This window comes from Cyclobacterium xiamenense (assembly GCF_042140265.1).
Taxonomy (GTDB): domain Bacteria; phylum Bacteroidota; class Bacteroidia; order Cytophagales; family Cyclobacteriaceae; genus Cyclobacterium; species Cyclobacterium xiamenense_A.
In genome coordinates this window covers 2,459,214-2,516,884 of the sequence record NZ_CP159481.1, presented here as the reverse complement: position 1 = coordinate 2,516,884, position 57,671 = coordinate 2,459,214, and the positions used below count along the sequence as shown (strand labels likewise).

The window sequence follows — 57,671 nt, the reverse complement described above, 5'->3', positions numbered from 1 at the left end:
TAAGCTCGCCTTCTATCTGCCCGGAAGCCTGTGCGAATAGAAAATGTTGACTCGTCAGTAGCAAAAGCACGACGTTGGTTACACATGTTACTTTTTTCATGGTTATTGGATTTTATTGTTGCAATTCTGTCCTGTTTTCGCCTGAATCCGAAAATACCTTTCTGATTTTGGCAACAAATTGATGGGAAATGGGATGGGTTATTACCCGAACGCTTCGGTCAAGCCTTAATCGAACAAGTACCCTGTTCCATTCGAGAATGGTGAATAAGTAGTTATTTTTTTGTACCCAAGCGGCAAAGGTATCGGTAGGCGCATCCTGCCATTTTCTCTCTCCATTTGCTTGAATTCCATTCACGCCAATGGCACCACCTCCGGAAGAACGACTCCCACTATGGCTCAGAGGAAGCGCACCGGGCACTTGTACCGATGAAACACCGCGTACCTTGTCGACCGCTTCCCCTTCCCAAACCGGGTACCCGTGCTGATCGATCGTTAGCTCCTTCAATCCATCGAAACCTGAGTTTTCTGTTAAAAACCGAATTGCGTCCATTAAAATACCTCCGTGAAGCCCCTGAGATTGCAGCGACCCGATCGCCCGGTACTCTCCCAGAAAAACAATCGCTGTTTGTTCTTCTAACTCGGATTGAATCCGGCCGTTCAGGTCCGGAAACCAATTCATGCCATCGCCAAATATTTGACCCAGAAACTGGGCAGAAATCATCAATAAATGGCACAAATTCAGGCAATAACAGACAAGACTCATTGAAGCTATAGTTTAGTTAAAATTCCTTTCACAATTCCAGTTTTCCCATTTCGGGAGGTGGTTGCCGACACGAGCAGCAAGCCGGCCCAGGACTTATTAATCTGTTATTCCATCGGTCTAAAGGGTGCTTCAAGGCGTGCATGAATAAAATCACGGATTTCTGTATGCCCCATAAACTTATCTAAAAACCCAAAGACCGCTACTGCATCGGTATTGGTCAATGCGTGTTTATCGTCATCTCTTCCAAAACTAAATATGGCCATGTTATAGGGTTGCGCCCATCCCTCGTCTCCTCCCCCAGCAACACCGCTGGCGCCCACATACAGGATCTGATCGGCATCTTCGTCGAGAAAGTAAAAGAAGGATGAGGGAAAGTTGTTGCCAAATTCCGGATTGAGGTACCCAATTCCCTTCCCGTGCTCAAACGGGCGTTTCAGACCATCTTCAAGCAGGTAATACTGTTTCTCAATGGCCATTTTTCCACCAACGGGCCCTTCCCATAAAAAAGCGAATAAATCCCTCGCTTCGAGTACTTCGATAGCCGCATGGCTGCTAAAAAAGTGATAGCGGACCCGGTATTTCTCGTTGCTTGATTCCAGCATCAAGTGGTTTCCTCGAAGGGTATCGCCAATAGCTACCGGATCGCCCGTGGCATCTATCCATCTGGAGGTCCCTCCGCCTCCCCGGCAGGGATGCCCAAATCCGTCCGAAGCAAAATTGGGCCATCCCCGCCATTCCCGATTGGCTACACAATCGTTGGCGATCCAATCAAGGCCTTGCTTGTCGATCGCCGAATTGAATCCGGTAGCGGTCTCACCCGTTTCGGCCTGAGCTCGTTGAAAGTGCCAGGTGCCGTTTGCTGCTTCAATCTTCCAGGTCAGGTAATCAAAACGTTGCTCCTCGGTGACGGTGACGTCCAAATGCCGCTGCTCACCTTCCTCGCAAGAGAAAAGTAATGCAACAAAAAGAAGATATTGTGTGCGAAATCTCATACCTGCTGGTTTCTGTGGGTTAAGGTTCCTTCAGTCGTCATTCACGGTTATTCCGAAAATCCTTCCGTAGGAACCCGGTGGATGGTTTTGTGGATCATATGGGTTAATTCGGTTCCCTCTTCCGTTGCAATTTGATAGCTTATTGACATCACCCAGCCCAGTGAGGTTTCGATCATGTCCGGCAGTTCCTCCAGTGTACCAAGGGAAGCGTTGACCGCACCGGGTTTCAGGGAAGGGATCTCCAGGAATACCACCTTTCCGTCCGACGATAAGCGGATGGATGCCACCTGCACCGCATCGGGTCTGGTTTCTCCCGGATTGTCCACCGAATAGACTTTTCCACGGCTGCCGTACTGACTGGTCCAGGGATAGGTCCATTTCTGCAGGCGGAAATTGTCCATCGAGGTGGCGATCCCGGGATCCAGTTTTTTGTTAAAATGAAGTTCAATACCACCGGCCTTGGTATAAACAGCCACCGGTACGGTCAATGGCTGCCCGGTATACCTAACGCGATGAAACGAGCCCCAGTCTTCCCCGATGGATTGCCAACTGGTCATCCCGGCAAGGTACAGCTGTCCGTCTTTGTGAAACCGGCCACGTTCCAGGCCCGATTTAAATACGAGTGGCAGGTTCACGTGGGCTCCTTGCCAGACCCCATCCACCTCTTCTTTTAGTATCAGTGCAAGGGATGCACGCCCGTAAGAAGCCAGCAACAAATCGTCTCGAAGTTCCTCCGGCCAGCGCGTACTGGTAATGAACATCGGTTTGGCCGGAGAGTTGTCCAGGTAATGCGGGGTCCAGACGATCGGCGGCTCGAACGATTCTGGCACTTCGGATTGATGTGAAGAGGGAATAAATCCATGGAACTCACCCTCCTTAATGCGGTGGACCTTACTGGTGGGTACCCAGTTTCCTTCATTATCTGCATAGATGATTTCCCCTTCCGGCCCGATATCCAACCCATTGGGATTGCGCAGGCCCGTTGCAATGGTTTCCAATTTTTCTCCGTCCGGCGATAACCGAAGGAGTACACCGTGATGCGGCGTTATCTCTGCTTTGGCTGGAGGACCGCTTCTTCGGAGGTAGGGTGGCCAGGGAGTGGATTTGGCAAAATAAAAGTTACCCTGCGCATCGGTTTCCAGATTCATCGTGAAGGCATGAAAATTTGTGGATGCCATGATTTCGTTATTAAAATTTTCGTAAAAATCGGCAAATCCATCCCCATTAAAATCGTGTAAACGCGTGATTTGATCGCGTCCGGTCACGTAAATCTGGTCATCGACTACCTTCACACCTCCCGGCTGAAACAAACCCGTGGCAAATCGATGCCAGTGGAGTCTGCCCAGCGTTTCCCCGATTCCCTCTACCAGCCATACGTCACCGCTCAGGGATACCACCACTGCCCTGCCGTCGGATAAAAAATCAACATCCATCAGGCGAATAAATGAATTCCAGGGATTGTCAGCAGGTATGGTCAATTCATCCACGGCAAAAGGCCCCTCGTTTTTACTCATCACTGCTTCCGTTTGCAAGTTTTCCCACAGATCGGGGCCAGGTTGGGTGTATTCGGACAGGTCTGGGAGGTCTTTTGCCTGTTCCAGATAGGTCTGCATGTAGCTGGAGGTTTCTCCAGATTGTACCGGACCGATGGACAGGCGAAAAGCAAGTGGATCCTCGATTTGGGGCAGATCCAGTATAAGGTGACCGTTTTTTATGCGCCATTCCGCCGTTGAATCGAAAATCCCCTCTACGCCTACCATGCGTGTGCTGGAACCCACTCGGATGCGCAGGTATCCCCGGGAATCTGCGAGCGGTATGCGTTCAACTTCCGAATTTTCCGGAACCTGTAGCACCCGCAAAGACAGGGTTTCTTCCGTGGGACTCAAGTTAAAGGTGCGTGTAAATACGGGCTGATCATCCACCTGTGAAAACCCAGGTAATTCGAATACCTGACTATAGCCAACAGTATAGGAAAAAAGAACCCTATCCCCGTGAATGTACAGCCCCTTGTAATGCGCTTGTTCCCTCGGGATGGGTCCATAGGGCCAATTTCTCGGGTCCTCAAATTCACCGTCAAGTGACCAGCCAGGCGTTTTAGAGGTTTCGAAGTGCGTAATTCCATCCTGACTGGGCCAATTCTCCAATCCATCGCGCTCCAGGTACCAATGAAGAAACCCACCGGTCCAGGCACTCGCTATACGCAATAAATCAGTATCAAAGGTAATCACTGCCTGAGGATGCGTTCCGACTTTTACGGCTATCCCTTTGTTTACAAACAGGCTACTCGCCACCAGCGGATCGTACGTGATCGTGGAAGTTACGAATGGACCGTGATTCATTGGGTTCATGTTATCGGAAGGTTGGAATTGGGCTTGCAACGGCAAATGAACACAAAGGATCGCCATCAGGGCGCACAGGAAACGAGATACAGGCTGTCTTGGTAACTTTTTCATCGGTCTTACGGTAATCTTAATTGTATTAACTGCTAAAAACGAATTTCTTTACAATTTGTGGGTTTTAGTCTTTATTCATTTGGTACGCTGGGTAGCAGCTGTAAACGCGGACAGAAAGCAGCACCGTGGTTTCCGTTGGCGGGAGATTAGGGAACATGGCATCTTAATCAAGGATCGATTTATTTTCAAGAAACAAAACAAAGGCTTTGCCCCCAAGCGCATTGTTATCGGAAGGACTCCAGGGCTTTCCAACGATATCAAGCATTCCATCCCCCGTAACATCCCCAAATACGATCTCATGACCTCCAAGATTTATATCGGCGATAACGTGCTCCCTCCACTCAACTTTCGGATTATTGGACCAGGAAGGACCTACACCGAGATTTTCCCAGAGGTAGTATCGTGGATTTTCTTCACCCTTTTTGCCCGGGCGCGCACGTTGCCAGTCTTGTTCGGCCGTAATGACATCAAGTTTGCCATTACCGGTGAAATCCGCGACACCAAGGGAATGCAACCCCCCCATGATGCGGTCCCATCCGGCAATTTCATGCCGACACCACTGAATGGTTCCTCCGGAATCGGGACCGAGATTCTCCATCCACCAAACTCTGCCACCGCGCATCTCTTCTACGGTTTGTACTACATCCAACCTTCCATCCTGGTTGATATCGGCAACCCAGGATCGGGCAGCTTTATCCGCCCAAGTTGGTTCTCCTTCTGGCAGCGGCATAAATGGACCCAAATCGTGCTGCTTCCACTTGGTTCCCTCACCATCCAAATTTTCAAACCACACGTCCGTCCGAACGATATCCACATCCCCGTCACTGTCAAGGTCGCCATGCCCCTTTGGCGCTACTCCGCCGTGTACCGCGGCCCCTATATCCTGTCTTTGCCAGGAATTTCTTGGATTGTCGGGAATGGCGTACCAGCGAAGGTTATTTCGATCCGACATGGTAATCACATCCATACGACCATCTCCATTAATGTCGGCAACAACCTGATCGTGGATGGAGCCATCCATGATGCCATCATCGAATACGATCCGTTCATAAGGAGTCTGCAGTTCACCAGAATTTCGGTACCAGGCACCACCAACGAGATAGTCTGGCATTCCGTCACCATCCACGTCCAGTACTGCGCCTCCCGCATCGGTGGGTGGATTATCCCCAACAATGTACCTGGACCAATGTCCGGGCTCGTGGTATTTATACACGTAGATTTTGCCCGTACCCCGCGAACTCATGATATACTCCAACTTGCCGTCGCCGTCCATGTCCGCTAGTCCTGTATTCGAAAAGGCGCCGCCGATCAGAGAATCATCAATAATATGTGTTCTAAATTGAATGGTTTTCGTACTTCCCTGTGCCCAACTGGCATCCATAGAAATCGGAAAGATCACAAGCAGCAGGCAGGCCAGGCCAAACGAACTGCATAACGATTTATTCTTATTTTTTAACTTCATCTTTTGTCTGTTTACGTAGTTTTTAAAGAAATACACCATGCTCATCCGCCAACCGACGGGCATGCATGGGACTTACTCGATTGAAATTAACCTCCCCTGCATCTGTGTCCAGTGCGCAGAATAGGTGCATATGTAGGGGTAGGTGCCTGGCGGGGGAACTTTGAAGGATAGCACCACAGTATCTCCTGAATAGGCCAGATCGCTGTAAGCGAGAATCCGGTGCATTTCCTTTTCCGGGATCCAGTCCGTCGCCATGGCCTGGAGCGCGGCAATGCCTACCGGTCGGATATCAGCTTCTTCCCGTACCAAGACGATATTGTGACTCATGTCGCTCTCGTTGATATACCGAATACGCAGTACCTCTCCTGCTTTGGCACGTATCTCTGAGATCGAATAGCTCAATTCTACTCCTTTGGAAACAATCTCTATTTCTGTGGTATCGGTAAACTCGGTGTACATTCGTCCCACCGACTCTGGCCATTCAGGTAACGGGGCTATTCCCGCCCCACCGGAATCTGGCGTAAAAAGGAAGAACGCGATAATGAGAATACTAGCCAAACATGCGAGAGCAATACCTTTCATAAAGCAAAAATTACGTTTCTGTGAAAATTTAAGATTAAGCAATCCGGTCCTACACCAGATTTTGTTTTAATGATTGTTTGTTTCAACCCCATTCCTAGATAATTTTCCTTTATATTCGGTAGATCTTTCCTCTTTTCCAAGAATAATTCTCGCACAACGAATCGAAGTTCTTCCGCTTCGCCTCAATCCGATTCCGGGTTGTTGCGCAGAATCTCGCCCAGGGGCCTACCCGTTCCGCCATTGCATCGCGTTGCGGGTAGCCCGGACGATTTATCCGCTTCGCGAAATTAAGGAGCTGTAATTACAATGGGCAGGCTATGATTCCAATCCGTGGTTTGATCAGATCGTGCGGCGATACGGATGTGTAAATTACCCCCTCCACGTTCGCGGGACATGGCCAGGAGGTTGGCATCCAGTGGTACAGACGCCATGCCCGAATTGTCCGAAAGGTCTAGCTCCCGTGTTTGCCACCTCGGGCCATTTCCTGTGTTAACACCCACTTTTGCTACTGTGCTTACCAGTACTACGCGCTCCCGTACGCCATGTCCTTGGCTGGGGGAAATGGAATAATTCACCTGAAGTTCCCCGCCAGAGACCGAAACGGTAGGGGGAGGAATCACCAAAAATGGAGTGACCATAATGTTCTGTTCAACGGGCCGACCTGTAAGGTCTACGGTCAATTCCCCCTGACCGGGACCATCCACCGGACCCTCCACCCAGACCGTGTATCGCTGTGGATACAGGTGTAGATTGGCGTAGGATCCATCTCCATTCACGCGCAATTCCAGCGGAACCCGGTCCTGCTCTCCTAAAGCAAATACTGTAAATGCCGGATTTGCAGCATCTCCGGAGACTGGGTTTCCGTTTTGATCCAAAATCAAACCGCTGATCTGCCCGTCGAAACCAAAATCGGTGACAATCTCCTCGCACCCCGAAATGACCACTAGGAAAACTGTCATTGCTGCCAGAATCAAATGTTTTTTATGTGGTAAACTTTTCATTGTTATCGTGTTTAAATACCAAATAATTTCATGTTAGAATAAAAACGGCCCTTTCTCTCAGTAACCGGGGTTTTCTATGAGGTCGCCATTGGTTTCGAGTCGGGCGTTCGTGATGGGATTGTAATAATGTTCCGGTCGAAATTCGCGCTGAACAGTTTCACCGTCAATAATCAGAAAATAATACTGTCCGGAGTCATCATGATAAATTACCCGAACACCCTTTACAATTTGCCCGTTCAGGGCATCCAATGCCGTTCTCCAGCGGCGAAGGTCGTCCCACCGGTGCCCTTCGTAAATTAACTCGCTGGCTCGCTCGATGCGCACCCGATCACGGGTGATGGTAACCTCGGTTAAGGGAATCAGCCCTACCCGCTCGCGGGTAAAGTTGAGGTACATGGCCGCATCTGCGGGATTACCCAGCTCAAACTCACTTTCGGCAACGATCAAATACATCTCAGCCAGCCGCAATTCCTTCCAGTTGTTGGATTCCGTCCCGGCGGGAATTAGCGGAGTTTCCGCAATGTATTTCTCAAGTAAAAATCCGGTAGACGGAAAAAATTGGTTGGCTTGTCTTCGGCTGGCACTTCCGACGGTATTTTTACCGTTATAGGTAACTCCGACCTCCGAGATGATTGCATCTGGATTGGTACCTCCTACGGTGGGATCAATACCTTCGTACAATTCTACCAAAATTCCGGCATAAAAATCTCCCTCAAAGAGTACCGTCGCATACAGCCTGGGATCTTTGTTTGCCCAGGGACCTAATCCGCTCGGATACAGGTGATCTGGACCCAATTCGGGCTCACTAAAGGTACCGTCCAGGTTCTCATAGTGATTGACCAGTTCCAGCGTGGGGTTCATCTGCGATCCCTGGCCCTCTGAAAAAGGAGTAGGTTGATTCTGGTGCGCAAACTGATGCCGAATTTCAACGCCATTATATATGCGTTCAAAGATGACTTCGTCGTTAGCGTCTTCAACGAAAACACTCCAGTACGTTCGCTCCGGGTCACTGCTTTGAAGCAAGGAATACCGCCCGGAATCAATCACCTGCCTGGCAGCTGCACTCGCTTTGCTGTAGAATTCATTGGCTCTGCCTGCAGGAATACCCGTTAGCCTGTTGTCTGCCAAGGTTCCAAAATGAGCAATGGAAGCCGACCAGAGGTTTGCCCGTGCTTTGTAGGCATAGGCCGCCCATCGATTAATCCGTCCGGTTTCGCCTGTACTTTCGCTAAGCATTTCAGCGGCAATTCCCAATTCAGTATCAATAAAATCGGCAAGAGATTCCTCGCTGCTTCGTACCCGGTATTGCTCGGGAACTTCCTCAAAAGGATCCAGCACCACGTCTACCAGTGGTACTCCACCGTAGCGTTTTTGCATTTTGAAGAATACAGCCGCTCGCAACACCCGAACCTCGCCTTCGCGCTGCCGTTTGAAGCTTTCGGACAAAGGGGATTCCCGGATATTTTCAATGAAGAAGTTCAGTTCCCGGATGTATTCATAATCCCACAGGCCTTCACAATCGCTATTGATGTCCATTCCCCCGTGGGTTCGGCAGCTCGTGAAGCCGCCCCCCCGCTGGGTACCCAGATCGTGGTGACCAAGCATGCCGTCAAAATTATCAAAGCTGGTAAAGGGAAATCCGGCATACAAGTCAGCAACCAATGCATCGGCAAACGCCTCATTCTGAAATACCTGATCCGCATTTACCAGGTCGCGTGGAACCTCATTGAGGTTTAAAAGGTCGTCGCAGGAAACCAATGACACCAGCAAAAACAGGAGAAAAGGTGTCAAGGCACGGTATAGATAATTGCGTTGTTTCATAACTGAGAAAATAAGTGTCGTTATCAAATAAATTTTTTCTTAGAAATCGATCTCAAGGCCCAGGTTGATCACCCGTGTCTGTGGATGGTAGTTGCCAAAAAACTGCCTGGGATTTTCGTCGATCTCCGGATCAAGAAAGTCTATGTCCGAAAAGGTCAACAGATTGGTCCCTCCGGCGTAAAACTTCACCCTTCGCAAACCAAGCCCGTCAATTAGTTGCTGCGGGAGGGTATACCCCAGTTGCAACTGCTTGAGACGCAGGTAGGTGCCATCGATCAAAAACATATCGTAATTGTTGTTGAACCTTCCCGATGCCCTTGGCCATCGGGCATCTGCCGCGCTTACGGCTGGAAGCCCAAATTCATTTTCCGGGACGTAGGAATCACTGATATGTCCCTGCAAGGCAACACCGTTAGAGGGGAAAGGCGACTCAAACTCACTCCAGGCCAGGTTCCAACCAAACCGGGAAGCTCCTTGCCAGAACGAAACAAGCTCAAGCCCTTTCCAGGCAATACGGGTCTGGAATCCAAAGGTTAACCTGGGTTGGGTTCCTGAGGTGGCAATGTACTGGTCCTCGTTGGTAATGCGTCCATCCCCGTTTCGGTCGATTACTCGCGCATCTCCTATTTGTATGGAGCGGTTTCCATTGCCGTCGATGTCTGCCCAACTGTCAATTTCCTCTTGCGATGCAAACAGTCCGTCGGTTTCCAGGTAGAAAATATTGACATTATTTCGTCCACCGGTAATCACGCGCCGCCCGATTTGTTTCTCTCGGCGCTCCACTTCCTTGTTTATAAAATCGGGTTCATCGGTATTGACAACGATTTCCTCAAAAATCCCAAAATTACCCCCGATGGAATAATTCCAATTGCTATTCGCGATGGTATTCGTGTGTTGCAAACTGAGCTCCAACCCGCGGTTTTGAAATTCCTGGAAGTTTTGCCGTGGCAATACCGCTCCGACCACCGGGGATACATCAAGAATACGTTGGCCCAGTACGTCAAACCGGTTTCGTTGAAAAATATCAAAGGTGCCTTCCAACTTGCCATCCCAAAAAGAGGCATCCAATCCAAAATTGACGATATCCATTTTCTCCCAGGTGATATTGGGATTCGGCAGCCCGTCCGTGCTGATCGTTCGCTGCAGGGTTGACCCTTCAAAGATGTAAAAATCATCAAACGAGAACGTCGGCAGAAACTGAAAGTCACCAGCCGCGTCAAAACCAAGCCTGCCCCAGGAACCCCTCAGTTTCATAAAGGTTAGGACATTCGACAGGCCAAGGTTTTGCATGAAGGATTCCTCTGTAATATTCCAGGCCCCCGAAAAAGAAGGGAAAAAGCCCCACCGGGAATTCTCTGGAAAACGCATCGATCCGTCGTAGCGCGCACTGACCTCCAGGGAGTATTTATCGGCATAGTTGTAACTGGCCCGGCCAATATGCCCTATTCGTTTGTTTCGGTTGATGACATCATTGTTGAATTGCTGGCTGGGTGGGCCGGCACTTAATTGCGCAATCGGGAAATCGTAGAGAATTCGGCTGGCATCAATTCGCTCAAAATGGCGCTCGATGAATTCGAACACATACATGGTGGTGAGGGAATGATTCTTTCCAAATGTATGATCGCCATTCAGGAAATATTGGAAATTTATATTTTCGGTTTGGCTGTTTCTTCGCTCTACCCGGGTGTCTGCATTCAAAGCCCGTACAAACTCGTGTGCTTCGGTCGTCGGATTGTAGCGGTATTCGGGCCCTCTCTTTTGAAACATCTTCTCCTGCAAATTGGTCCCCTGGTAATTGATCGTGGCCCGGGTACTCAATCCCGGAAGGAGCTGGTACTCCCCTCCCAGCTTAAAATCGATAAATCCCCGTTGAAACTCCTGCGTACCCCCGATAGCAGCACTGGCCAAATTTAGCGGGTTCACCGTCTGTCCTTCCGGAGCTCCCCTGGGGAAATTCAGGTGTCCACCGGGCAATTCTTCAATGGAATGAAAGGGACGCCAGCGCCCACTTCGGGCGAAAATTCCCTGCCCCTGCGACCAACTAGTCCCCTCAAAAGCGTTTCTGGGACCGGTGAAATCCTGCAGGTTATAACTCATGTCAAAGTTAAAAGTGAACTTTTCGGAAACATCCACATCCACATTACCGCGGATATTGTAGCGCTTGAATCGCGTATCGGTTCCACCAAAAACATTGCGCTCCAGACCGGTCTGATCGAACACGTTTCCGGAAACAAAATAGCGAACCTTTTCACTGCCTCCCCTTAGGGACAAATCGTGTGTAAACATTGGAGCTGCATCCCGGGCGATCAAATCATACATTTGCACGCTGGGGTAATTTTCCGGGTCTGATCCATCCGTATGTACCTTAAACTGTTCGACCGTCTCAGGCGTCCAGCGTAGTCCAAGCCCCCGATCGAGGTTTCGCATGTTAAACAGAGTCATGTATTCCCAGGATTCAATGACATCTGGCACCATGGTAAGCCCCTGAAAGCCGACGTCACCCCTATATGAAAATTGAACATCGCCCGCACTCCCCCGTTTTGTCGTCACCAGTACAACACCGTTACCGGCTCTTGCCCCGTATACCGCTGCAGCAGCAGCATCTTTGAGGACTGTAAGTTCTTCGATATCATTCGGATTTAAGTTTGAGAAAACCGCCTCATCTACTGGCAATCCATCGATAATATACAGTGGCTCACCAAATCCACGGATATTAATGGCCGTCTTATTCTGTCCGGGTTGGCCATTTTGGTTCTTGATAAAAACCCCCGCAACCCGCCCCTGTAACGCCTGTCCTACGGTAGGTGTCGATACCCTCGCCATGTCCTCCGGATCGGCTCTCGCCATGCTTCCCGTTAGGCGGGATTCGATTTGTGTTCCGTAACCAACTACGATGACCTCATCTAATGAGGTTTGGTCTTCACCCAATACAACGGTATACTGCGTTTGATTTCCTACAGTAATTCGCTCGGATTTGTAACCGATAAACGAGATGACAATCACGGATCCCAGCTCTGCGTCAAGTGTAAACTTCCCGTCAATATCTGATACGGTTCCCTGGCTGGATCCCTCGATAACCACCGTGGCACCGGGTATTGGTTCACCGTTGGGATCGGTGACCGTACCACGTATGGTTTCCAAAAAAACAGCCGGAATTGGTGAAGATGAACGCAAAGTCGCGGGTTGATTTGTGCGGTGCTCTGTGAGATAATTTGTCGAGATTTCCGTCGGAAGTCTGCTGCCAGTAGTGGAAAAGACCAAACCAAAGCAAAAAAGAAAGCACCAAGGCAGCCAAAAGATTGCCTTAAGTAATAAATTTTTCATAATTTTAAGGGTTTATTGAATGAAAGACTTCAATGAATAGCGGTCTTATGATAAGTACATTCCCCAATGAGCATTATCATGAGACCATGCCGGTTGGTTTTACCAATCGGCTTTTTTTAACTGAACTGGATTTTTATCATAGGTGATACGGTTTAATATAACTGATTCCTTTTAGCTAATTACCGGCTCCTGGCCCGGTTCCCATTTCATTGACAGCAGGCCACGAAATTCCATTCTTTTTAAGACCAAATTTAGATTTCTGCTGGCTTGATTGAATTTTTCTACGAGTCCAAAAACGATTTCTTAAAAAGTTTATAATCAATTTGTTAAAAAAATAAATCGTATTTAATCGCTTGTTTTTTTTGAATACCGTATACATTTTTACAATCGAATAAATCTATAGATTTTTTTTTACTTATCCTTCTTTTTTGCTGACAAAAAGTAAAATTTTTTACGCCTTTAATATATCCTTTGGATTTTATTCAAATGAAAATGTTTTTTAATCTGATTCGGTATACAAAACCAATTTTATCGCTAATAAATTTTGTAACCCGCTTAAAATCGGCTTATTGGGAGAAACTACAGGCCTTTGGAATACGGATTAACTCCTTACATTGCCGCAAAAGGGTCCATTTTTTCAAACAGAAAAAATCATCCATCCCCATTTTGGGCTACCACAATCCTAATAAATGCGGGACTGAAAAAAATAACATTTCGTCGACCAAGCTGGGCCCGGATACAAAAAAATAACGCGAACCTGTTACCTAACCGATCCACACAGGTGCTTGATTTGCTCGGAAAATTAGTTGTATAACAAGACAGAGGCCCTACCTGTCGCCTATTTTTTGCCGATCAATTACTTAAAACCGAACGAAACCCTGCGAGATACCCTGCAATGTAGGCAGCTTGCGCGGCACGGGTTTCCTCGCCAAAGTGTACATGATCGATAAAACGGTCGTTACCCAAATTCCCGGTAAATCCATGCAAGTCTATGATTGGAACATTCCTGGAGGTAAATACCACATCGGCCACTGCATTGTATACCGCTACATCGGCCGCATACCGATGAAAGGATTGCTGCCTGGAATTGTGGGTCTCATCGTCTACCGGGGTTGTACGTATCCAGGCCATACGGATCCCCCTTTCTTCCAATAGGGCATAAATTTGCTCCAGGTTCCTCCGATAGTCGTCCAGGGAAACCTGCTTCTCACCGGTTTGTACATTGGTTTTGATATCGTGCAGCCCGCAATTAATCAGCATCAAATCCGGGCGGAATGCGGGGTCTTTCACCTTCTCACGAAGGTAGTCCAGTACCATACCCGAGTCTCCTCCATTCGCTCCGGCGGGCTGATCCAGATTGGAGGAATCCGCCCCCTCGTTCCGTTTCCTGTCATAGTCCCATGTTCCCTGCAGGTACTGTTCCAGAAAGGGTCCATACTGCATGGAAATGCTGTCGCCAATGACAAACACTGCCGGTAGCTGCCGACTCACCGAAGCGGTTAGCAACAGAACCCCCAAAAAGACTACCGATAGTTTGCTTATTTTTATTCCGATCGTTCCCATACTAGTTACGTTTCTACTCCCATTTCGATGCATTTGCACACCGGGTGTTGTTCTTTAGCGTAGCGTTTTCCGTGACGCCACCATTTTTTCATCTGGTGGGGATCGAAAATCAAGGAATTTTCCGTCAGCACCGCCGGCGGGTAATAGAAATTAAGCTTTACCCTACGCTTTTTCCCCAGTAGCTCTCCGATTTTGATATCGTCGGAGGAGATTTGATCCAACATAAAATCAAAGGCCCTGGTGGTAAGTTCCAGCGCATTCCGAACCGGGCGTTTCATTTCCCGTCCCGCCCGGGCCTTCAACACGATTACGTCAACCTCGTTGGCCCCCCGGTAGATGGCCTCTGAAATGGGTACCAGATCCGCAAATCCCCCATCCGCGTATTCACAACCGTCTTTTTCCAGCAGGCTCATGAAGGGGATTAAATTGGACGAAGCCCAAATCCACTCGCAGAAATCGTCGTAGCTACAGTCCTTAAGTCGTTTGTATTCCACCGTATTGGTGCTAAGGTTGGAAACCGTGATGTAAATCTCTGCTGTATTGGATTTCATCCGGTCAAAATCCTTCGGAGTAATGATTTTCTTGATCAAAAGAAACAGGTTTTTGCTTTCTCCGAAGGTTTTTTTTCCCTTCAAAAACATCTTTAGCGTACTGAAATGGTTGATCCGGGTTTTGAATACGCCGTTCTTTTTGGAGATAATAAAGGGATTGGTGCTGAATATACAATCCTGCGTTACCGATGTGTAAATGGCCTTAATCTTTTCAATCTCGTTGATGGACAACAGCGGTACCAATAGACTCCCTGTCGAGGTCCCCACAAAAATATCGTACTTAATCTGACAATCCCGTATCAGGTATTCGGCAATGCCGCCCCCAAAGGCTCCTTTGCTGCCTCCGCCAGATATAACCAATGCACGTTTTGTTTCCATACTCGCTTCCTTATTGGACGATTTCCACCCGAATATTTTCCAACAGAATTTCTGAAAGTAATTCAAGGGATCCGGCTTCGTATAGGGCCTGTATTTCCTCTAAAGGGACGGTCTCGTCTGCTGGTTTGTAATTGTCGTAATCCTGAAACAAGATTCCGGAAATCTCCCGTTGGTTTTTGGCCTTTCGAAAACGCAAGCCTCCCCCGTCCGTATGGTACGTGTAGGCCAAATAATCCATGCGAAAGTTTTCCTTGTTGATCCAGTACAAGAACTCGTCCTCGTAGTCTTCGCCTCCTCCGTTTTTCTGAAAGGTCACTTTGATTAGTTCATAGCTGTTACCTTCCAATTGCGTCTCTCCCAAATAGGATTTGATTACAGCCGAATCATTCAATCCATACGGCAGAAAGGCAAAATAGGCGACGGAATTAACCGAATTGGAATAGGCGTTGCGGTCTTTGTCGGACAAGCTGACCGCTTTCCCATTGATTTCTCGGGTAAACCCTTCGTTATCCAATACATCCACTACCTGACCGGATTCGTCGGAAAAGGATCGGACGTACCGAAACCGCTGCGGAGATTTGGCTATCTCGTAGGACCTGTCGCGAAAATCAAACCGAATAATAGCTGATTCGAACAAAGCACCTCCGTGCGTTGCAATGGATTGATCAATGATTTTTTCCGCGTCGGTTTTGGAAGAACAGGCGATCCAGCCAGTCAGCAGGATCCAGCCGCAGAGCAGGTATTTTACGAAGAGAATCGTTGGTGTTTTCATTTTATCAAATTATGCTAATATTAACCATTTACTCGGAATTATCACAACGAATTGCCAGTAGAAGCAGTCGACGGGGAAAGGCTGCGCCGGTTGGCAAGGTAGCGAAAGACGGCAATCAGTCCCACGATTCCCAGCACCAGGTATTCGACCAGGACTATGGGCATGGACTCGTTGTACTGCGGCGTGGCATAGACGTGGTAGGAAAGAAACACAAGACCGCTCCATGCAACAAACATGTGGTTAGCCGTTAACGCACTGATCCCCAACGCTGGTATCAGGTACCAGGGATGAACAGTAGTCTGAAGCAGCAAAAAAACCAGGTACATCCATACCATCTTGGATACAAGTGCCTCTCGTGTAAACGTACGCTGGTACAGACCCATGGTCAGCAAAGACACCGCCGCCACTCCCTGGAGTACCGGCCCCACGTAGGCGATGGGATTATAGTCCACAAAATAGCCCGCAAGAGCCCGAATCAGGTAGTATACCGAAGCGTTGAATTCGAACTTGCTTTGGTAGAGCCGGAAACTCTGGTAAAAATTTTCGCCTCCGCCTGAAATCAGTACGGGACTTAAGAGCAGCAAAACAGAGATTACCGCTACCAGGGTGAATTGCCAAAATTGCTGCTTGCGCCAGAAGCGAATCCAAACCGGGGCCAGCAGCACCGGGGTCAATTTCATCCCAATGCTCGCCGCCCAGCTGAACCCAGCCCAGTGCGGTTTTTTCATATCGTAGGCATATATGGCCAATAGCAGGCCGGTCAACACCCATCCTTCAAAATGGAGATTTCCTGTAAGCTCCAGAATCACCAGCGGATTGAAGGCATACCAGGAAAGGCGGTAGGCTGGCATGCGCCAACGAAAAAGCAGCTTTTGAATCAACCAAAGGTTGATTGCCTCGGCCACCAATACCATTACCCGCAGGGCAAGTACATTGAGGAACAGGTTTTCCCCTGTCAAGGCTGCCAACCAGAAAAAAAATTGATGTAAAGGAGGATAGAGGGAAAAGTATTCCGGAGAATTCATCCGTTGCAGCAGGGTTTCCCAATACGGGTTATCCGGCAGTAGCCCGGAGTGCCGGACTGTTGTGGGTAATTCCAGGTAGGGGTTGATTCCTTCTACCAGCAATTGCCCGTCAAACAAGTACCGATAAAAATCATCCGATAATTCCGGCCAGGCGCCTATAAGAAGCATGCGTAATCCCATGGCCATGCTTACCAGTAAAACGAGCGAAAAGGCTCGCTTCTTTTGCGCAGAAAGCAGGTAAAGATAACTTAGAAAGGACAACGTGTACAAGCCTAGCAGGACTGGAAAATCCGTTCGTGGAACTCCATAAGCGATTCCAAGCAGCCCGATGGCAATCCCCGTAAAACCCAAAAATGTTTTCAAATGGACACCAATTAGGGGGCGAGATTCAATTCATTTCGTAAAAATTCATCCTCCAGCGCATTTCGGTTCCAATAATCAATGACCTTCATCCCTTTGCGGGTAGCTTTGGTAATCTCTTTTTCACCGTTTTCTTTGGTATGCGTTTCCTGCCAGCCCAATATGGCGTAGGGAAACTCCTTTTCAAAGTCAATGGTCAATTCCCTGCGGTCGGAACTATACGTGACCTCCAATTGCCGGCGGGCGTCGCTGATATCCCGTAGCCGGATAAATGCTTCTTCGGCCTTGAAATCCGAATGAGTCAATCGCTGATAGATGAGGGAAGGCCACATTTGTACACTGCCCGTCGGTATCAGATCGGGCTGAATACGAATGAGGTTCCATAGGTCGTCTTCCGCCATGCCCTCGAGGGAAAAACTTTTATCTCCCTCCGATTCGAAATAGGAAAACAGCTCTCCCGAATAGGAGTCCCCTCCGGATAAACTCGCCTGGGCAAATGCCTGTCCGCACCATTCCTGAGAGGATACCGTAAACTTCAGGCCCTGAGATGCTTCTTTGGTAGGGGTGAATGCCGAAAGCATCATGTGATAGGGATAAATACCGGTTATAAAATCCCTGGTTTGATTCATCTTGATTACAGAAATTTTATCCCTGCCCGCAGCACCCGGATCATCCAGCTTGACCTGCTTACTTCGGGAAAAATCCTCGGTTACAAAAATCAATACGGCTTCTCCATTGCGTGGTTCTCCGTAGCGGTACTGCACCAAATCAAAACTACTAATCTCGGCCGTTTCCTGAAACCAATAGTCACCCCAGGCGTCAAAATCCACCCCCTCTCTTTCGGGGCGGCTGCAGGAAACAGCCCATAGAATTCCAGTAAACAAGAGCAGTCGATGTTTCATAATGGATCATTTTTAATGGTAATTTAACGAAAAAACCGGACAGTAGCCGTGCGCCGGTTGTTCGATTCGGAAAATGCTAGCGGTATTTCCACAAACTCCATAAAATTTTATATCCGGCACCCACCACACCACGCAAGGTGCCACTCACCTTTGATTTTCCAATCCGTTGCCGGTAGGTGACGGGAACCTCGGTGTATGTTAAGCCGCTTTTCACTGCCTTTAGCTGCATTTCAATGGTCCAGCCGTAATTCTCGTCCTCCATGTGCAAAGCGAGCAATTTATCCCAACGTATGGCGCGAAAAGGGCCAAGATCCGTGAAATTCGCCGAAAACAGCTTGCGCATGAGACGGGTGGCCAGCCAGTTGCCAAAAACCTGGGGCAGTGTCATGGAACCCCTCTCTCGCTGGCCCCTTGCCCTCGAACCGATGACCAAATCGTATCCATCACGAAGCAAGGGAGCCAGGAGCATTTCCATCTCCTCCGGATAGTCGCTATAGTCCGCATCAAGAAATACCAAAACATCCGGGGGAACCGGCTGCTGCTGCAAATAGGCCATACCTTTCAAACAGGCCTTGCCGTATCCCATGGTGGGTTCGTCTAGTACTATCGCACCTGCAGCCGCAGCTACCTTTCGGGTATCGTCGTTTGAATTATTATTTACCACCACCACGTTCCGGACCAAGTCCGGAATGTCACCAATTACCTTACCCACTGCATTTTCTTCGTTAAATGCAGGTATAATGACATCTATATTTACGGTACTTTCTTTTTCGATCGTCATGAAGCTTTACGTTTATAAGGGGTCAGGGTCCCTTGCAATTCGGTTTGGACAGGAATTCTTTGGAAGCGCTGGACTACGTTCGCTCCGGCCCAATTTACCCATTGCCTCAGGCAAAAGCGCGTAAAACAGGCAGTAGCGGGGCCTCGACAGACGCGGGTGTCAGCCCGAGGCCGGGCGCCCGATGCTTCGAAAGGAGGCCAAACTTACCATGCCAAATCCGGATGCCAGCATGGCATGGAAAAGAATCATCTCGTAGGTTCCTGTGTAAACGGACAGCCCAACTACCAACAGAAAAAACAAGGCAAGCACTCCCTCCACATAGGCGGTAAGCGGCACGTTCTGTAAATGATAGGCATTGCCAAACCAGCCCTTTTCCTTCCCGGTTACATTGTATTTGGGTGTGCGGATAAATGGTGATTTGATACCGGTAAGTCCCTCCCATACGGCCTGTCCGTTGTGAACCGATAGTCCCATCGAAACCGAGAGAAAAACGGGCAGTTCCCAAAGATAGCGAAGGAATCCTTTCCTGGAATAGCCCGCCAACTGCAAATTGGCGAAGAAATAAACGGCGGCGATCAGCACAAAACCCACCAGAAAAAGCGCTGCTGCCTTAAAGAATTCCGCAGGAATGAGCCCCTGATAAAAACCCCACCAGACCGGCAAACTGCTGAGGCTAACCAGCAAAATGGCGAGGAACAACAGGGAATTTAACAAATGGGCTGTGGCATGGATTTTCACGGCGAGGGGAAAGGGACCTTTCACCACCTGCTTCAAGTGTTTGACAGCACATTCGGCGCCCCCCTTGGTCCAGCGGAATTGTTGCGACTTGATCGCCGACATCACTGGGGGCAACTCGGCTGGCGAGACCACGTCCGGACGGTACAAAAATTTCCAGCCCTTTTGCTGGGCACGGTAACTTAGGTCCAAATCCTCGGTAAGGGTATCTGCCTCCCAATCACCCGCGTCCAGAATACAGGATTTTCTCCAAATGCCCCCGGTGCCATTAAAATTAATGAACGCATGTTGCGCATTTCTTCCCATTTGCTCCACCATAAAATGAGCGTCCAACGCAAAGGCCTGCAGCCGGGTAAAGAGGGAATAATTCTCGTTCAAATGTCCCCATCTCGATTGCACCATACCTATTTCCTTGTCGGTAAAGTGGGGGACCGTTTTCAGTAAAAATTTAGGATCGGGCACAAAATCGGCATCAAAGATCGCCAGCAACTCACCGGAAGAAGCAGCTAATCCCGCCTTCAAAGCTCCGGCTTTGAATCCGGTTCTTTCCTCACGTTGCAAATGATGAATAGGCAGGGCCGGATAGTTTGGCAAGGCTGCACGTATTAAATCGGAAGTTTCGTCCGTACTATCATCCAGGATTTGAATTTCCAACTTATCAGAAGGATATTCCAGGCGGCAGACTGCATCGATTAGCCGCTGAACCACATATTTTTCGTTAAATACCGGCAGTTGTACCGTGACTTTCGGTAGGGTCGGATCGAAGATGGAGGCTTCAGGCACCTCATTTTTCTTGAAGCGGAAGAAATGCCAGAGCAGGTTTGCCTGGGCAAAACTGTATAACAGAATAAAGGTCATGGCCAACCCATATATTCCCAAAAACAAATAAATCCACATGATTACGCGTTCAAATTAATCGAATCGTTCCCGATGATAATTGGCATGTCGTTTATTCTTCCGGATTCCTTGTCGTTCTCCAACTTTAGCACGCCGCGGGGACAAACGGCCGAACAGACGCCGCAACCCACGCAGGAAGCCCTTACGATATTTTGCCCCCGTTGCGCGTACCAGCGCACGTCAATACCCATTTCGCAATAGGTAGAACAATTTCCGCAAGAGATGCATTGCCCCCCATTCGTCGTGATCCGGAACCGGGACTTGAATCGTTGTACCAACCCCAAATAAGCGGCCAGAGGACAACCGAAACGGCACCAGACCCGGTTCCCCATAAAGGGATAAAATCCGGTTCCGATAACCCCCGCAAAAGCCGATCCAATCGCGAAACCGTAGAGGGAATGGAGTTGATCGGTGGCTTGACCTAGCAGCCCAAATTCCATGAAATAATTGAGTAGGGTAACCCCCGTTACGACTACGGCAAGCACCAAAACTCCATGCACCAGGTACCGTTCAATTTGCCAGGATTTCAGGGATTTATCGGACAATTGCCGGTACGGATCTCCCAGCGTCTCCGCCAGCCCTCCGCAACCGCAAACCCAGCTGCAGTACCAGCGCTTGCCATAAAAATAAGTGATCAGGGGTACGCCAACGACGATGAGCAGAATCCCCCATACCAGCATAAACATACCCAGCGCTCCGGAATTCAACATGCCATCAAGCCGATATTCATAGAAAAAGGTATAATCCAGAGGCCAGATGTTTTTAAAATCATGCCAGGGCATATTAAATAAAACCAGAATCTCAGGTATCAGAAAGGCGAACGCGAGCTGAAAAAACATAACCGATAGGGTTCGAACGGTTTGGTATTTATTTCCTTTGTATTTGCGAAACATCCGAACACCCATCACAAGAATTGCCAGCGTATACACCAATCCGTAAAGAAACCATTGACTGGCAGGTGCCCCGGACAAGGCCTGGCTCAAAGGGTCCACCATGATTACCAAATTGCTCAGGTAGGCAGGGTACCAATACAGCACCACATAAAACACAATCAGATAAGTTCCGGTCAATATACCCAACCAACCCCGGGCCTTCATGGAAGAAAAATAAATGCCATCGTTTTTGATGCCTGCCGGTTCATTTCGATACAGGGGCACTGTATACAGCAAGCCACCAAGCACCGTCAAGCCCACGGAAAGCGCCAGAAAAAGCAGTGGATGCGCAGGTACCGGCCCCCGCGAAGCTATCTTTGTCAAGGGAAAGGCATAGTCGTCCCAAATTACCCGATCCCATTTTTCCTCTGCTTTCAGGGAATCGTTGTGGGCCTTCACGTATCCATTTAGATCGTTGATAAAGCCAAAAGGTGACCCATAGGACGCCCCGTACATGGGAGCCAACAGGTCGACCATCACCTCGCGGTGTCTTTCTTTGGTTACCTCTTCTACCATCGTGGATTCCATTTTCCAACTTCCCAAAAACGGGACCACCGTAAAAACCACCAGGCCTGCCACAACCAGTACCAATCCGGTATTTTGAATGAATTTCATGCCCTTGAACCGATTAATCGTTGAATAAGTGACCTTTTGGGGAGGGCAATGGATGTTCCCTTTTCCCGATTGTAGGCCTTGACAAGCTCTTTCTGCAAATCCCGGTAAAACTCGGGGTTGAAATTGGCCTGATCCAGGCGGGAGATAACCCGATCTGCCAGCCATCTTTCCCGGATTGCCCGGTCAAAAAAGACATGCCGCATTCGCCAACCAAACGCGTTGATTCCCAGAAGCTGATCCCCACGTGTAAAAAGTAGTCGCAAGGCAACGTTGCCCGAGGCGTCTTCCCAATAAAAGGACCATTCTCCATCTCGGGGTTCGGCCGGGATATGTCCATAGGTCTGGTACTCCAGGTCAAAAAATTTTGCCGAATTGAACCAAATGCCGGGTTTGTAAGGGACCGGATTTTTGCTGGTAAGGTTACGCGCCAGAGTCTCTCCGTGCATGCGTCCCGTGTACCATACCTGTTCGATGGTTTTTCTGTCGGGTCCCGGAGGAGTTTTAAATTCCGTACAATCGCCAATAGCATAGACATCCGGAAGATTGGTTCTAAACCACTCATCCACCAGAATGCCCCGATTCGTTGCCAATTCTGAACCCCTGAAAATGCCTATATTGGGACTTACTCCCGCTGTCAAACCCACAAACTCGCATTCGATGCGTTTACCGGCACTTGTTTCCACAGCTTTTACCCGACCCGTACCGTCATCTACAATGGAAGACAATTCGGTTTCCAACTGAAGATCGACACCATGCCCGCGTATGTGCCGACCTACCAGTTCTGCCTCTTCTTTTGGAAGTACGTTGTCCCAAAATCCCTTTTCCCGAACCAGGAATGTCACCGGAATTTTTCTTGAGCAAAACATTTCCGCCATCTCCACTCCGATAAGCCCTCCTCCCACAATTACCGCGTGGGAAATCGAAGGCGTTTGTTTTTCCATGGACAACAAATCCTGGTAGCTGTACAAACCCTGCACACCGTCTAGCTCTTGACCCGGCCAGCCGAATTTATTGGGTTTGGAACCAGTCGCCAGGATCAATTTACCGTAACTCATCTGCTCGCCATTTTGAAAGTGCAGCTGGCGGTTGGTAAAATCCACCTGCCGTACCCAAGCGAATTTTAGCTGAATGCCGTTCTTCTCCCAAAAATCATCTGCATAGGGCTTGGTATGCTCGTATTTCATGTGCCCCATGTAAATGTACATCAGCGCAGTCCGAGAAAAGAAATGCTTGGTTTCTGCAGAAATAATGGTGATCGAGACCGCTCGGTCCTTCTTTCGAATATTTCGCGCGCAAGTTACCCCTGAAATACCATTGCCTATAATTACGATGTGGTTGTTTTTTTCAGTCATGGAGAAAAGCCCTTGCCTGTATCTGTTGAAATTGAACAAATCTACTACCCTAGCAGACGGAGTGCTGTCCATTGCCTGACAAGTTGGTTAAAAAAATCATCAATTAAAAAAGAAAGCAATGACTGCAGAAAAAATCCTCTTTGAGTGGTCAGGACAGGTTAGGAAAAACAATCGTGAACTCGGTTCCCTTTCCAGGTTTACTCTTTACATCTATTTTTCCACCGAGTGCGGTGACATGGGCGTGCACCAGGTAAAGGCCAATTCCCTGGCTTTCTTTGTGTTCATGAAATTTTTGGTCAAAACCAAATATTTTTGATTTTACCTGTTCCATATCCAATCCCAATCCGTTGTCCTTGACTGAAAGTCGGGTAGTTCCATTTTTTTCGAAAGATCGAATTTCTATCAGGGGCTTGGTTTTTGGCCTGCTGTACTTGATCGCATTCGAAATCAGATTCAGTAGAATGCTCTCCAGATACATCCGATTAAAAACTACCTGAGGAACGGCCGAGAAATCAGGCAGAAGCACCGCACCTGAATTTTCAATAAGTGATTGAATCGCAACCGTGGTCCGGGAATAAACGTCTTTCAGGGAAAGCCTCTCTACCCGTACTTGAACCGCATCATCCCGCTTCAATGTCGTCAGAAAAGTATCCAACATCTGTTTCAAATTCTCTGTAGATTGACGCAAAAGATCGACCAATTCAAGCGTCTCCGCATCCTTTATGCGATCGGTTTCCATCAATTTGAATACCGCTAATAAGTTATTGACGGGAGAGCGTAAGTCATGAGAAGTGGTGAAGGTGAGTTGTTTGAGCTTATCGTTCGTTTGGGTAAGGTACCGGATCCACTCGTTTTTCTTTAGTTCGATCTCTTTTTTCGCCGTAATGTTCCGAGCAATCGCATAAACCAACCCGTTTTCCGGCACAGGAAAGGAGGTCCACGAAAGCCATAGCACTTCTCCCTTTTTGGTTAGGTAGCGGTTCTCGAAATTCTTTAGCGGCGTCCCCTGGATGGTATTTTTCCTAATTTCGGCCGTAGCCAAACTGTCTGCTCCGTATACAAACGTACTAATCGGGTTTGAATACAATTCGCCCGTATCGTAGCCCAGGAGCTTTTTAAACGAAGGACTAACTTTCTTGAAATAGCCATCGTATCCGGCGATACAGAACAAGTCTGGTGAAAACTTAAAAAACAAATCCAAATTGTAGTCTGTATCCTTCAACACGCCTTCTGAATCTTTGACCATATTCCCTCTCACTAATATAATGAAAAAAACAATTCTATCGCATTTCAAATCAACTTTGCAATATCCAGGAGAAGTTCTCGTTTGATCGCCTCCAGTCTATTTCTCCTACCTACAAAAACAATTACTGCGCCAAAAAACGGTCCTCTTGGCAAAAAAACAAACCGTTTTACCTAAGTATGCACAAAAGTGTATTTTACCCCAAAGAATTTACTGCTGAAAATGGGATTTGATTTATTCATTTTTTCGCCAGCAAATCCGAAATTGGCACAATCTGAAACGTCATGTGCGCCTGACTACTCTCGTACAAAATACCTACATGGTTTTCGTCTACCGTACTTAGACAAGAATATCCCCAACCTTTTTCTTCGTCCAATAAAACCTGAGCCGATGCTGGCCAGGACATACCTCCATCTTCGCTTGCCTTCAAGCTAATATTGTAGCGCCCATCCGTCGCCGCCGGATTAGAGAATAGTAACAAACCCTCAGAAAACCGGTACAAACTGGCCATGCAAATGGGCTCAATCAAACTCTTTCTGCTCGTCGGATGCTCTTCCCAGGTCCTACCTAAATCCCGGGTAATCGCCACAGACCTGGCGCCTCCACGGTCGTCCCGCATGTTGAGCATCAAGCTTCCATCTGCCAACTCCACCACTTGGGCCTCTGTGGTATTGGGTTTGGCACCCGTACCTACTTGCCAGGTTTTGCCCCTATCCTTGCTGAAAATAAGGGTGCTGTGAGGTGTTTTTTCGGCATCCTTATACTGGGCAGCAAAAACAAGCGTCCCGTCTTTCAAGGTTATCCCCTTACCCGGGCCATTGAAAAACAGCTGCCAGGAAGGGTCTTTCATCGGTTCGGTGATATTGATCGGATCGGACCACGTCCTACCATCGTCTTCTGACTTGACCAACATCAATTGTCCGGTCTCCGTCGGATCCAATCCCGGTTCGGAACTGTTCCATGCGGCAGTTTCTGGCTTTCCATGCATCCATAAGGCAACCACCCAGATGGTGCCCGACTGCTCGTCCACCAAAATGGCGGGGTCTCCAATCCCGTTTTGCTCCTCGGGCAATCCTCCCCATTCTCCCATATCCATGATTATTTTCATCGGTTCCCAGGTCTTACCACCGTCCGTGCTGCGACTCAAGCCGACATCAATGTCTCCTTGCAAGTCGGAGGAATTGGCATGCCGAACGTCATAAACGGCCAACAGCGTGCCCACCTTGCTAGTGGCCATGCCGGGGATCCGAAAAGCGGCAACCCCATCGTCCCCTGCATCCCTAAGCGCTTTACCGATGCGATAGGGAAGAAAAGGTTTGGAAACGACCGGCGTTTGCCGGGTACCTGATAGACCGATGTAAGGTATTTCCACCGAAAAACGCCCTGTCAGATCACATTCAGATCCCATTTTTACCTGAATATCCAGGTGCTGATCTCCCATTAGCAGGGATTCTTTTTCCGACAGGTCCCAACTCTTCCCATCCTCGGAAAAGGCGCCCGACAGTAGTTTTTCTCCCACACCCTCCTGTACCAGAATGACTCTAACTGCTTCGGGTAAGACAGATCCCTCCAAAGAAATCTTTACGTCCGTGAGTTCCTGTGCCCCCGGCAGGTCCATGTTGATTCGGGCAATGCCCGTAAACCGATCCTGAAGAACCGGTACGTATACCTGCTCCAAACTGGCATGATCCGCAGGAGGGAAGCTGGATTTGCCGTTACAATTCACGAAGAAAATCAAAGCCGATAGCCATAGGCCGAACGCTGTTTTGCTAATTAAAGGTAAGGCGTACGTTTTTGAAGGATCCGGTTCATTCATTTTCATTCCGAAATAATGGCCATTCTGTCGAATGTTTGGTAAATAAAAAAAAGCTAAGCTAAAATAGGAGAAATTTCCGATACTTACTAACCTAAGAAAGGTAATCCCTCGATAAAGAAATTAAACCATCAACTAACCGGGAAACCATTGAAGCATTCCCTCTACCTGCAAACCTAAAACGATCCGGTGTAAACCCTTCTGTCTTCACAGGGTGGAATGGATGTTTTTAGTTATCTGAAAGCGCGTCTATCAAATCAAAAAAGCCTTGTCTGATCAATTCGCTTTCCAGTGCCTTTAATTGCTGCCCGCTGAGGGAAGCCACCGGCGCCCGAAAGGAGCCACAATCGAGCCCGGACAACTTTAACAGGGCTTTTCCTGCGGCTGGCCCACCAAAGCTTCCGTAGAGGTGTACAAAATCGATGGATTTTTCCTGCAGGTGCAAGGCCTTTTCCATGTTACCCGCATCAAAGGCTCGCTGAATGGCCCGATACAAGGGTGCTGCAAAATTATACGTGCTCCCCACAGCTCCTTTCGCTCCCATGGAAAGCCCGGCCAGAAAGATTTCGTCCCATCCCCACAAGGCATCCCACCTGCCGGAGTTGAATCGGAGACATTGGTTAAATTCCATTAAGTTGTGATGCGTATACTTGATTCCCGCAAAGTTGGGGATTTTACCCTCTACTTGCTCCAGCAGGGCCAACATGGAAAGTTCCACCCGGGTGAGCAGGGGTATGTGGTAGAAATAGAAGGGAAGGCTTTCTGCAGCCCCCGCAATCGGCGCGAGGTAATCCACGAGCTGAGTTAGCTCCGCGGGGCGAAAATAATACGGTGCGGTCACCGCCGTGCCGGATAAGCCCCATTCCTGGGCTTTTCTTCCCAATTGAACTGCCTCTTGCTGAGAGGTGCCGCCCAGCATGGCGATGACCTTGAAGTCAGGGGTTTGCTCTTTCGCCCATACTTCCATTAGTATCGATTTCTCGAGAAAAGTGAGTGAGGATCCCTCGCCGGTGGTGCCGTTAATAAATGCTCCCCGAATTCCATTCTTTTGTAAAAACCGGGCGTACCTGGGGATGAGATCAGTAGCCAGATTCCCCCGCTTATCAAACGGAGTAAAAGTAGCGGCAATAAGTCCGGTGATTTTTTGAAAATGCATGGGTTTTTTGGGGCCAAGGTAACCGATTGCCCTGAAAAAACAAATACCCATCTTCCACGATAAACGGGGGCTTTTACAAGCCTGCTGGCTACCCCTTCTGCTATTCAATCCCCCACCCCAGAAAAAGCGGCCTCTCCCTGCCAACCGTAGCTGCAAAAATTCATCCCGGCTGCAGGACTCCTCCAAACAGTCCGCTTCAACGCTGTTTTTAACTGAGCGCAGGTTCAACCTTCGTCCAACTCGTTTTCCAAACGCTCCAAGGTGGACGACACCTCGTTTTCAAGTTTATCGAACTCTTTTTTGATTTGTTCCTTTCGTTCTGAAGCAGCCGCTTGAAATTCCCTCGCCTTGATTTCGAGGTCTTGAATCCCTTCGTCTATTTTCGCCAGGTACCGATTGACTGCGGAGTCCGTGGGCTCAAGTTGATTTTCTTCGAGTTGTTCCCGGAGTTGGTTCGCCTCTTTCTTGAGTCCGGCGGTTTCCTCGGACAGTTCTTTTTGGGTCATGGAAACGGTTTCCCTTACGTTTTCCCGTACATCTCCTGTTAGTTCCTCAAGTTCGTTTTCGGTTTCGGAAATGTTTTCCCTTGCCGATTGTTGACTACCGCAACTGGTAAACACCAAAGTCAAGGCAATTCCGACGGTTACATACATGCTGGTACATCTCATGGTATATACTGTTAATCTATTTACTTATACATCATTCCGGTTGCGAATCGCCTGGTACTACAATGGCTATTGTCTCCGCAACCGACACATCTGATCCAAAAAAAATGCCAAACTCAATACTTTTTTTCCGGAGTCCGGAAGCTTTGCTTGCAGATTCTTGAATTTCGTCCGCCGAATTTGTACTTTACTACACCAGGTGGTAAAAACAACGAATCACATGAATAAAAAGCTATACCGATCCACTGAGAATAAAGCGATCGCTGGCGTTTGCGGCGGACTGGCTGAACATTTAGGCTGGGATGCCGATAGGCTACGAATCGGGTACGTGATACTCTCACTGCTAAGTGCTGCGTTTCCGGGGTTACTGGTTTACCTCGTATTGTGGTTTGTCATCCCCGAAAACCCCACCCCGAGCTAAATCGTCTATTTCGATGGGAACTTGAACAAAACTTTTGAACATATCGCTCTTTTTTAGCGTTCCTATGGAGAAATTAAAAGATCGACACCGCATGAATTATTCGATACAGTACATCGCCGGGCTGCTTGCCTTAGTTACCTTTAGTTTTTCCGCCTGCCATGCATCGAATCAGTCGGAGGAAAAAACGGTGGAGGAAGAGACAGTGACCTATCAGGGAAAAACCGAAAAAGCCACTTTTGCCGGGGGTTGTTTCTGGTGCATCGAATCGCCCTATGAGGGCATCGATGGGATCCTGTCGGTGGTATCTGGCTACGCGGGAGGTAAGGAAAAAAATCCCACGTATGGGCAAGTCTCCTCCGGACAAACCAGCCACAAAGAAGCCGTACAAGTGACCTTCGATCCGGACGTAATCAGCTATACCGAAATCATCGATATATTTTGGAAACTTTTTGACCCGACCGACGCGGGTGGAAGTTTTTACGACCGTGGCAGCCAATACGAGTCCGCCATCTTTTACCACAATGCGGATCAGAAAAAAGTAGCAGAAACAAGCAAGAAAGCGTTGGACGAGGCGGGAATTTTTGAAAAGCCAATCGTCACACCCATTGTAAAGTTTACGAATTTTTACCCGGCAGAAGCCTATCACCAGGATTACTACAAGAAGAAGCCAAAAGACTACAAAGCCTACCGTACCGGTTCAGGCAGAGATCGCTTTATCGCAAACTACTGGGAAGTACCTTCGCAAGAAATGTACAAACGGCCCTCTGACAGTGAATTAAAGGCCCGGCTGACCAACCTTCAATACCAGGTAACGATGGAGGACGCAACCGAGCGCGCCTTTACCAATCCCTATAATGAAAATAAAGAAAAAGGCCTGTACGTTTGCATTGTTTCCGGAGCACCCTTATTTAGTTCACGTGATAAGTACGAATCTTATTCAGGCTGGCCAAGTTTCACCAAACCCATCGATGCCCGCTACCTTGAAAAGCCGATAGATCGAAGTCTGGGAATGGTTCGGGTGGAAGTGCGTTCGAAGTTTGGAGACTCACATCTCGGACACGTGTTCAACGATGGGCCGGAACCAACCGGATTAAGATATTGCATGAATTCTGCCGCCATGAAGTTTATCCCATTAGCAGATATGGAGCGCGAGGGCTATGGCAATTTCATATATGCAGTGGAATAATTGATCAAGGTTCAGTTCCTGCCGGTTCACTCAACTGCAGTTTATTGAATCCATTTGTTGATAAACTGAAGGAAGTTGTCTTTATACCCTTCCCCCACCGTAATGGTGACGATCCCCATGTTCACCGTACTTTTACTAATGGACTGAATGTGGTCCAGCGAAATGATGTAGGATCGGTGGACACGCATGAAGTGCTTCTCTGGAAGCATTTCTTCCATGGCTTTTAATGTGGTTAAAGACAGAAGCGGGGAATTTTTCCCGGAAAGATGCACCTTTACGTAGTCCTTGTACCCTTCCACCAATACAATGTCTTTGAGTAAGACCTTTACCAATTGGTATTCCACCTTTAAAAAAATGTAATCGTCGGGGGCGCTACTTGTTTGCCTGCTGTTGTTTTCAAAATACCGGAGCGCTTTCTGGCTGGCGGTCAGAAATTCTTCGTAGCTAAACGGCTTGAGCAGGTAATCCAGCGCATCTACTTTGTAGCCCTCGATCGCAAATTGGTTGTAGGCGGTTGTAAAAATTAATTTTGGAGAGGGTTTTCCTTTCCTTCCTTCCAACACCCGAGCCAATTCCATGCCGGTCAAATCCGGCATTTGGATATCGAGAAACATCAATCCTATTTCGTGGGAGTTGATATAAGCCAAGGCTTCCAAAGCACTATCAAACCTTGCTTCCAGCTGCAAAAAGCCAGTTTTCTCCACAAATTTACAAACCATATCCAGCGCTAAGGGCTCGTCATCGACTACGACACACTTGATTTTCATGCCAGATCCAGCGTTAAATGCACACGGTATTCATTGAGGGAATTGTGCTGATCCATGGTAAGCTGATGCTTTTTTCCATAAATCAATGCCAATCGCCTTTTGGTATTGCTAAGGCCTATACCACTTCCCATACTTTCTTTGCTATTAGGATTGGCAGGTACAATGGTATTCCGGGTCTGCAGGTGCAACAATTTATTTTGTTGCGTAATTGAGATTTCGATTTTACTTTCCTTTTGGGCACTGATGCCGTGTTTGAAGCAATTTTCTATAAACGGCAACAAAAGCATGGGGGCAATGGGTAAGTCCTCCACATTGTCCTGGATAACAATGTCCAGTATCACTTTTTCTGAAAGGCGCAGACGCATCAATTCGATGTAATCTTTGATAAAATCCAATTCCTTGCCGAGAAGGGTGAGGTCTTTATCGGTCTCGTAGAGCACATAGCGCATCATCCGCGAAAGCTTGAGCAATGCTTGTTGGGCTCGGTCTACGTCGACGGTAGTCAGCGCGTAGATGTTGTTAAGGGTATTGAAGAAAAAATGCGGATTGATTTGTGCTTTGAGATAGGACAGTTCGGAGGATACCTTTTCCTGCTCCATTTGTTGCCGTAAGGCCAGGTCGGCCTGCCATTTCTGAACGGCCACCACGCTGGTGCTGATACCGAATCCGAAAAGAAGCAGCAACACCGTAAACATGTCGTAGCTAAAATTTCGGGGTCTCGGTTCATAGGGAACGTTGGGACGGAAGGCATAATGCATCAGTTCGGGCAAATTGACGAGGTTTTCGTACTGGATGATCAAAATTAGACTTAAAAAAGTGAAGCCAAAGGCGATGAGGACGAAAAGCAGGTTTTTTCCCTTAAAGAGGATCTTAGGGACCAAAAGCTGCATGTTCAAATAAAACAGGACTATTAGAAACAGCAAGACCAGGCCTTGTTTGAACCAATATTCCACCGGGAGCTCCACTTTCCAGGAGAGCGGACTGACCACAAAAATAACGATGGCAATAAAAATCCAGGCCAATACATGGATAAGTAGGGTAATTCTTTTGGATTGATTTGAGTAAGTCATACGCGTACATTGGGAGCGAATTATCCTGGTTGGATAGCCGTTGCCAGTATAAACATAAAGTAAAGAAAAGGAAAGAACCAAAAGAATCTACCAAAATACGGAATTAGCCGTCCAATCCGGTGTGCGGCTCTACCAAAACAAATCCGGACAGGTCAAAAAATATTGGTCCGATATTTTCCCGGTTTTGTCGATGGTTCCCGGCTACCTATCTATTGTATTTTTTTTAATCTACGTAATGTTTTTCATTTGTTTCGGATATTAAATCAACCGTTAGTTTACACAATCTACTTCCATAATGAAAAGGCTATTTAATTTACTTGTTTGTGCGACACTCTTTCTGGCAACAGCCAATCTGGAGATACATGCACAAGGAAACGCAGAAAAAAAGGAATTTAAAATTTCCGGAAAAGTACTGGATAAAGAGTCCGGGGAGCCGGTTCCCTATGCAACGGCCCAATTGAAGGAGGCCGGTACCGATGTCACCGTAGCCGGTGGCGTGGCAGACGATGCCGGAGAATTCTTTTTTAACGTAAAATCGGCCGGAAGGTACAAGGTAGAACTAAGCTACGTAGGGTACGACCCAATAACGCGGGAAGACATCGAAGTCGGTCCGAATACCCCAAACGTATTTTTGGGAAACCTCATTATTCAAGAATCCTCGGTTGCCTTGCAGGAGGTTACCGTTCAAGGCCAGCGAAGCCTTATCGAGGAAAAGGTGGATCGAACCATTTACAATGCGGAAAACGATAAAACCACCATCGGCGGAGATGCCTCCGATGTACTGCGTCGGGTACCCATGCTTACGGTAGACCTGGACGGCAATGTTTCGATGCGGGGAAGCAGCAATATTCTGGTATTGATTGACAACAAGCAATCGGCCATTGTCGCCAACAATATTGCCGACGCATTGAAGCAAATTCCTGCCGAGGAAATAAAATCCGTGGAAGTGATCACCTCCCCATCGGCCAAATACGATGCGGAAGGAACTGGTGGAGTCATTAATATCGTCACCAAAAAGAACAAACTGCAGGGTGCCTCCTTGAATATCAACACCAGCGCAGGAATAAGAGGGTCGAACCTTGGCCTGAACGCCGCCTTGAAGAAAGGAAAAATGGGTTTCTCCCTGGGTGGGTTTGGCCGAGCCGGATACAATATTCTGGGAAGCTTTGAAAACGAACAAACACTTCTTGCTGCTGACAGACCTGCCACGCGCATTTTACAAGCGGCCGATACCCGAAATAACATGATGTTTGGTCGGTATAATTTTGGATGGGATTACGAAATCAATAAGTACAACTTCATGACCACTTCCGTGAGTTTTGGGTTGAGAAACATGCGGATGAAACAAGATGAACTAACCACCGAAACCTATGTGGAAGACATGCTGGTGAGTGAATTACTTAGGGATGTCACCACCGACAACCTTTCCAATAGTCTGGACGTGAGTTATAATTATACACGAACTTTTGAGAAAAAAGGTAAAGAGTTTAGCATCTCTGGTTTGTACAGCCGAAGTGACCGGACCAACGACTTTGTAAATAGCCTTTACAACGATTCGTTTGATCAGATCGTGAGCCGGTTAAAAAACGACAACAGCAATCTCAACGAAGAATTCACTGTACAAGTAGACTACGTAACGCCCATGGGGTCGGATGACCAGCAAATATTGGAATATGGAGCAAAAAATATCCTGAGAAAAGCGGTCAGTGATTTTGCCTACTTCCGTGCAGAAGGGCCGAACGCTGATTTTGAGGAGATTGATGACGTGAACCTTTCCAATCAATTTACATACGACCAAAACGTAACGGCCGGGTACCTGTCCTATACCCTTGGATTCCTGGAGCATTATACGCTAAAGACCGGTCTGCGCTACGAATACACAAATATAGAAGCGGACTTTCGCTCTTCGGAGCTCCCCGCAGAAATCCCCTCTTATGGAACGCTGGTGCCTAACATGAACTTTGGTCGAAAATTGGGCAATGGAAACATGCTGAAAGCAGCCTACAACCGCAGAATACAGCGACCATCGTTAAACTTCCTGAACCCAAACATCGAAGCGGCCAACCCCCAGCAAATCACACAGGGAAACCCGGTTTTGGATCCGGAACTTACGGATAACTACGAGCTTTCCTACAGTACATTTATCAACGGTACTTCGCTGAATTTCACTTCGTACCTGCGAAATACCACCGGGTCCATACAGCCGGTACGGACGGTGCAGGATGATGACATTATCTTTACCACGTATGAGAATATTGGAAACGAGCGTGCGTATGGGCTGGGAGTCTTCTCCAATATCAATGTCTCGGGCAAATTCTCCCTGAACGGCTCTATAGACACCTATTACGCCCAACTGGATAATGGATTGGAAGATCCGCAGTACGCGGCACAAAACGAAGGCTTTGTGGTCAGTGGCCGACTATTTGGTAACTACACACTACCCAATGACTGGCAACTACAGGCCTTCAGCTTCTACCGGGGCCGACGGGTGCAATTGCAAGGTTCTGCTGGTGGCTTTGGTATCTACAGCTTGAGCATCAACAAGCAATTTGCCGAAAAACGTGGCAGCATTGGATTTGGTGCCGAAAATTTCTTTACCACCGAATTTCGAATCAGAAACGAATTAATCACGCCCACCATCATGCAGCAAAGCATTACAGGCATGCGAAACATGAATTTCAAAGTCAACTTCTCCTACCGCATTGGGAAATTGAGCGTTGACGGCGGCCGCAGGAAAAAACGCGGCGTCACCAATGAGGACCTGAAGGAAGGTGATGGCGGCGGTGCCGGGGGTGCCATGATGAATGGACCCAATTAATCCGACGGCTTGAAACACCGCTAACGGAAGTTAATTCTCTCAATTAACAGAACCCCGGCAACTACCGAAAAAGTATTTAGCCGGGGTTACTTTTTTTCCAGGCAGGAACTCCATCCTCGAATACAGCAACCGCAATTTTTGAGTCGGCCGTTCCGTAATACAAAAACCATTTTCCTTGATAGGGAACCATCCCCTCGACAAAACAGACCAAATTGACCTGACCTGCGATTTCATATGGCTCTTCGGGTGTTAAAAAATAGGTTTCGGACCGATCAATTAGCTTTGAGGGGTCATCTGCGGCAAACAACGCTTGTCCCGCAGAATACGCGCCGGGAGCAAGCGAGGGATCCCGCGCCTGTCCTTCACCCAGGTTCATTCCGTTATACAATAAAACAATTCCTTCCTCTCGTAGCAAGGCATACGGCCCCGATTCGACCAAGCGGCTATCAAAGAAGCCGGGGCGGGGCTTCATCACGGATTGGAGTACGCCATTTTTCTCCAGCGGTTGCCAATGCACCAAATCTTCGGAATGCGCTAAAAATAGATCCGTATCTCCAAAATACATCCAGAACTTTCCACGGATCTTTTTCGCCAGTATCCGGTCCCCATCCTGCTCGGCCACTATGGCACCGGCCTTGCTCCAGGTGTCTTTATGCGTGCCCTGCAGCACGCGCCCGTGTTTGGTCCAATTTTTTAAATCAGGAGAGGACGCCAGCATGAGACGTGCCACCTTGCCGTCGTAACTGGTATACGTCATGATGTACCGCCCATCTTGGCTTTCCACGATTCGAGGATCCTCCACACCTCCATCCCACTCCAACGGTTTTAAGCTATCGTTTTCGGGATAAAATACCGGCTCGGGTAGCTTTTCGAAATTCAGACCATCTTCACTGATGGCCAGCCCGATTCTCGAAGTTCCGTTATTGCTACCCAGGAAATCCTCCGCCCGGTAAAGCAAATTGACGACTCCCTCCCGTACCAGGGCTGCGGGGTTAAACACATCTTTTTCTTCCCATTTAACCGGTTGTTGTAGAATGGGGCAAACGAATTGCAGGTCACCGGCCGAGAGTACCGGATTGACGGCATGTTGCTTGATAAAGGGCCCCATTTCCCACGATTTGTGCCCGGGCCAGTCGGAGTTCGATTCCACTCCCTGGTTTTTAGCCCCCCCACAGGAATTGGCTAAAATCAGAACCAAAAATAAGCCGGTGGCCAGACCGATCCTCGGGTGGGTGCAGCAGGTATATCGCATGATGATAATAGCTATGGTTACTCCAAAAGAATGATTTCTACACGCCTGTTTTTCTCGCGGCCGGCCGCCGTGGTATTGGTAGCGATTGGTTTGGTCCCGCCCCATCCGTTGACCCGTATTTGCTCAAATTCAGCCCCTCCATCCACCAAAATATCCCTTACCTTGCGCGCACGATCCAAAGACAAGCGTTCGTTTAGCCGTGAACTCCCTCGATTATCCGTATGTCCTTCTACGGCAATTATCCGAGAGGGGTTCCGTTTGAGAAATGCTGCCAATTTCTCCAAGACGTCCTCGGAAGCTGCATCGTTGATGGCGGTCGAACTTCTTTCAAACAATAGGTTTTCCAAAACCAGAGACTCTCCAAGCTGCAGGCCCTCCAACTGTGAAGTAATATCCAGTCTTGCATCTGCTTCCGAGAGGTCCATTGGCGGGCGAGCAGCCGGTTGGGGGACCTGAGGAGGAGCTGGTGGGTTTTCCCTAACCGTGGGGCCTTCTTCCCTTCGTTCGTTCGCCAATGGAAGGGCTTCCGGCGCGTAGTACTCGACCCAAAGAATATTGCCGTATCCATCACTGGTGCGGGTATTGGTAAAGAAATACCGGTCCCGATACGGATCCTGGTAATAGTACATATCAAACCCTTCCATTTCAGGTAAATTCAAAGGCCGCGGAGCGGACCATTCGGTCCATCCATTCCCTATTCGTTCGGTTCGATACACTCCCAGCGATTTCGAGCTCTCATAGGCATTGCTGGAAAAATAAAGCGTTTGCCCGTCTGCACTGAGAAAAGGGCTTAGCTCCTGCCGACTTGTATTGATACTCGCTCCGAGATTTTGCGGACGGGACCAGGAGTTGCCTTGACGAAAAGAAACATAAATATCCTCGTTTCCATAGGAACCAAAAGAATCCATAGAAAGTATCATCTGAGCGCCGTCAGAGGAAAGCCTGGCGGAAAAATGCTTGCCGCTGGATCTGAATCCCGGAACAAGCTGTTCTTCGCCCCTGTTCCAACCCGCAGCGGTCCGGAAATACTGGAAGATCACCTGCCGATTGTAGAGATTTTGGTGATAGACCAGAAGGGTATCCGAATGAAGAAACCCAATTAACAAGTCAAAACCAGGTGTCGACAAGTCCGCAATGGGCTGCGGGTCAGCAAATCCCTCGGCTTGTTCGGTAGCAAACCAGGTATCTCCGGGATCCCCGCTTCCCCCGGTATTCCGTGGATGAAAAGCCACCGAGAAATACAGGTGTCTGTCAGGCCCTATTAGTGGCGACTGCTCGTCAAAATCGAGGGCATGTGCAAAGCGGATCGTTTCTCTCTGCGCCGCTAAACGCCCGAAAGTGCCTATACAAAGGTAGGCCAGAATGGCTACTCTGAAACCGATGACTGCGAATCCCTGCACAAGCGAACCATTTACTGCCCCAGGACGATCGCAAAAACCAGAGGTGCGACGATGGTAGCGTCGGATTCAATGATAAACTTCGGCGTATCCATCCCCAATTTGCCCCAGGTTATTTTTTCATTCGGGACAGCTCCGGAGTACGATCCATAAGAGGTGGTGCTATCGGAAATCTGGCAAAAATAGCCCCAGAGCGGGACCGACTCTCGCTGCAAATCCTGGTGCAGCATCGGCACCACACAAATTGGAAAATCACCAGCAATTCCCCCACCGATCTGGAAAAAACCTACTTTACTTTCTTCCTTGGCATTTTCGGTATACCAATCCGCCAGATAAATCATGTATTGAATCCCACCTTTTACCGTGTGCACGTCGGAAATGTCTCCGGCAATGCAATGGCCGGCATACATGTTTCCCAAGGTTGAATCCTCCCAGCCGGGAACGATGATAGGAAGGTTCTTTTTGGCTGCTTCCAGCAGCCAACTGTTTTTGGGATCGATTTGGTAGTCCTTCTCAAGCTTTCCCGAGAGCAGTACCTTGTAAAAAAATTCGTGCGGAAAATAGTGTTCCCCTGCCTGATCTGCCTTTTGCCATTCCTGCAAAATGACGTCTTCAATTCGACGCATGGCTTCCATTTCCGGAATACAGGTATCCGTAACCCGGTTCATGTGCCGGTCCAACAACTCCTGCTCCTGGCTTGGCGAAAGATCCCGGTAGTTTGGAATACGTTCGTAGTAATCATGGGCCACCAGATTGAAAACATCTTCTTCCAGATTTGCACCGGTGCACGTGATGATTTGCACTTTGTCCTGCCGGATCATTTCCGCCAGGGAAATGCCCAATTCGGCAGTAGACATTGCACCTGCCAGCGTAATCATCATTTTGCCATTGGCATCTAAATGTGCTTTGTAGGCATCCGCCGCGTCTATCAATGCTGCCGCATTGAAATGTCTGTAATGGTATTTTAGAAAATTGGTAATCTCCATAGTTACAGGTTTACGTGTTTGTCTTGGTTTGAAGGGCTTCCAATGGGTGAAAAAGACAGTGTAAGGTACTAAAGGTAGTGTTGATTATCAACCGAACCTGACAAAAGCAGAAACAAAAAAGCCCGGACAGTCCGGGCCATTCCTCGCTATTTTTCTATCGTTTATTCGCCCTCGGGTGATGCTTCTTCAGTTGCCGCAGGAGCAGCTTCGGTAGGTGCTGCTTCTCCGTTTTCGTAATCTTCGTTGATCCCTTTCACCACTGCGTCGGTGATATCCAGGGATTTGTTAGCATACCAAACTCCACCGCCTCGGGTGTAGGACAGGATCATCTCCAGATCGTTTTCCGCAGCATAGGTATTGAGGTACTCCTGTATCATGTCGTACACTTCATTGTACAGCTTGTTTTCATCCGCTGACAACTCCTGCATGATGTTTTCGCGGTACGTCACCAAATTGCGCTCCTTGGTAACCAATTCTTCCTGCTTTGCTCTTTGCTGATTGATGGTCATGGAATTGGCGGTGTTCTGAAAATTTTGAACCTCCTGTTCGAATCCCCTGGCGCGATTGGTCAGTTCTCCTTCGTATTTTTTACCTTTTTCCGCAATTGCAGCCGATTGCTCTTTAAAATAGGTGAAATTGTTGATGACACTGTCGGTAACAATGTACGCCACCTTCAGGTCCGAAATGTCCACGTCTTCTGTGCTGACGCTTACTTCTCCTTCCGGGGCGGAGGGATTACAGGCCACTGCAACCAATCCTGCAACCGCCAAAGCACTGATAATTGTAGTAATTTTTTTCACTTCTTTATGTCGTTTTTGTAGTATTGGGGCAAATATACGGATTCTAAACCTATTACAAATTTTGGTACTGGAATAAAATGGTAAAATCCAGAAATTGCCAGCAATCACTTTTCGTTGCGCCCGTCCAGTTTTACCCGGAACACCACTGCCTGGCCTACCAGGGAGACACCCGCGTTAAACACCAGTAAGGCCAACGTGCCCCACAGGAGCCAATCCCAGAGCGGCGCGTTTTCCCATTTTTTAATGAGCGCCTCTCCGAATAAACTAAGCCCCAGCCCGGTCATCAACAAACCTCCTACTGCGTGCAGCAGCCATTGTTTTTTTAGTCTTTTCGTACCCATGTTTTTTTCATTTTTACCTTAGAAGAAAATTTCCTGCGCCAACCGGTAGGTGTTGGCATGTGCTTCGATAATATCACGTATTGCCTCCGAATAGCCCCCTCCCATGCAACACATGATGGGAACCTCATTTACCCGGGCAGTCTGCAAAACCATCCGGTCTCTCTCTTTGCATCCGGAAAGACTTAAACCCAGACGGCCCAGTTTATCCGTAGCCAATACATCTACACCGCACTGGTAAATGATGAAATCCGGCGCTTCCGCATCCATCAAACGGGGCAAATGTTCCCCCAAAAGCTTCAAATACGTCGCATCATTCGTGCGATCTTTCAAGGCAAGGTCCAGATCCGATGTTTCTTTGTGCAAGGGATAATTGTGCGCACCGTGCATGCTGAAGGTAAACACTTCCGGACGCGATGCAAACATCGCCGCCGTACCGTTTCCCTGGTGGACATCCAGATCCACCACCAATACTTTTCGCAGCCCTTTGGCTGCGATGAGGTAGTTGGCGGCAATGGCGATATCGTTTAGCAGGCAAAAGCCCTCTCCCTTATCGGCAAAGGCATGGTGGGTCCCGCCGGCAATGTTCATTCCGATCCCAAATTCCAAAGCATACCGAGCGGCCATCACGGAGCCCTGCATGATGTGCATTTCCCGTTCCACCAGTGCCGGACTTAACGGAAAACCCGTCCGGCGAACTTCACTGGCGGTAAGCTGCTGGTTTTTTAACTTTTCCACATACGCCGCTGCGTGCACCGCTGTGATCCACTGCTCATCTGCCTTTTCCGGTTCGAAAAAATTAGCCGCCGATAGTGTTCCTTCGTAAAGCAGTTGCTCGGGAACCAGCTCGTACTTTTCCATGGGAAACCGGTGCCCGGTGGGTAAGGGGTGAGCGTACAGAGAAGACCAGGCTACTTTTAACATACCCTTAAAAACTTACGGGGCAGGAAAATGTTGCGGAATACAAGAAAAATGGAAAGCATCAACCCTCCTCTTCTTCGGACTCAAAGGTATAGAAGGTTTCGTCCAGACGTATGGTATCGTTGTTGAATTCAGTCACAAACTTTTTTAGTACATTTTCATCGATGCTTTCCAAATTTAGGGCGGCGTCCAAACCAATGCCGTAATCGTGGTGGGTATCGATGTCAATAAACTCCTGAACCTTAACCGTCCCCTCCTCTTCCATCTCCATGATCAGTTCGGTAATGAACCAGCCGATTTCCTCCTCCTCTTCCTTTAGCGGTTTAAGGTTCCCGTTTTCATCTTCTTCGTAGCGAATTCCGTGGTAATTGGGGAATTTTTTAGCGGCCTCGTGCTCGGCCAATTCGAACAGCTCGCTTTGATAGTGTAGACGCAGGGTATACAACACCGCATCGTAAATCACATCTTTTCCTTCAAATTTACCGACGAAATAAAAATTAACAAATTCATCGGAATTATCCTCGCCGGGGACGATTTTGAAATTTTTCCCGGCTGCTTTTAGTTCTTTTTCTAGGGCTGCAATGGATTCTGGCAAAAATCCTTCATTTGGATAGTTCATTGGATAGTACGCTGGGTTTATACAATCAATTTTGATAACAAATAAATAAAAAAATACTATTTCTGATAGTACTCTTCTTTAATTTACAATCTTTTATGCTTTAAAAAAATGTTTTCTCCCAAAAAGAACAATGTCCGGATCAAAAACATGGTCTCGCAGCCGGAGGGTCTGCATCTGGATTTTAAGCAAAGCCTCACCAACCAACGGAAGGTTGCTAAAACCCTGCTGTCCTTTGCAAATACCGATGGCGGAACCATTGTTGTCGGCGTTTCGGACCAAAAACAACTGATTGGCATCGATCCGGAGGAGGAAATGTATGTGGCCCGGACCTCGCTGGAAACCTATTGTCACCCGGCCTTTCCCATTGATTTTGAGGTATACGAAGTGGAAGATGGCACCGAAACCAAGCCAGGCCAAGAGAAATACCTTTTGCTTATCCATGTCCCCAAAAGTACCAGGGGGCCGCACTCACTACGAGACGCAGACCAAAGACCGGTGTACTACAAACGCGTCTTTGACCGATCCATCCCTTTCCATCCCGACCCTACCTAATCGAAATGGGAAGCCGAGCCCCTACCCTACCCTAGCATTAGCGCCGGAACCCATTTCCTAGTGAAATACCCAGTATGGAGTTTACCAAAGAGAGTACCAGACTGAAAAGCAGCGCCCACCAGAAATTATCCACGGCAAAGCCGTGAATCATGGAGGCAGCCAACATCACCAGTAGTGCATTGATCACCAATAAAAACAATCCCAGTGTAAGAACGGTAATCGGAATGGTTAAAAAAATCAGGACTGGCTTGACGGTAATGTTTAACAAGGCGAGTAACGCTGCGATAATGACACCGGTGATCCAGTCGTCCACCATAATCCCAGGAAGCAGGTAGGCGGTAAAGATGATTACCAACCCAGCAACCGCAAGTTGGAGAAGAATGGATAAAATGTCTCTAGATTGACTCATTTTCTACTTCAGGTTACGTAATCGAAAGTAAATATTCTGAACTAAAGGAAAAAGAACCCCGAATGAGTTTTTCAGGGTTCTTTTTTACTCAGCTCCAGGTACGGTCCCAGGAGCGAATCTCATTCCAATCGTCAGTGGGCGCAAAGTACTGCTCCCCTTCACGAAGACGCTTTTTCACCTCATCTTCGTTTAGTTCCAGCCCAATTCCGGGGGATTCCGGCACCTGCACGTATCCATCCTTTACAAAAGGCTTGTCGATACCGGTTACCAAATCCTCCCACCAGGGGTTGTCTACCGAGTGGTGTTCCAATCCGATAAAGTTATAGGTAGCCGCGGCGGCATGAACGGTACCCATAAAGGTAATCGGAGAGGCCGCGTGGTGCAGGGCCATCCCAATCCCATACTCCTCCGCGTAGTCACCAATTTTTTTGGTTTGCAAGTAGCCGCCTGCACTGCCAGGATCCGGGTGCACCAAATCAACTGCCCGATTTTCAATCAGGTCTTTGAAATTCTTCTTGTGATAAACGTCCTCTCCGGTCAGTGTTGGCGTGGTAATGGACTCTGTAATTCGTTTCCACTGTTCCGTATTTTGCCAGGGAATCAGGTCTTCCAGCCAGGCAATGTTGTAGGGTTCAAACGCTTCGGCGAGTTTAATCATTTCGTTGTAGCCCATGTGGCCAAAATGATCAATCGCAAGGGGGATTTCATAGCCCACTTTTTCGCGTGCCTTTGCTGCGTAAGCCACCATTTTCTCCAATCCCTCTTGGGTGATCTGCACATGGGTAAATTGATGAGGCGTTTGCGTATAACTCATCACGTCCTGGTCGGACCATCCCCGTAATTGGCCCCAGGGGGACTTGTTGGTCAACGTGTCTTTCTGATCCTTGATCAAACCAATTCCTATATCCATTTTCAACATGGTGAAGCCCATGTCTACTCGTTCCTTCATTTTGTTGGCAAACTCGTCGGGATCCTGAACGGTAGGCGTATCCACGTAGATGCGCACCTTATCCCGAAACTTTCCACCCATCAACTGGTACAAAGGCACTCCGTAGGCCTTTCCCGCCAGGTCCCAGAGCGCCATTTCCACTCCGGAAACTCCCCCTCCTTGTCTCCCGTGCCAGCCAAATTGCTCGATGCGTTTAAAAATTCGCTCAATATTACAAGGGTTTTCTCCTAGAATCCGACTTTTTAGCATCAATGCATAGCGCTTATCTGCTCCATCCCGGACGTCGCCCAGGCCGTGAATTCCCTGATTGGTATAGATTTTCAGGAGGGGCACGTTACCGTACTGGGCGATGCGCATGTCGGTAATTTTCAGGTCAGAAGGATTGGATAGCCGGTTGACCTTTGATGTGGTGTGGGCCAGCGTATCTTCTATGGGAAGGAGCATCATGCCGCCAAGGCTTACCCCGCCCAAGGCTGCTTTCTTAAAAAAAGAGCGGCGACTGTTTTCGGGCTCTTGCTCTTCCAATCGCGCAGAGGCGGCAGAAAGTGCCTTTTCCCGCTTTTGGTCCAGGTAACTTTGCTGAAGGTATTCAATGTTTTTTTTCATGGTAATGAGTAGGTTTTTTTTAGGTATTGGAAAAAAGAAAATTGGCAAAGGAATGACAATATGTCCAAAATAAGCAGTAAAAAGAAATTTTTTTTTGCAAAAAATCCGGCCATTGCAGCGACTCATGAGGCTTCGGCCTGCTCAGGCATGACCGATTCGGTTCAGGTAATTGATGGCCGTAAAAGATTTGGAGGCTTGCTCCCAACGCGCGAAATAAACCGGCTTCAATATGCCGATAAATAGCAGGCCCAGGACCAAATTGAATAAAAGATCCGGGATCAAGGCGCAAGGTGTTCGATTCGGACATGGGTGAAAGAGCGGGCATGTGGCCGGAAATACCGCTGCTGGGAAAAGCGCTATCCATGCCTGCCCATCGAAGCGAAAGGAGTTTCCTTCCCGATCGAGCTCGCCCCAGGTAGCACACCTGAACGCTGGAAATCAGGTTATACGATAAGATCGAAACGACAACCAACCGATCGATCTTATACCTGTCGGGCACCCCGGTTTTACCTGGTCAGGTGGAAAGAATTCCGGCAATACGCAATTCCTCTTCGTCCACTTTCTTATCGTCGACGATGGCACGTTTTATTGGAGTAAATACGATTTTATTATTGATAATGCCTACCATCACATCGTACTTTCCATGAAGCAAGCCTTCCACTGCCGATACCCCCAGTTTGCTGGCCAGAATTCGGTCAAAGGAAGAAGGGGCTCCGCCACGCTGCAGATGTCCCAGGATGGTCACCTTGATATCGTACCCGGGAAGGATTTTTTTCACCTTGTGGGCGATCTCCTGCGCTCCTCCACTCTTTCCCCCTTCCGCGACGATTACCACGTTACTTTCCTTTTTCGCTTTTTCCCGGAATTTCAACCGATCGATCAGTTTCTCCACCGGAAATTTCTTCTCGGGGATCAATATGGCCGCCGCGGCACTACCAATGCCTGCATTGATCGCAATAAAACCTGCATCCCTACCCATAACTTCGACAAAAAAGAGCCTGTCGTGGGAGGTCGCGGTATCCCGTATCTTGTCAATGGCTTCAATCGCTGTATTGCAAGCGGTGTCAAAACCAATGGTCAGGTCCGTTCCAAAAAGATCGTTGTCAATGGTTCCTGGCAAACCGATTGCAGGAATACCAAACTCCTTGTAAAACAAGTGGGCCCCGGTCAGGGAGCCGTCGCCACCAATTACGACTAGCGCTTGAATCCCATGGCTTTTCAGGTTTTCGTAGGCTTTTTTCCTACCCTCCTCCGTACGAAACTCTTCGCTTCTCGCGGATTTCAGAAACGTGCCACCCCGCTCCAGCACGTGCGCAATCGAGCCGCTATCCAGCTTTCTGATATCGTTATTGATCATTCCCTCGTATCCTCTGTAAATACCAAATACGTCGAGTTTGTAATAAAAGCCTGCCCGGACCACTGCCCGGATGGCCGCGTTCATTCCCGGAGCATCGCCTCCGGAAGTGAGCACCCCAATTTTTTTTATGGATAACAGTTGGTCTTGCATGTGTCGTTTGCTGTGGTCGTTTCTTATTTCAAATGTTTGAACATCAGTTCAGCCGCCGCCAGATTGGTGGCCAGGGGCACGTTGTGTACGTCACAAATCCGCATAAGCATCTGCACATCCGGTTCGTGGGGATGTTTGCCCAGGGGGTCTCTAAAGAAAATGACCATATCCAGTTCTTTTTGAGCTACCATTGCACCAATCTGAGCATCCCCTCCCAAGGGACCGGAAAGTAGTTTTTCCACCTCAAAACCGGCTTTTTCAATATGTGTGCCCGTGGTGCCCGTAGCTACCAGGGAAACGCCCTCCAGCGCCTCTTTGGATCCGCTTAGAAAATGCACCATATCTGCCTTTTTCCCGTCATGGGCAATCAATGCTACTTTCATATCAACCGAAGTTTGAAATCATCTTTTTCCTTTGCTACTAACTTACTCCGGGGCCTGGCAACAGGCTGCTGAGTCGCTACTTTCCTGTCCTTGCTAAAAATAATGTTCCCGGTCAATCCGCTAAAAAATAAATCACTTGTAATTCCCATTCTTCCTCCAGGCTTCCGGATGCAATGGGTTTGCCAGCCCTTCGGTACCAATAAGCCGCGTTGGAGAGGTCACCTTCCCGCCGATGCAGGAAGGCATGCAAATAGGCAGCATCTTGCCCAGCCAGGGAATCAATCAGCCCATGGGCCCCGTCCCAATCTCCCGATTTTTCCAACCACAAGGCCTGGAGGAAAACCGAAATCCCTTTGGGCATTGCTCCTTGTTGAATACTTTCTTTAAAATCTGACAGGTTCATAGGCAGCGCTCCTTAAGCGAAACCAAAATAAATACATAAACCTCAAGCCGGCAAATATTCCCGGCATTTTTAAGTGGAAAGTTAAAAGGCCCCGGTTCTTCCTTCACTTCTCGCCTTTGGGGCAGGAAGCAACTATCCAAGCGCCACCGAAAACCCCGGACAAATCCCTACCGGTACTTCTAACGGAATCCGCAGACAGTCGGTCAAAATCAAGTAGTATAAATGTTTGGAAGTGCGATCCCCAACCTGCCACCAAAGGCAGGATCCGAAAAAATGGGGTAAGAAGAGCCATGGAAGTGGCGCTACTTGCGCGGAGGGAGAGGGAGGTACTAGTGCAAAAAGCTAGCCGAGCAGGCAAATTGGAATCAGCCTTCCAGGTCGCCAATTTTGGCCATAGTGCCCATCGAATGGCTCTGCATGGAATAACGCTCCCTGCAACTAGAAAAAAACTCCAGGACAATTTTGACCTCTTCCAGACTTTGTTCCGGGTACTGGGCGAGGTTGTGTGGATGCCACCACAGATGATACATTTCCCCAGCCCTGGCGGCCAAATCCATTTCTTCGCTAATTCTACGCAACTTCATCCGGTTCATCCAGGGCATTCGATCCTGATAAGGTCTGAAAAAACGGGAGGCAGGGAGTAGCGTTGGAAATCCCCGCGCAGGTATTTCTGGAAAAAATGAGGTCTTTTTTCCCAGGGGAACCAGGGAATCCGACGCACGAAAACCTTTTTTTACCCAGGTTTCCTTTTCCGGACGCTGCCAGAACCAATCCTTCGGATTGGTACGTACCGATCGAAACCCCGTTTCCCTGGCTGTTTTCAATGCTGCGAGGTGGTATTGGTTGCGCGGGAAGACCAGGGATTGGAGGTCCTGGCCAAATTTCTCTGCTGCAATGTGTCTGGCAGCAAGCAAATCGGCTCGAAATTCCTCGGTCTGCTGTCCAGATATCCGGGTGTAGTAGTGAGAGTAGGTATGGCTCCCCAATTCCTGTCCCGGGGCCCTGATGATTTCCCGGACCAAATCCGGAGCGAAAAGGCAGTTTGGATCCAATGAAGCCCTGCGGAACCAGTGATAGGCAGAGAAGGCTTGCTCGTGAAAACCGGGCGTTAGCGAAGGACTGAAACGCTCCCATTCCTCGGCATCTCCGGCCATCAACATGCCAACAGTGGCCCAGGTAGCTTTTATTTGGTATTGCTCGAAAAGGGCCAGCAACCGAGGGATCACTTCCCGTGTTCGGTAGTAGTAGGCTTCGTTTCCTTTTAATGGCACTTTATCAAATCTACCCCAATGCAGTTCGAAATCCAATGAAATGATTAATCCTGATTGCTTCATTTTGAAAACGCCCTGCTGGACCAGAAATAAACGATTCGTTCATAAAAAAAACAAAGCATCAAAAAGCTATAACTACTTTTCATGCGCATGAATATTCCCAGGTTATTCAAGGAATAGGAAAATAACAAAGAAAGCAGCAGCCCATACACCAGTGAAATTTGATAAAAAACAGGTACGGGAAGCCTTGCTTTCGTTCGGTACCAGGCCCAGCTTCCTCCTAGCACTCCGACCAGAAACAGGCTGTTTTCCAGGGAGGCGGCCAAGGTCCAGAAACCATCTGCTTCCCAAAGGAAGGGCCGGAATAATACCGTTCCCAGTTTTTCTACCAGGGAATAATCGGACATCGGCAGGCTGCTTCGTCCACCAAAAGACTCCAGGTATTGCTGTTGCCAGTGAAGCAAGTCCACGATCCACCGGAAATGAAATCCGTACTCCAGCGAGCCCAAGATCCAGCGGTAAGCACCAATCCCTAGAATCAGAAACAAAGCCAATGGCAGCAGGTAGCGGCGCTGATGACGAAGTGCCGGATGAAAAGGCAGCACGCCCAAAACGGCTACGCAAAGCACCAATCCCTGAATGGGTCGAACCATCAGGGAAAGCAGTATTCCCAGGACCAGGTAGCCCCACTTTCGGGAAATGCTCTCCGAACCAATCAATACCAGTATCAACCCCAGCCATAGAAAGGCCTCTTTCCCTACCCCTGCCGTCCAGAAATGCAGGTTGGGTAAAAATAACACTAAAAAAGCAACTGCCGCTGTGGGCCTTGACGGAATCAGGTGAAGCCGATTGGCCATCCACTCGGCCAGCAGCAAAAACCCAACAAAGGAAAGTCCTGCATAAACCAGGGTAGCGGAAGCATACCCTAATCCCAAAATATGGGAAAGCGGAAAATTGAGCCATTGCACAAAGGCCGTTCCGACGCCCCAATAGGCCATCCAGCTATCGGCTTCTTCGACCGGAATACTGCTGAGTTCCCAATAACGCAGGCTGTCCCCTCCCTGATCCAACAAATATTGGTGAAAAAAAAACGCCATGCCCAGATGGTACACCCATAGGGCATACAGTACTAACCGGAATTGCCGGGAGTGGCCTTTTTTCATCGCTCGCCGATGAATCCAGACCGAAACCAAAGCTAGGATGGCGAGCATAGAAAGTACATCCGGTAGAAGCATGGCCGTTAACAATATTCCAAGGCAAGCTTGTAGTCCACTATCGTTTGCTGCATGCCGAAATTTCGTTCTCCCAAGGCACGTATTTCGTTTTTTGGCAAATCCCTGGTTTCGTCCAGCCATCGCCGAAACTCATGAGGGTTTTTTCGGTAAACAAAGCAGGCTTTTTCCTTATCCAGCATTTCGGACAAATCGCCGATTTCCTCTGAAAGCAATACGGGCAGGCCTGACAATAGGTATTCGCCTATCTTTATCGGAGCTAATCCTGCCAAACTGGGAGCTGATTTTCTCAGGCTGATTCCCAGGTCTGCGGCCGCGTAATAATCCGGTACCTTCGCAAACGGTACCGTTTCTATGCAAACCAATGGATTCAGGTATTCGGGTATATGGGCGCGTAGGGCTTCCTTGTTTCGGACCAAAAATATAAAGCGGTGACTGGGATTTTCCTGATAACAAGACCAAAATAGCTGCAGCATTTCCGACACCTGGTACTGAGGGCCGATGCTACCGGAATACAGCCAAAGACGGGTACTGTCCGAAATTCCCAATTGCTGGCGGATGGCAGTTCGTGCAGTGGAGTTGGGCAAAAAAACAGCGGGATCGCGCCCGTTACGTACCCGAAAAAACTTTCCTCCCTGCCCCGCTCCGCTACCGGCCAGGTGCATGGCGATGGCTTTTTCGGAACGGGTCAATACCCGATCGGCCCGCCGAACCATGCTGGATTCTACATGCCGCAGCCAGCGGCAATGCAAGCTAGTAGGATTCAACCCGGCGAAATCAATGCGCTCTTGAATCGGCAAACCGTCGGCATCAAAAACTACTGGAAGGGATCGGGCCTTTACCCAGCGATTGAGCCGCAGTACCATCCAGGCAGGAAGCGTGGACCGGGGCATCAGGCAATCAATCGTATTTGATTGCAAATACTCCTTTATTTTTTGACTGGCGGTACGCAGTGTCCGCAAGGATCCAATGGTAGGACTCGGCCAACGGGCTACCGGAACCTGGGTGTACCGAATGCCGGATCCCTTTGCCAGTAGACGGATGCGTCCCACTTCCTCCTCTGAGGCCCAAGAAAACTGCATTACGTGAAATTGCCAGGGAGTCGTTCCCTGTAGCGCCCTAAAAATGGGGAAAAACAGGTTTTCCAGGTAGTTGGTTTGGTCCGAATCCCAGCAAATAAACAGAATATTCATTCGGTGAAGTGGCTATTTACCAACCCAACAGGAAAGGGGCTGGTACGACTCAATTCGGTCATTTTTTCTTGATTTGATTTCAGGGTGTCGCTGGTAAAGCGTGCATTTTTACGAAATTGTGCTGTAGGGTATACTTTTCGGCAACCCGTTGGAAGCCTTTTTCACCCATTGCCTTTCTCAGGCTGCAGTCCTTTAGTAGCCGGCTGAGTGCATCCACCCATTCCTTCTCCGTTTGCGCAAGAAAGCCGTTGACGCCATTTGTCACGACTTCAGCATTCATCCCTACCGGAGAGGCGACTACCGGTAGGCCACAAGCCATGTATTGGATCAGCTTGTAGGCACATTTACCTCGTTCCCAAGGGTCGTCCGGCAAGGGCATGATGCCTATATCCATGCTCAATAGGGCTGCTACCTCGCCCGATTCGGTCCAGGGAATCGTTTGAACATTCCCGGGAAAAAGCGGCTTTGTCTTCTCGTTGACAAGAAGAAATACCAGATCAAATTCCCGACGCAAGTGCTCCCACACCGGGAGCAAGGCATTCAGGTACTTCTGCGTACTGGGAGAGCCGATCCAGCCAATGGTAAGTGTATCCTGTTGTTGGTGGATTTTTTTTCGGTACCGGTAGGGATCGATTACAGTAGGCAGACGCACAACCCGCTTTGCACCGGCCCTTTCTGCCCGCTGCATCAGATAGGCATTGCCGGCGGTGACCGTATCCGCCCAGCGCATGACCCGATCAATTTTTTTTGGAATGAGACGGGAAACAAGCGCGTATTTTCCCAGGTCGTAGTTGTGAAACACGGCATCATCGTAATCGACCCAATATCCCTTTAACCGGGAAAGCAACCATTCAGGAAATGCGGGGAAATACGGAAAGAGCTCTTTTTCCAGGCAAACCAGGTCGTAGTTTCCTGCCGTAAGCAGGATTTTTAGCCGGCGCCAGTAACATCCCAGTACCTGCCAATAACTCGGCCTTTGCCCGGCATATATAACCTCCAGGTACCTTTCGTTAAAGAAGGGTGAAACGGTATGCTCCACCCCTTCTGAAGCCCAAAGGGGTAAAAACTGATAGGTTCGTAAGCGACTGCTTGCCCCTTTTCTGGGGTATTTGGGAAGGAAAAGGATTTTCTTTCGTGGCCGCTCAGTCATGTTGAAACGAAGCTTTTTTCTGATCGATAATGGCCTGTCTCCGTTGGAAAAAGCGCTTCCGGTCCAGTGCGCGCAAATAGCGTTGCTTTTTGTTGTGTGCGATGAGGTAAAAGCAAAACAACACGAAATAAATCATGGTCATGTTTTTCATGCGCATGATGGCTCCGAGGTTTCCAAGGCTATTGGCAAAAGCCAAACTCGTAGGAATAAACACAATGATCCCCGTCTTTAAAAATACCGGCATGTCGCGCAGTGCTTCGGGACTCCAATTGCGGTAAATATAAAAACTCAGGTATACATACAGCGCGTTTTCAAAGGAACTCAGCAGCGCCATGACGTTGTGCGCGTCAAAGAAAAGCGGGCGGTACATAAAGGTAAAAATCCGCATGGGAATCGAATAGGAGGCAACATCAATTCCCGAGTGGCCGGATGCTAACAATCCGGCAGTTTTTGAAGCAAGCGAGCCCAATTCTTCCAGGGAGAATTCCTCTAACTTCAGAAAACTCAATGTGGTGGCACTTAGGTAAATACTTCCTGCCAAGGCGAAAACACCCAAGGCCATTTTGTATTCCTTTCTTATTTCGGATCCGAACAAAATTGAAATTGTTGCACCTGCTATCAATGCCTGCCCCATATGAGGCCTTGCCATAAAGACAAAAAACAAGGCAATCAGGCCCTGCCACCATCTTTTTCGATACGCCTGTACTGCAAAAACGAACCAAGCGATACCCCAGAAACAGATAGAATCCTTTCCCACTCCGGCTGTCCAAAAATGCATGTTTGGAAAATAAAAGATGATCGGAAACAAGGAAAAATTCAATACTTTGTGGTTGTAGGGAAAGTAGATCGCAGTCATGACAAAGAGGTACCTGATCCCAACGAAACCCAAGGCACCAAATAGAATATTTCCGGTCAGGTAGCTCAAACCAAGCACCCTGCTTGGCAGGTAAGTCAACCATAAAATAAAGGTGGTACTTGTCCCAAAATAACGGCCCCAGTACACATCGCCTCTAATCAGTATTTGCTCCATGGTAAAGTACCAATACCCTTGGGAATCACCGCCGAAATTAAGAATATACCAGGTGAAAAACAGCGAAAAGAAAAGGTGATACAGCAGCAGGTAATGCAAGTGCCTTTGGTATTTCCATGGCAACCTAAACTTCTTCGCTATGCGCTCGTTCGACTTGAACAGGGCCAGCAGCAAAGCGACGATAACAATAATATCTAACAAATTATTCGTTTTTAAATTATCCCTTTTTTCTGAAGTAATCGTCGATACAGACGGTCTATATTTTCTACATATACGTCGCTGGAGTAGTTTTCCATGCCTATTTTGTAGCCATTTTCACCAAATTTTCTCCTTAATTCCGGACTTTCATACAAAACCCGGATTTTCGAAGCCAGTTCCTGGTAGCAACCCGGATGAACCAAAAAACCACTTACACCCTCGGCCACGATCCCTTTTAACCCGCCTACCCTACTAGCAATAACAGGTAGCTTATGAAGCATGGCCTCTACTGCCACCAATCCGAACCCCTCCTGATGAGAAGGAACACAAAAAATATCCATGATTGAATAATAAGGCGCCGGATCCTCCTGATAACCTAAAAAATGAACCCGTTCTTCCAAACCCAATTTGTTTACGCGTGCCCTTAACTGTTCTAAATCCGGTCCATCTCCCACCAATAAAAATTTCAGCCGGGGAATAGTCAATAAATGCAGGGCGTCAATGATATCGGAAAATCTTTTCACGTGATTGTAAACCCGTCCAACCGCTCCGATCACCACATCGCGTTCGGTTATTCCCATCGTAGCTTTGAGTGATTTTATGAACTCTGGCGCTGACTCAGCGGGAATATTCAATCCGTTTGGCAGAAGCGTTACCTTGGATTCGCTCATCTTTGCCTGATTTCTCAAATAATCCACTACTGCAGGTGAAATACCAATGACTGCTTCCACAAAACGGCTGTAAAAAGAAAGAAGGTGGGTAGCTCGCTTTGACCGTCCAATGGGATCGGAGGTTTCTTCCAAAATAGCGATAGGGACCCGCCCGATTACTTTGCCAACAAATGCCATGGAGTTTCCTTCGAAAACGGCTCCGTGAATGATATGGGGCTTATATTTCCGAATTACCTGCAATAACGCCTGGTATTTTCTGACTTCCAGGGGATGAGCAAAGGTCCCAATGGGGATAACTTCAATACCCAGGCGATTCAACTCAGAAAGGATTTTACCTTTTGCCTGGGTACAAACAATTTTCAACTGGTAGGTATCCCGATCAAGCTTGCTGGCGTAAGTGAGTCGGACTCGCTCTACACCTCCTGAGGAAATGGTTTCAATGCAATGCAATAATCGAATTTTTCCCATAAACTTGGTCAAGCGTCCATCGATCTCGCCTCGTGAAAAAACGAGGGCTGTTTGCTGGGAGGGAGCGACTTTGAAATAAATTGTACCGAATGGCTTCCCACCGAAATCGATTCTCGATCCCCCAAAATCACTTAATGCAGGTTATATACCGCTTGCAGACGCGTTATGTAATTTTCCACGGAATACTTCTTCCCGGATTGTTTCGCTCGTTCGCCCATGATCGCACGTTCCCATCCGGGAGTCACCATTACCTCAACCATTTTCTCTTTGATTTCCCCCGGGTTCCCGGGATCAATTAAGTAACCCGTTACGCCATTTTCAACGATCTCGGCAGGCCCACCTTGATTTGTGACAATAGAAGGCAGACTACTGAGCATTGCTTCCACCAGCGAAATGGAAAAACCTTCCGAAAAGGAGGGCAAAACAAAGCAATCTGCTTGCGTAAAAAAAGAATGTACCTGGGACTGAAATCCCCAAAAAACGACACGGTCTCTCAGCGATAACTCGGTACAAAGCGATTCCAACCGATCCCTTTCCACACCGTCCCCGACAATCCAAAGTCTTGGTTCGAACCCGTGATTTTCACCAACAAGCTCGGAAAAGACCCGGATCAGGGTATCTAAATTTTTAATTGGAACGAGCCTGCAAACGGTAATGAAGACGAATTCTTTGGAAAAATCTTGATCGGAATTTTCGGCCCTGCAGGAAATTCCTGTCATGCCCAGACCGTCGGTAGCCGCCACAGAGGCCCCTGCCACTTTTCCGCTGCCTCCTGCATCATTGCCCGAAACACTTGCCGGCAACTCCACCGGATTGTTTACAACGGCTACCTTAGCTTCTTCGACTTCTCCCAATGCGACAATCCTCGTTTTCACAGAATTGGAAATGGCAATCACCCGATCGGCCAAACCGTAAACCAGTTTGAACAACTTTTGCCACTTCCAATCGTGATTCGGAAAACCAATCTCCTCTCCAATACATATCGGTACACCGGCTAACTTTGCCGCAATCAAGCCGTGAAAATTCGCTTCCGATGCAGAAGTATGTACCAGGTCCGGACGGATCCTACGAATGACACGATAGAGTTTAACAATCAACCTGATATTTGGAATTTTTATTCGCTCCTGAAAATGATATACCTGCACTCCAGCCCGCATGAGTTCCTCTGAAACTTTGCCTTCCTTTCCGAGGACCAACACCGTTAGGGAGTTAGAGGTGAAGTCACGAAATCCAGCGACGGTGTGAACGATCCGCTGTTCAACGCCTCCAAAATCCAAAACCGGGACAATTCTAATGATATTCAAAGGCTAGAAATCGCTTTAATCCGCTGCAGGGATGCTTCGCTGGAATAATACGAATAGATGATTTGTCGGTTCCTCTCTTTTTGTGCATGGTCTAAAGGAATCGCTATCAGGCTTGGGTCATCTTCCAACTGCTCAATCGTAAACACCGACAGGTGCAGCCCCTGCAGAAATGCGTAAACCGGATTATCTGCATACAAAAAAAGCTTGGATCCAGAGTAAAGCAGGGCGTAGATATTTCCCATCGCCTGTTGTCTCAAGTGCCCCATAACGACAAATTCGCATTGAGTGACTTTGTTGAAATACGTTTCTCGGGGCAAAAATTGGGTTAAGCATTCAACTTGATCCGTAAAATGTTGCGCGCAATAATCCAACAGGTACTTCCGGTACTCTTGATCCCCGTAATTGAGCGGCAAGATGATTTTATGGGGCACACGCAGCTTTTTCAAGATAGCTAGCACATCCAGATGGTTACCGGCATAGGTCGCACTGTTGTTTACCAGTAGTTGACTTTTTTGTTTGGTGGGCGAATACGCGGAAAACAAATAGTCCAAATCACCAAATGTAAACCCAACCTGTTTTAAATTGCCGAATGCGTGGGCATTTTTGACCAGATCAAACTCGTTAGGAATGATCGGCCCGAAAAAATCCAACGATAAAAGGGCAGGTCTGACCCGAAAGTTGAAATAGATAAATTGATAAATTTTCAATCCCCATTTTTTTAAAAGACTTCTTCGGTGAAATTGGTTAAACAACGTAAGAGTCTTCTCCCGGTACAACGATGGATAATAAGGAGGCCGTAGTAGATAGTAGTAATAATCCGATCCATATCCGATCCAGAGTTTCTTAAAGCTGCGCTTTCGGTATTTTACTAAAAAATCTATGGTATGCCGATGCAAGTAATAAAAAATGAATAGATCGTTCTCCGTGGGAATCACCTCTTCCAAAAAATGTTTTTTCGTGAGGAATTTCACCCTCGGATCGTTCAGGTACGCCGAAGTACACGAATCACTTACCATCAGAAAAACGTTTCGGCCGGGATTAATCTTTTCGAAAGCATCGATGACCCAATCAGAAAATTTTTCGTCATTCAGAATATGTATGGTCACGAGGAAATAGATTTGAGCTCCTTACAACAGCAGAAAAACCATAAAACGAGTTGATCAAGACCTGTTTGATCACTTCAAAATAATTCAAGAAACACGGATGTCTTTGACGAAGCATCTCCACAAATAGCACTATTCTCGCTTTTGCCTGATGAAAACTGTACCCGGCCGTATTGGACGAACTTAGCCGCAAATGCCCCTTTCGGACAAAATAAACGACGTCGGTAAAATTATAAATTTCGTTCGACCTGACCTGTAACAAGGACTGGCTGTGCAGTAGCCATTCTTGGGAATTCTTCAAATTTGCACGAAACGGAACAGCCTTGAAAATCGTGCGTTTCCACAAAATCCCACCAATAGGCCACCGTATCTTACTTCTGATATGGTCGGCAAAATAATCATCGGACCGATTACTTCTTGACCACAATCCATCGGTTGAAGATGGGTTGTCGAAAAAAATGGATCCATAGCCCAAACAAAGCTTTATTGTTGGGTTAGTCTTAAAGACTTCGACTTGATTCTGCAGCGCGTCTTTCGCAAGTAAATCATCCGAGTCAACCCATTTTACCAGTTCACCCGCGGACCGCAGAAACCCAAAATTTCTGCAGGAATTCGGCCCTTTGGCCATGCCCGATGGTCTTTGAAAATAACCTATGCGTTTGTCCTGCTCACAATAATTGCCGACGAGCGTATCCGTACCGTCTGAGGATCCATCGTCGACGACGATCAATTCCCAATTCGTATAACTTTGATTAACGATGCTTTCAATCGTTTCGCGGAGCAGCTCTCTCCGGTTATAGGTTGGAACGATGAGAGATACCTTCATACCTGATGCAGCCAATACCTCAGTCGTTTAACCAATAGGCCAATTTTCAATCGCCGGCGAAGAGCCTTGACAAAGCCGGTTTTTCGTTCTTTTTTTGATCTTAATTCCTCAATGAGCGATTCAAATTCATGCGCGTACCTAAAGTCATGGAACTCATTAAGGTGCGTTACTATCCGAATCTTCAGATCAATATTATCCCGATTGTATGCATGCGAATTGGTAATGCCCGTCTCGTGTACGCGATAGGTGCTCATGTACCGGTCGATCCGCGAAAATGCACCGTAGGCGGATAAAATTGAGGCCAGGGCGAAATCTCCACTCAGCATGGTTGGGTACCAGTCGGGAAAAACCAATGCCTCTCGCCGAAAAAAAAGCGAGGAGGTATGCATCAACGATTTCTCTGAAATCAAATCCTTCGTAGTCAAAATAGAAGGAACCCCTCTGCCGTACTCGCCGGTTAAATACGGCTTACCTTCGTAACGAACCTTTACTTTGTGAAAGGATCCCGCCAGTTCCGGGTTTTCCTCCAACAACGCCGCCTGCAGGGCCAATTTTTCCTCATCCGTCCAAAAATCGTCGCCCTCGCAGATTGCAATATATTTTCCGGTACACTTTTTTAGGGCAAACATAAAATTGCCTATCACTCCGAGATTTTTAGATTGGCAGTAAACCTCAACGGCCACTTTTGAGTCTAAATTTTCGGACATTTTCTGGATCAATTGTGGCGTTTGGTCCGAAGAGCAGTCATCGGAAATAACCAGCTGCACGTTAAACGCTACCCGCTGCCTTAAAATACCTGCCAAGGCGGTTTCGATGAATTTTTCGTGATTGTAGGAAATCACGCAGACACTGACCAAAGGCTCCTCTTCTGACAGATTGCCGCTCATTTAAAGTAGCTTACGTGTTTCCTAAAAAAGACGCTACGTGCATGCCGATCGATAAGCGATAGGTATATATTTTTCAGATAAAACCTGAACGCAACCGAATAATCCCCCTTTTTAAAGGCAAAAATAATAACCGAATTAACAAACACGGCAAGGGTAGCGATACCCCTTCGGTCTTTAAAATACGCATAGATTTTAGCGTAGGTGAGATAACTCATTTTTGATCGCTCGTACGCATCCTTCATGCTCCAGATGCCTCCACGATGAATGGAATGCACAGCTCCGGAGATATCCGTGTGAAAATACACATCGCCACCTCGGGCGACAAACAAAAATAGAAAGGTATCACAATTGGTGATTTCAAAGAATTCCTTCGGCAGCTTACCACCAATGGTGTTCCTAAAGAACGTTGTTAGGGTAGGAATGGTATGCCGTCCACTCAGTAAGGCACCAAAATCTAAATTCCGCCTCGTGGATTGGGAGGGTATAACTCCCCGGTCAGTTCCTTCTGCAGATACGGCGCGGGCAGCGTGAAAACTCATGACAAACCGGGGGTTGTTTTCCAAAAAATCGAACTGCTTTTGGATTTTTGAAGTATCCGTCCACCAATCGTCTCCCTCGCAGATCGCAATATAATCGCCACTGCAGGCGTACAATGCATTAACAAAGTTTCTATTTACGCCAATATTCCGTTCGTTTCGAATAAATCGTACCTGAATCGCGGCATTATTTTTTGAGATTTCCTCCTGAATTAGCTCTGCGGTGCCGTCCGTGGAACAATCATCCGCTATCACAAGCTCCAGGGGGAAGTTAACCCTT

General features: G+C 48.1%; 51 protein-coding genes (2 of these 51 cut by a window edge). 4 read left to right on the top strand and 47 right to left on the bottom strand.

The window, feature by feature from the left end; all coding sequences use genetic code 11:
- From ABWH99_RS10670 to ABWH99_RS10565, 22 genes are all read right to left on the bottom strand, one after another.
- Nucleotides 1-100, bottom strand: partial view of a DUF5060 domain-containing protein gene (locus tag ABWH99_RS10670; RefSeq protein ID WP_375586263.1) — the 5' end (the start) only. The gene continues 1,874 nt to the left of window position 1, outside the view; 100 of the gene's 1,974 nt are visible here — the first part of the coding sequence; its start codon is at nucleotides 98-100; its stop codon lies off the left edge, out of view.
- A gap of 12 nt (nucleotides 101-112) precedes the next feature.
- A complete protein-coding gene (locus tag ABWH99_RS10665) occupies nucleotides 113-763 on the bottom strand; it encodes a hypothetical protein (protein ID WP_375586262.1) in 651 nt (216 codons plus the stop codon).
- A gap of 104 nt (nucleotides 764-867) precedes the next feature.
- Entirely contained in the window at nucleotides 868-1,755 is an 888-nt protein-coding gene (locus ABWH99_RS10660; RefSeq protein WP_375586261.1) for a hypothetical protein, read from the bottom strand.
- A gap of 47 nt (nucleotides 1,756-1,802) precedes the next feature.
- Nucleotides 1,803-4,103, bottom strand: a complete 2,301-nt coding sequence (locus ABWH99_RS10655) for a DUF6797 domain-containing protein (protein ID WP_375586260.1) — start codon at nucleotides 4,101-4,103, stop codon at nucleotides 1,803-1,805.
- A 268-nt stretch (nucleotides 4,104-4,371) separates the two neighbouring features.
- Nucleotides 4,372-5,670 carry an FG-GAP repeat domain-containing protein gene (locus ABWH99_RS10650; protein WP_375586259.1) on the bottom strand — a complete coding sequence of 433 codons (1,299 nt, stop codon included), beginning with the start codon at nucleotides 5,668-5,670 and terminating at the stop codon, nucleotides 4,372-4,374.
- Between the two features lie 72 nt (nucleotides 5,671-5,742).
- Entirely contained in the window at nucleotides 5,743-6,252 is a 510-nt protein-coding gene (locus ABWH99_RS10645) for a plastocyanin/azurin family copper-binding protein (RefSeq protein WP_375586258.1), read from the bottom strand.
- 287 nt (nucleotides 6,253-6,539) lie between these two features.
- Nucleotides 6,540-7,253 carry a hypothetical protein gene (locus tag ABWH99_RS10640; protein WP_375586257.1) on the bottom strand — a complete coding sequence of 238 codons (714 nt, stop codon included), beginning with the start codon at nucleotides 7,251-7,253 and terminating at the stop codon, nucleotides 6,540-6,542.
- Nucleotides 7,254-7,310: 57 nt separating this feature from the next.
- Nucleotides 7,311-9,074 (bottom strand): RagB/SusD family nutrient uptake outer membrane protein, encoded by a 1,764-nt coding sequence (locus tag ABWH99_RS10635; RefSeq protein ID WP_375586256.1) that lies wholly within the window; start codon nucleotides 9,072-9,074, stop codon nucleotides 7,311-7,313.
- A 39-nt stretch (nucleotides 9,075-9,113) separates the two neighbouring features.
- Nucleotides 9,114-12,215, bottom strand: coding sequence for a SusC/RagA family TonB-linked outer membrane protein (locus ABWH99_RS10630; protein ID WP_375586255.1), 3,102 nt, complete (start codon nucleotides 12,213-12,215; stop codon nucleotides 9,114-9,116).
- Nucleotides 12,216-13,250: 1,035 nt separating this feature from the next.
- Nucleotides 13,251-13,961 (bottom strand): SGNH/GDSL hydrolase family protein, encoded by a 711-nt coding sequence (locus ABWH99_RS10625; protein ID WP_375586254.1) that lies wholly within the window; start codon nucleotides 13,959-13,961, stop codon nucleotides 13,251-13,253.
- Nucleotides 13,962-13,966: 5 nt separating this feature from the next.
- On the bottom strand, nucleotides 13,967-14,890 hold the full coding sequence (locus tag ABWH99_RS10620) for a patatin family protein (RefSeq protein WP_375586253.1): 924 nt from the start codon (nucleotides 14,888-14,890) through the stop codon (nucleotides 13,967-13,969).
- Nucleotides 14,891-14,900: 10 nt separating this feature from the next.
- A complete protein-coding gene (locus tag ABWH99_RS10615; protein WP_375586252.1) occupies nucleotides 14,901-15,662 on the bottom strand; it encodes a DUF6503 family protein in 762 nt (253 codons plus the stop codon).
- Nucleotides 15,663-15,703: 41 nt separating this feature from the next.
- Nucleotides 15,704-17,050 (bottom strand): carotene biosynthesis protein, encoded by a 1,347-nt coding sequence (locus ABWH99_RS10610; RefSeq protein ID WP_375586251.1) that lies wholly within the window; start codon nucleotides 17,048-17,050, stop codon nucleotides 15,704-15,706.
- 11 nt (nucleotides 17,051-17,061) lie between these two features.
- Complete coding sequence (locus ABWH99_RS10605; protein WP_375586250.1) at nucleotides 17,062-17,949, bottom strand: hypothetical protein; 888 nt, start codon at nucleotides 17,947-17,949, stop codon at nucleotides 17,062-17,064.
- A gap of 76 nt (nucleotides 17,950-18,025) precedes the next feature.
- Complete coding sequence (locus tag ABWH99_RS10600) at nucleotides 18,026-18,730, bottom strand: glycosyltransferase family 2 protein (protein WP_375586249.1); 705 nt, start codon at nucleotides 18,728-18,730, stop codon at nucleotides 18,026-18,028.
- 159 nt (nucleotides 18,731-18,889) lie between these two features.
- Nucleotides 18,890-20,365, bottom strand: coding sequence for a glycosyltransferase (locus ABWH99_RS10595; protein WP_375586568.1), 1,476 nt, complete (start codon nucleotides 20,363-20,365; stop codon nucleotides 18,890-18,892).
- A complete protein-coding gene (locus tag ABWH99_RS10590) occupies nucleotides 20,365-21,909 on the bottom strand; it encodes a 4Fe-4S binding protein (RefSeq protein WP_375586248.1) in 1,545 nt (514 codons plus the stop codon). The genes ABWH99_RS10595 and ABWH99_RS10590 overlap by 1 nt, the downstream gene beginning before the upstream one ends.
- Nucleotides 21,906-23,261, bottom strand: coding sequence for an NAD(P)/FAD-dependent oxidoreductase (locus ABWH99_RS10585; protein ID WP_375586247.1), 1,356 nt, complete (start codon nucleotides 23,259-23,261; stop codon nucleotides 21,906-21,908). The genes ABWH99_RS10590 and ABWH99_RS10585 overlap by 4 nt, the downstream gene beginning before the upstream one ends.
- Before the next feature lie 148 nt (nucleotides 23,262-23,409).
- On the bottom strand, nucleotides 23,410-24,507 hold the full coding sequence (locus ABWH99_RS10580; protein WP_375586246.1) for an ATP-binding protein: 1,098 nt from the start codon (nucleotides 24,505-24,507) through the stop codon (nucleotides 23,410-23,412).
- Nucleotides 24,508-24,742: 235 nt separating this feature from the next.
- On the bottom strand, nucleotides 24,743-26,326 hold the full coding sequence (locus tag ABWH99_RS10575) for an exo-alpha-sialidase (protein ID WP_375586245.1): 1,584 nt from the start codon (nucleotides 26,324-26,326) through the stop codon (nucleotides 24,743-24,745).
- 220 nt (nucleotides 26,327-26,546) lie between these two features.
- Nucleotides 26,547-27,473 (bottom strand): dihydrodipicolinate synthase family protein, encoded by a 927-nt coding sequence (locus ABWH99_RS10570; RefSeq protein WP_375586244.1) that lies wholly within the window; start codon nucleotides 27,471-27,473, stop codon nucleotides 26,547-26,549.
- A 224-nt stretch (nucleotides 27,474-27,697) separates the two neighbouring features.
- Nucleotides 27,698-28,141: a hypothetical protein gene (locus ABWH99_RS10565; protein WP_375586243.1), complete on the bottom strand. Its 444-nt coding sequence runs from the start codon at nucleotides 28,139-28,141 to the stop codon at nucleotides 27,698-27,700.
- 217 nt (nucleotides 28,142-28,358) lie between these two features.
- On the opposite strand from ABWH99_RS10565, the gene ABWH99_RS10560 reads away from it, so the two are divergent.
- Nucleotides 28,359-28,559: a PspC domain-containing protein gene (locus ABWH99_RS10560; RefSeq protein WP_375586242.1), complete on the top strand. Its 201-nt coding sequence runs from the start codon at nucleotides 28,359-28,361 to the stop codon at nucleotides 28,557-28,559.
- Between the two features lie 202 nt (nucleotides 28,560-28,761).
- A complete protein-coding gene (msrB, locus tag ABWH99_RS10555) occupies nucleotides 28,762-29,745 on the top strand; it encodes a peptide-methionine (R)-S-oxide reductase MsrB (protein ID WP_375586567.1) in 984 nt (327 codons plus the stop codon).
- 41 nt (nucleotides 29,746-29,786) lie between these two features.
- On the opposite strand, the gene ABWH99_RS10550 is transcribed toward msrB, so the two are convergent.
- Together ABWH99_RS10550 and ABWH99_RS10545 are read right to left on the bottom strand one after the other, a co-directional pair.
- Nucleotides 29,787-30,512: a LytR/AlgR family response regulator transcription factor gene (locus ABWH99_RS10550; protein WP_375586241.1), complete on the bottom strand. Its 726-nt coding sequence runs from the start codon at nucleotides 30,510-30,512 to the stop codon at nucleotides 29,787-29,789.
- Nucleotides 30,509-31,582, bottom strand: coding sequence for a sensor histidine kinase (locus ABWH99_RS10545; RefSeq protein ID WP_375586240.1), 1,074 nt, complete (start codon nucleotides 31,580-31,582; stop codon nucleotides 30,509-30,511). The genes ABWH99_RS10550 and ABWH99_RS10545 overlap by 4 nt, the downstream gene beginning before the upstream one ends.
- A 295-nt stretch (nucleotides 31,583-31,877) precedes the next feature.
- Between ABWH99_RS10545 and ABWH99_RS10540 the strand changes: the two genes are divergently transcribed.
- Entirely contained in the window at nucleotides 31,878-34,400 is a 2,523-nt protein-coding gene (locus tag ABWH99_RS10540) for a TonB-dependent receptor domain-containing protein (protein WP_375586239.1), read from the top strand.
- Between the two features lie 76 nt (nucleotides 34,401-34,476).
- Here ABWH99_RS10540 and ABWH99_RS10535 read toward each other — a convergent pair whose 3' ends face one another.
- The 7 genes from ABWH99_RS10535 to ABWH99_RS10505 form a co-directional block, all read right to left on the bottom strand.
- The gene (locus tag ABWH99_RS10535; protein WP_375586238.1) at nucleotides 34,477-35,652 is read right to left on the bottom strand and encodes a glycoside hydrolase family 130 protein; all 1,176 of its coding nucleotides are present in this window, start codon (nucleotides 35,650-35,652) and stop codon (nucleotides 34,477-34,479) included.
- A 17-nt stretch (nucleotides 35,653-35,669) separates the two neighbouring features.
- Nucleotides 35,670-37,052: an OmpA family protein gene (locus ABWH99_RS10530; RefSeq protein ID WP_375586237.1), complete on the bottom strand. Its 1,383-nt coding sequence runs from the start codon at nucleotides 37,050-37,052 to the stop codon at nucleotides 35,670-35,672.
- An 11-nt stretch (nucleotides 37,053-37,063) separates the two neighbouring features.
- Nucleotides 37,064-38,035, bottom strand: coding sequence for a deoxyhypusine synthase family protein (locus ABWH99_RS10525; protein ID WP_375586236.1), 972 nt, complete (start codon nucleotides 38,033-38,035; stop codon nucleotides 37,064-37,066).
- Nucleotides 38,036-38,196: 161 nt separating this feature from the next.
- Nucleotides 38,197-38,835 (bottom strand): OmpH family outer membrane protein, encoded by a 639-nt coding sequence (locus ABWH99_RS10520; protein WP_375586235.1) that lies wholly within the window; start codon nucleotides 38,833-38,835, stop codon nucleotides 38,197-38,199.
- A gap of 104 nt (nucleotides 38,836-38,939) precedes the next feature.
- Nucleotides 38,940-39,176, bottom strand: coding sequence for a hypothetical protein (locus ABWH99_RS10515; protein ID WP_375586234.1), 237 nt, complete (start codon nucleotides 39,174-39,176; stop codon nucleotides 38,940-38,942).
- A gap of 18 nt (nucleotides 39,177-39,194) precedes the next feature.
- Nucleotides 39,195-40,097, bottom strand: a complete 903-nt coding sequence (locus tag ABWH99_RS10510) for a histone deacetylase (protein WP_375586233.1) — start codon at nucleotides 40,095-40,097, stop codon at nucleotides 39,195-39,197.
- A 58-nt stretch (nucleotides 40,098-40,155) separates the two neighbouring features.
- Nucleotides 40,156-40,713 carry a hypothetical protein gene (locus tag ABWH99_RS10505; protein ID WP_375586232.1) on the bottom strand — a complete coding sequence of 186 codons (558 nt, stop codon included), beginning with the start codon at nucleotides 40,711-40,713 and terminating at the stop codon, nucleotides 40,156-40,158.
- 108 nt (nucleotides 40,714-40,821) lie between these two features.
- On the opposite strand from ABWH99_RS10505, the gene ABWH99_RS10500 reads away from it, so the two are divergent.
- Nucleotides 40,822-41,265, top strand: a complete 444-nt coding sequence (locus ABWH99_RS10500) for a helix-turn-helix domain-containing protein (RefSeq protein WP_375586231.1) — start codon at nucleotides 40,822-40,824, stop codon at nucleotides 41,263-41,265.
- Between the two features lie 37 nt (nucleotides 41,266-41,302).
- Here ABWH99_RS10500 and ABWH99_RS10495 read toward each other — a convergent pair whose 3' ends face one another.
- The 16 genes from ABWH99_RS10495 to ABWH99_RS10420 all read right to left on the bottom strand — a co-directional run.
- The gene (locus ABWH99_RS10495) at nucleotides 41,303-41,674 is read right to left on the bottom strand and encodes a phage holin family protein (protein ID WP_375586230.1); all 372 of its coding nucleotides are present in this window, start codon (nucleotides 41,672-41,674) and stop codon (nucleotides 41,303-41,305) included.
- An 88-nt stretch (nucleotides 41,675-41,762) separates the two neighbouring features.
- Entirely contained in the window at nucleotides 41,763-43,229 is a 1,467-nt protein-coding gene (locus ABWH99_RS10490; RefSeq protein WP_375586229.1) for a mandelate racemase/muconate lactonizing enzyme family protein, read from the bottom strand.
- Between the two features lie 514 nt (nucleotides 43,230-43,743).
- Nucleotides 43,744-44,736 (bottom strand): 6-phosphofructokinase, encoded by a 993-nt coding sequence (gene pfkA, locus ABWH99_RS10485; protein WP_375586228.1) that lies wholly within the window; start codon nucleotides 44,734-44,736, stop codon nucleotides 43,744-43,746.
- Between the two features lie 23 nt (nucleotides 44,737-44,759).
- Nucleotides 44,760-45,119 (bottom strand): methylglyoxal synthase, encoded by a 360-nt coding sequence (locus ABWH99_RS10480; RefSeq protein ID WP_375586227.1) that lies wholly within the window; start codon nucleotides 45,117-45,119, stop codon nucleotides 44,760-44,762.
- Nucleotides 45,120-45,231: 112 nt separating this feature from the next.
- Complete coding sequence (locus ABWH99_RS10475) at nucleotides 45,232-45,522, bottom strand: hypothetical protein (RefSeq protein ID WP_375586226.1); 291 nt, start codon at nucleotides 45,520-45,522, stop codon at nucleotides 45,232-45,234.
- Nucleotides 45,523-45,887: 365 nt separating this feature from the next.
- Nucleotides 45,888-46,856, bottom strand: a complete 969-nt coding sequence (locus tag ABWH99_RS10470) for a polysaccharide deacetylase family protein (protein ID WP_375586225.1) — start codon at nucleotides 46,854-46,856, stop codon at nucleotides 45,888-45,890.
- Nucleotides 46,853-47,956 carry a hypothetical protein gene (locus ABWH99_RS10465; protein ID WP_375586224.1) on the bottom strand — a complete coding sequence of 368 codons (1,104 nt, stop codon included), beginning with the start codon at nucleotides 47,954-47,956 and terminating at the stop codon, nucleotides 46,853-46,855. Before ABWH99_RS10465 ends, ABWH99_RS10470 begins: the two co-directional genes overlap by 4 nt.
- Before the next feature lie 77 nt (nucleotides 47,957-48,033).
- On the bottom strand, nucleotides 48,034-49,218 hold the full coding sequence (locus ABWH99_RS10460) for a hypothetical protein (RefSeq protein WP_375586223.1): 1,185 nt from the start codon (nucleotides 49,216-49,218) through the stop codon (nucleotides 48,034-48,036).
- Nucleotides 49,219-49,297: 79 nt separating this feature from the next.
- Nucleotides 49,298-50,368, bottom strand: coding sequence for a glycosyltransferase family 4 protein (locus ABWH99_RS10455; RefSeq protein WP_375586222.1), 1,071 nt, complete (start codon nucleotides 50,366-50,368; stop codon nucleotides 49,298-49,300).
- Nucleotides 50,361-51,599, bottom strand: coding sequence for a hypothetical protein (locus ABWH99_RS10450; protein WP_375586221.1), 1,239 nt, complete (start codon nucleotides 51,597-51,599; stop codon nucleotides 50,361-50,363). The genes ABWH99_RS10455 and ABWH99_RS10450 overlap by 8 nt, the downstream gene beginning before the upstream one ends.
- A gap of 11 nt (nucleotides 51,600-51,610) precedes the next feature.
- Nucleotides 51,611-52,717, bottom strand: a complete 1,107-nt coding sequence (locus ABWH99_RS10445; RefSeq protein WP_375586220.1) for a glycosyltransferase — start codon at nucleotides 52,715-52,717, stop codon at nucleotides 51,611-51,613.
- A 149-nt stretch (nucleotides 52,718-52,866) separates the two neighbouring features.
- Nucleotides 52,867-54,039 (bottom strand): glycosyltransferase, encoded by a 1,173-nt coding sequence (locus ABWH99_RS10440; RefSeq protein ID WP_375586219.1) that lies wholly within the window; start codon nucleotides 54,037-54,039, stop codon nucleotides 52,867-52,869.
- Nucleotides 54,036-55,145, bottom strand: a complete 1,110-nt coding sequence (locus ABWH99_RS10435; protein WP_375586218.1) for a TDP-N-acetylfucosamine:lipid II N-acetylfucosaminyltransferase — start codon at nucleotides 55,143-55,145, stop codon at nucleotides 54,036-54,038. The genes ABWH99_RS10440 and ABWH99_RS10435 overlap by 4 nt, the downstream gene beginning before the upstream one ends.
- Nucleotides 55,123-55,968 carry a glycosyltransferase family 2 protein gene (locus tag ABWH99_RS10430; RefSeq protein ID WP_375586217.1) on the bottom strand — a complete coding sequence of 282 codons (846 nt, stop codon included), beginning with the start codon at nucleotides 55,966-55,968 and terminating at the stop codon, nucleotides 55,123-55,125. Before ABWH99_RS10430 ends, ABWH99_RS10435 begins: the two co-directional genes overlap by 23 nt.
- Nucleotides 55,965-56,855, bottom strand: a complete 891-nt coding sequence (locus ABWH99_RS10425; protein ID WP_375586216.1) for a glycosyltransferase family 2 protein — start codon at nucleotides 56,853-56,855, stop codon at nucleotides 55,965-55,967. The genes ABWH99_RS10430 and ABWH99_RS10425 overlap by 4 nt, the downstream gene beginning before the upstream one ends.
- Nucleotides 56,852-57,671, bottom strand: the 3' portion of a protein-coding gene (locus ABWH99_RS10420; protein WP_375586215.1) for a glycosyltransferase. The gene runs 86 nt beyond the window's last position; 820 of the gene's 906 nt are visible here — the last part of the coding sequence; the start codon falls outside the window, past its right edge — the gene reads right to left on this strand; the stop codon is at nucleotides 56,852-56,854. Before ABWH99_RS10420 ends, ABWH99_RS10425 begins: the two co-directional genes overlap by 4 nt.

Bases quoted from the DNA above. Each gene is read 5' to 3' on its own strand.
- ABWH99_RS10575 (WP_375586245.1), bottom strand. From the start codon at position 26,326: ATGAAAATGAATGAACCGGATCCTTCAAAAACGTACGCCTTACCTTTA.
- ABWH99_RS10510 (WP_375586233.1), bottom strand. From the start codon at position 40,097: ATGTTAAAAGTAGCCTGGTCTTCTCTGTACGCTCACCCCTTACCCACC.
- ABWH99_RS10455 (WP_375586222.1), bottom strand. From the start codon at position 50,368: ATGACTGAGCGGCCACGAAAGAAAATCCTTTTCCTTCCCAAATACCCC.
- ABWH99_RS10480 (WP_375586227.1), bottom strand. From the start codon at position 45,119: ATGAAAGTAGCATTGATTGCCCATGACGGGAAAAAGGCAGATATGGTG.
- ABWH99_RS10570 (WP_375586244.1), bottom strand. From the start codon at position 27,473: ATGCATTTTCAAAAAATCACCGGACTTATTGCCGCTACTTTTACTCCG.
- ABWH99_RS10600 (WP_375586249.1), bottom strand. From the start codon at position 18,730: ATGACGATCGAAAAAGAAAGTACCGTAAATATAGATGTCATTATACCT.
- ABWH99_RS10460 (WP_375586223.1), bottom strand. From the start codon at position 49,218: ATGAATATTCTGTTTATTTGCTGGGATTCGGACCAAACCAACTACCTG.
- ABWH99_RS10635 (WP_375586256.1), bottom strand. From the start codon at position 9,074: ATGAAACAACGCAATTATCTATACCGTGCCTTGACACCTTTTCTCCTG.
- ABWH99_RS10515 (WP_375586234.1), bottom strand. From the start codon at position 39,176: ATGGGTACGAAAAGACTAAAAAAACAATGGCTGCTGCACGCAGTAGGA.
- ABWH99_RS10550 (WP_375586241.1), bottom strand. From the start codon at position 30,512: ATGAAAATCAAGTGTGTCGTAGTCGATGACGAGCCCTTAGCGCTGGAT.
- ABWH99_RS10535 (WP_375586238.1), bottom strand. From the start codon at position 35,652: ATGCGATATACCTGCTGCACCCACCCGAGGATCGGTCTGGCCACCGGC.
- ABWH99_RS10495 (WP_375586230.1), bottom strand. From the start codon at position 41,674: ATGAGTCAATCTAGAGACATTTTATCCATTCTTCTCCAACTTGCGGTT.
- ABWH99_RS10590 (WP_375586248.1), bottom strand. From the start codon at position 21,909: ATGAAATTCATTCAAAATACCGGATTGGTACTGGTTGTGGCAGGCCTG.
- ABWH99_RS10500 (WP_375586231.1), top strand. From the start codon at position 40,822: ATGTTTTCTCCCAAAAAGAACAATGTCCGGATCAAAAACATGGTCTCG.
- ABWH99_RS10625 (WP_375586254.1), bottom strand. From the start codon at position 13,961: ATGGGAACGATCGGAATAAAAATAAGCAAACTATCGGTAGTCTTTTTG.
- ABWH99_RS10505 (WP_375586232.1), bottom strand. From the start codon at position 40,713: ATGAACTATCCAAATGAAGGATTTTTGCCAGAATCCATTGCAGCCCTA.
- ABWH99_RS10565 (WP_375586243.1), bottom strand. From the start codon at position 28,141: ATGAGATGTACCAGCATGTATGTAACCGTCGGAATTGCCTTGACTTTG.
- ABWH99_RS10465 (WP_375586224.1), bottom strand. From the start codon at position 47,956: ATGAAAAAAGGCCACTCCCGGCAATTCCGGTTAGTACTGTATGCCCTA.
- pfkA (WP_375586228.1), bottom strand. From the start codon at position 44,736: ATGCAAGACCAACTGTTATCCATAAAAAAAATTGGGGTGCTCACTTCC.
- ABWH99_RS10660 (WP_375586261.1), bottom strand. From the start codon at position 1,755: ATGAGATTTCGCACACAATATCTTCTTTTTGTTGCATTACTTTTCTCT.
- ABWH99_RS10620 (WP_375586253.1), bottom strand. From the start codon at position 14,890: ATGGAAACAAAACGTGCATTGGTTATATCTGGCGGAGGCAGCAAAGGA.
- ABWH99_RS10475 (WP_375586226.1), bottom strand. From the start codon at position 45,522: ATGAACCTGTCAGATTTTAAAGAAAGTATTCAACAAGGAGCAATGCCC.
- ABWH99_RS10490 (WP_375586229.1), bottom strand. From the start codon at position 43,229: ATGAAAAAAAACATTGAATACCTTCAGCAAAGTTACCTGGACCAAAAG.
- ABWH99_RS10545 (WP_375586240.1), bottom strand. From the start codon at position 31,582: ATGACTTACTCAAATCAATCCAAAAGAATTACCCTACTTATCCATGTA.
- ABWH99_RS10665 (WP_375586262.1), bottom strand. From the start codon at position 763: ATGAGTCTTGTCTGTTATTGCCTGAATTTGTGCCATTTATTGATGATT.
- ABWH99_RS10655 (WP_375586260.1), bottom strand. From the start codon at position 4,103: ATGAACCCAATGAATCACGGTCCATTCGTAACTTCCACGATCACGTAC.
- ABWH99_RS10430 (WP_375586217.1), bottom strand. From the start codon at position 55,968: ATGAAGGTATCTCTCATCGTTCCAACCTATAACCGGAGAGAGCTGCTC.
- ABWH99_RS10540 (WP_375586239.1), top strand. From the start codon at position 31,878: ATGAAAAGGCTATTTAATTTACTTGTTTGTGCGACACTCTTTCTGGCA.
- ABWH99_RS10425 (WP_375586216.1), bottom strand. From the start codon at position 56,855: ATGAGCGGCAATCTGTCAGAAGAGGAGCCTTTGGTCAGTGTCTGCGTG.
- ABWH99_RS10615 (WP_375586252.1), bottom strand. From the start codon at position 15,662: ATGAAAACACCAACGATTCTCTTCGTAAAATACCTGCTCTGCGGCTGG.
- ABWH99_RS10585 (WP_375586247.1), bottom strand. From the start codon at position 23,261: ATGACTGAAAAAAACAACCACATCGTAATTATAGGCAATGGTATTTCA.
- ABWH99_RS10645 (WP_375586258.1), bottom strand. From the start codon at position 6,252: ATGAAAGGTATTGCTCTCGCATGTTTGGCTAGTATTCTCATTATCGCG.
- ABWH99_RS10525 (WP_375586236.1), bottom strand. From the start codon at position 38,035: ATGGAGATTACCAATTTTCTAAAATACCATTACAGACATTTCAATGCG.
- ABWH99_RS10470 (WP_375586225.1), bottom strand. From the start codon at position 46,856: ATGAAGCAATCAGGATTAATCATTTCATTGGATTTCGAACTGCATTGG.
- ABWH99_RS10580 (WP_375586246.1), bottom strand. From the start codon at position 24,507: ATGGTCAAAGATTCAGAAGGCGTGTTGAAGGATACAGACTACAATTTG.
- ABWH99_RS10605 (WP_375586250.1), bottom strand. From the start codon at position 17,949: ATGAAACATCGACTGCTCTTGTTTACTGGAATTCTATGGGCTGTTTCC.
- ABWH99_RS10650 (WP_375586259.1), bottom strand. From the start codon at position 5,670: ATGAAGTTAAAAAATAAGAATAAATCGTTATGCAGTTCGTTTGGCCTG.
- ABWH99_RS10640 (WP_375586257.1), bottom strand. From the start codon at position 7,253: ATGAAAAGTTTACCACATAAAAAACATTTGATTCTGGCAGCAATGACA.
- ABWH99_RS10560 (WP_375586242.1), top strand. From the start codon at position 28,359: ATGAATAAAAAGCTATACCGATCCACTGAGAATAAAGCGATCGCTGGC.